Below are 57,671 nucleotides of genomic sequence, written 5' to 3'. Positions count from 1 at the left end.
CGCCGCCACCAAGTACCCCTGGCCGCGCGGCGCCCACCCCACCGCCCCGAAGTCCCCGAAGTTCGGCGTGTACGAGGACGACCGCCCGGTGTTCGACTGGGTCCGCAAGACCGCCCCGGGCACCCGCACCTGCTTCGAGGCCCAGGTCATGGACTGGTCGGACGACGTGGCGTACTCGGTGCACGACGTCGAGGACGGCCTGCACGCGGGCCACATCGACCCCAACTGCCTGCACGCGGAGCCCGAGCGGCAGGCGGTGTTCGAGGTGGCCATCGGCCGCTACGTCCCCGCGGACACCGACCCGGCGGAGCTGGCCGCCGCCCTCGACCGCCTCCAGGACGAGGAGTGGTGGCCGCACGGCTACGACGGCACGGCGGTCGCCCAGGCCCGCCTCAAGGACGCCACCAGCCAGCTCATCGGCCGGTTCTGCCTGGCCGCCGAGACCGCCACCCGCGCCGCGTACGGCACCGGCCGGCTCACCCGCTACGGTGCCGAACTCGTCGTACCCCGCGAGACCCGAATGGAGTGCGCGGTGCTCAAGGCGGTCGCCGACCGGTACGTCATGCAGCGCGCCGAGCAGGAGCGGCTCCGTGCCGACCAGCGGGTGGTCGTCGCCGAGCTGGCCGAGGCGCTCACCGCCCGCGCGCCGGACGGTCTGGAGCCCCAGTTCCGGGCGCTGTTCGAGGAGGCACCCGACGACCATGCGCGCAAGCGGGTGATCGTCGACCAGATCGCCTCCCTCACCGACGCCTCCGCACGCTCGCTGCACGCGAGACTGACGGGGCATATGTGAGAGGAACGTGACGCAGGGTGGCCTGATCGGGGCACTCCCTCTTCCCGCAGCACGCTGCGTGCGGGACGCTCGCATGTGGCGGCACCCGCTGTGTTTTCTGAGGGGACACCCCTCAGACACCCCGTAGGAGGCATCAAGTGGTCGACGCGGATCAGACATTCGTCATCGTCGGAGGCGGTCTCGCCGGTGCGAAGGCGGCCGAGACGCTCCGGGCGGAGGGCTTCAGCGGCCGGGTGATACTGATCTGCGACGAGCGTGACCACCCGTACGAGCGCCCGCCCCTGTCCAAGGGCTTCCTGCTCGGCAAGGAGGAGCGCGACAGCGTCTTCGTGCACGAGCCGGCCTGGTACGCGCAGAACGACGTCGAGCTGCACCTCGGCCAGACCGTCGACCGGATCGACCGCGTCGCGAAGACCGTCCGCTTCGGCGACGACGGCACCCTCGTCCACTACGACAAGCTCCTGCTCGCCACCGGCGCGGAGCCCCGCCGCCTCGACATCCCCGGCACCGACCTCGTGGGTGTCCACCATCTGCGCCGCCTCGCCCACGCCGAGCGGCTCAAGGGCGTCCTCCAGCACCTCGGCCGGGACAACGGGCACCTCGTGATCGCAGGCGCCGGCTGGATCGGCCTGGAGGTCGCGGCGGCGGCCCGCGAGTACGGCGCCGAGGTCACCGTCATCGAACCGCTGGCGACCCCGCTGCACAGCGTGCTCGGCCCGGAGCTGGGCAACGTCTTCGCCGAGCTGCACCGCGAGCACGGCGTCCGCTTCCGCTTCGGCGTCCGGCTCACCGAGATCGTCGGCCAGGACGGCATGGTCCTCGCGGTGCGCACCGACGACGGCGAGGAGCACCCGGCGCACGCCGTCCTCGCGGCGATCGGCGCGGCACCGCGGGCCGCGCTCGCGGAGTCGGCAGGGCTGGAGATCGCCGACCGGGCGCACGGAGGCGGTGTCGTCGTGGACGAGCGGCTGTGCACCTCCGACCCGGACATCCACGCGGCCGGCGACGTCGCCGCGTTCCCGCTGGCGCTCTTCGGCACCCGGATCCGGGTCGAGCACTGGGCCAACGCCCTCAACGGCGGCCCGGCCGCCGCCCGCGCCATGCTCGGCAGCGACGTCGTCTACGACCGGGTGCCCTACTTCTTCACCGACCAGTACGACCTCGGGATGGAGTACAGCGGCTGGGCGCCGCCGGGCTCCTACGACGAGGTCGTCATCCGGGGCGACGCGGGCAAGCGGGAGTTCATCGCGTTCTGGATCAAGGAGGGGCGCGTCCTGGCCGGGATGAACGTGAACGTGTGGGATGTCACAGAGCAGATCCAGAACCTGATCCGTTCCCAGGCCCGGGTGAACACGGAGGCCCTGGCAGACCCGCACGTGCCCCTCGACAGCCTGGTCTCCTGAACCCGGAGGTGTCACTGCCGCCCCGTAGAATCACCTCGTGGCAGGACGGATCAACGACGAGGACGTGAAGGCGGTACGGGACGCGGTCCCGATCGACGCCGTGGTCTCCGAGTACCTCCAGCTGCGCAACGCCGGTGGCGGCAACCTCAAGGGGCTGTGCCCCTTCCACGACGAGAAGTCGCCGTCCTTCCAGGTCAGCCCGAGCAAGGGACTCTTCCACTGCTTCGGCTGCCAGGAGGGCGGCGACACCATCACCTTCGTCATGAAGGTGGATCACCTCTCCTTCTCGGAGGCGGTCGAGCGCCTGGCCGCCCAGGCCGGCATCACGCTGCGCTACGAGGAGGGCGGGTACAACCCCGCCCACCAGCGCGGCGAGCGTATCCGCCTGGTCGAGGCGCACAAGATCGCCGCCCAGTGGTACGCCGAGCAGCTCGCCACCAGCCCCGAGGCCGAGACCGGCCGGATGTTCCTCGCCGAGCGCGGCTTCGACCAGGCCGCCGCCGTCCACTTCGGCGTCGGCTACAGCCCTCAGGGCTGGGACCACCTCACCCGCTACCTGCGCGGCAAGGGCTTCACGGACAAGGAGCTGGTCCTGTCCGGACTGTCGCAGGAGGGCCGCCGCGGTCCCATCGACCGGTTCCGGGGCCGCCTCATGTGGCCCATCCGGGACATCGGCGGCGAGGTCGTCGGCTTCGGCGCCCGCAAGCTGTACGAGGCGGACAACGGCCCGAAGTACCTGAACACGCCCGATACGGCGATCTACCGGAAGTCCCAGGTCCTGTACGGCATCGACCTCGCCAAGCCGCACATCGCCAAGGCCAGCCGGGCCGTCGTCGTCGAGGGCTACACGGACGTCATGGCCTGCCATCTGGCCGGTGTGACGACGGCCGTCGCCACCTGCGGTACGGCCTTCGGCGGCGACCACATCAAGATCCTCCGCCGGCTCCTCATGGACAACGGCTCGGCCCGGGTGATCTTCACCTTCGACGGCGACGCGGCCGGCCAGAAGGCGGCCCTGCGCGCTTTCGAGGACGACCAGAAGTTCGCCGCCGAGACCTACATCGCGATCGCGCCCGACGGTATGGACCCCTGCGAGCTGCGCCTGGCCAAGGGCGACGAGGCGGTCGCCGACCTGGCCGAACCCCGCACTCCGCTCTTCGAGTTCGCGCTGCGCCAGATCGTGAGCCGCTACGACCTCGACACCCCGGCGGGCCGCGCGGCCGCCCTGGACGAGGCCGCGCCGATCGTCGCCCGCATCAAGAACAGCGGCGCCCAGCACGAGGTGGCCGTCGAACTCGCCGGCATGCTCGGCATCCTCGACACCCAGTTCGTGGTCAAGCGCGTGGCCCAGCTGGCCCGCTGGGCGCGCGAGCGCGGCGGAAAGGGGCCGGTCCCCTCGTCTCCGCAGCCGTACGAGGCCGCCCCCCGGACCGTCTCCGGGGGCCCCGCGCTCCAGCTCCGCAACCCCGTCTTCGCCACCGAGCGCGAACTTCTCAAGCTCGCCCTGCAGCGCCCGGAACTGGTCTCCCCGGCCTTCGACGCGTATGGTGTCGACGAGTTCACCGCCGCCCCGTACGCTGCCGTGCGCCAAGCCATCCTGGACGCGGGCGGCGCCGAGTACGGCATGCAGGACGCGCAGGAATACCTGATGCGGGTCCGCGAGGCGGCCCCTGAGGACACGGTCCGCGCCATGGTCACCGAACTGGCCGTGGAGGCGATCATGCGCAGGACGGTCGACGAGAACTACGCCGGTGAGCAGCTCGTGACCGTGCGCCGCCGTGCCGTGGAGCGCCGTGTCCAGGAGATCCAGATCACCGTCAGGCGGCTGGAGGCGGGGGGCGACCCGGCCCAGCTGGCCGCGGCGCGGAACGAACTGTGGGTCCTGCAGCAGTACGACCAAGCCCTAAAGACGCGGGGTGCCGCCGCCCTCTGACACGTCGTCGAACGCCGGTGTCACCGCCCGCACCAGCCGCTCCGCGAACTCCCGCTCCCTTTCGGTGAACTGGGGGTATTCGGTGGCGAAGTGGTTCCACTCGACCTCCCCGGCCACCTCCACGATGTCCTCCAGCAGGATCTTCTGCCGGTACGGATACGGCCACTCGCCCGACAGCCGGAACACTTCGTGCAGCAGCTCGCGGGAGAGAGGGTGGTGCTCGGCGAGCAGGACGGCGTCGTACAGGTCCTTGCCCTGGCCGTGCACGTCGGTGAGCAGCCACATCAGCTTCCAGACGAGCGACAGCGCGGGCGTCGCCGCGAGCAGCACCGCCCCGCCCGGCAGTTCCAGCGGCTCGGGCTCGTCGGGCAGCGGCTCGTTGAAGACGAAGTCGAGCTGGACGTGCCCCCCGGGTAGTCCCGGCGCCGACCAGGGCAGGACCATCCGGCGGCCTGGCACCCGGTCGTAGGTCCAGATGTCCTCCACGACCGCGGTGCGCGGGTAGAAACGGACCTCGTCTCCATGGGCCTCGGCCGCCTCGGCGACGCCCGCGAACATCTGCTCCGTGCGCTCCTCTTCGATCCGCCAGGCGGCCGGTACGACGACGAAGTCCAGATCACCGGGTTCGCGGGCGGCCTCCCCGAACCACGCCGACATCAGCAGGCTGCCGCGCAGCACCAGGGCGTCCGCCCACGGTGAGGCTGCGATGCCGGCCAGCACCAGGTGCTGGGCTCGCCGTCGGGCGGCCCGCCAGGCCTCGCCGCGCGCCGGGTCGGTGAAGACGGGGTCGGTGGCCCGGTAGGCGTTCTGGTAGTGCTTCAGCGCCGGTTCGAAGACGGGCCGCTGCGTCACGTCCCGGCCGGGCACCCGGGTCAGCGTTCTGGGCAGGTCCTTGGCCTGGCGCGTCGTCTCGTCCAGCGGCTCGCGCGGTATCTCGTTCGCCTGCCACCCGAAGTTCCGCCATGTGCCGCTCATACGCCCGCTCCCTGGGTCGTCGGCTCCTCGAGCCACCCCTCGTCCACCGACTCGTCACTGTCGTAGAGCACGAACTCCCGCTCCACGGACAGCACGTCGAACCCGTCCAGCTCCGCAAGCAGCCGCTCCAGCGCCCGCCCCGCGTCCTCGTCCGCCACGCCCCGGCAGCGCTGGGTCACGAACCGCTCGTGCCGTCCGCCCTGCTGTACCCGCCGGGCGTTCCACGACAGGTGCGCGCCGTGCGGGACGACCCGTGCGGTCAGGGCGCCGAGGTCGGTGTCCGCGTCCAGGAGCAGCTTCACGTGGTGCTCGAAGTACTGTCCACGGGACCGCCCGCCCCCACACGGCCCGGCCGGTACCTCCGGTGCCCACGGCACCGACTCGATCTTCACCCGGACCGGCGCGAAACCGTCCGCCCGCAGCGCCGCCACGGTCCGGTCCGCCCGCGCCGACTCCTCGGCGTACGACGTGGATCCGGCGAGGGTGAGCATCGGCTGCTGCCGCATCCGGCCGCGGGCCAGCACGATGTGCGTCAGCTTCAGCCCCGCGGCATCCGCCCAGACGCGCAGCCGCTCCGCCTCGACGGGGGCCGCGCAGTCGACGGTCACATGGGTTTCGTACAGGAGTCCGGACACCGGGAGATCGTCGCAGACCGGCCGGGGTGCGGCACCCGAGTTTCCGGCCCTGGTCACCAACCGGTCACGAGCCGGATGCAAAAAGTCACCGCAAGCCCCTCGTGGCGGAGATGTGTCTTCCCCCACACTGGGGGCGGTGCCCGAGTCCCCAGGGCCTGTCCAGGAGCGCAGGCCGTCGACTCTCCGCTCCCGAAGTACCGCTGCCGCACACCTTGAGCAGCGATCATCCTGGAGGTCGCCCCCGTGCAGACCCAGACCCTCAGCCAGACCGACAGCAGCACCAGCACCACCGCCGACGAGTCGGACGCCGAGTCCGACGTCCTTGTGGCCGTGCCCCCGCAGGGCCGCGCCCTCGGCCACCCGGACGGCGCCCCCGAGCCGGCGGAGCCGCCCGCCGAGGCGCTGCGGGAGGACCCCGACGAGCCCGGCGAGCCCGGAGCGCCGGAGGAGACCCCCGAACCCGTCGAGGCCCCGCCCGTCGCCCGCGCCGAGACCGGCGGGCCCTCCTCGGACCTGTTCCGGCAGTACCTGCGCGAGATCGGCCGCATCCCGCTGCTCACCGCGGCGGAGGAGGTCGAACTCGCCCGCCGGGTCGAGGCGGGGCTGTTCGCCGAGGAGAAGCTGGGTAGTACCCCCGACCTGGACAGCCAGCTCGCGCTCGACCTGGACCGGCTCGTCGTCATGGGCCGGATGGCCAAGCGCCGCCTCATCGAGGCCAACCTGCGGCTGGTGGTCTCCGTCGCCAAGCGGTACGTCGGCCGCGGCCTGACCATGCTCGACCTGGTCCAGGAGGGCAACCTCGGGCTCATCCGGGCCGTGGAGAAGTTCGACTACGCCCGCGGCTACAAGTTCTCCACCTACGCCACCTGGTGGATCCGGCAGGCCATGTCCCGCGCCCTGGCCGACCAGGCCCGCACCATCCGGGTCCCCGTGCACGTGGTGGAGCTGATCAACCGGGTCGTCCGGGTGCAGCGCCGCATGCTCCAGGAACGCGGCTACGAGCCGACGCCGGAAGAGGTCGCCGCGCATCTGGACCTGCCCCCCGAGCGGATCGGCGAGGTGCTGCGCCTGGCCCAGGAGCCGGTGTCCCTGCACGCCCCGGTGGGCGAGGAGGACGACGTCGCGCTCGGCGACCTCATCGAGGACGGCGACGCCACGAGCCCTGTCGAGTCGGCCGCGTTCCTGCTGCTCCGCGAGCACCTGGAGGCCGTGCTCTCCACCCTCGGCGAGCGGGAGCGCAAGGTCGTCCAGCTCCGCTACGGCCTGGCCGACGGCCGCCCGCGCACCCTGGAGGAGATAGGGCGCCTGTTCGGCGTGACCCGGGAACGGATACGGCAGATCGAGTCGAAGACGCTGAACAAGCTCCGGGATCATGCCTTCGCCGACCAGCTACGGGGATACCTGGACTGAGGGGGCCGCCCACCTGACGTGAGCGACCCCCGGGAGTCAGTCGACCTCGGCCACGGCCTGCGCGAACTGTGCCTTGTACAACCGCGCATAAGCCCCGTCGGCAGACAACAGCTCCGCGTGGGCGCCCTGTTCGACGATGGAGCCGTTCTCCATCACCAGGATCGTGTCGGCGTCCCGGATGGTGGAGAGCCGGTGCGCGATGACGAACGAGGTCCGCCCGTCGGCGAGTTTGGCCATCGCCTTCTGGATCAGCACCTCGGTGCGGGTGTCGACGGAGCTGGTCGCCTCGTCCAGCACCAGGATCGTCGGGTCGGACAGGAACGCCCGCGCGATGGTGATGAGCTGCTTCTCACCGGCGCTGACCCCCGTGCCCTCGTCGTCGATCACGGTGTCGTACCCCTCGGGCAGGGTGCGGATGAACCGGTCCGCGTGGGCCGCCCGCGCCGCCTCCTCGATCTCGCCCGGGGTGACTTCGCGCGAGGCGCCGTAGGCGATGTTGTCCGCGATGCTGCCGCCGAACAGCCAGGTGTCCTGCAGCACCATCCCGATCCCGGACCGCAGTTCGTCCCGGGACATCTTCCGGATGTCCACGCCGTCCAGGGTGATCCGGCCGCCCGAGACGTCGTAGAACCGCATCAGCAGGTTGACCAGCGTGGTCTTGCCGGCACCGGTCGGGCCGACGATCGCCACCGTCTGCCCGGGCTCCACCGTCAGCGACAGGTCCTCGATCAGCGGCTTCTCCGGGTCGTACCGGAAGGACACGCCCTCCAGCGCCACCCGCCCGCGCAGCTGCGCCGGCCGCTCGCCCGGCACCGGATCCGCCTCCTGCTCCTCCGCGTCCAGGAGTTCGAAGATCCGCTCGGCCGAGGCGACACCCGACTGCACCAGGTTCGCCATCGACGCGACCTGCGTCAGCGGCATCGAGAACTGCCGCGAGTACTGGATGAAGGCCTGCACGTCACCGATGGACAGCGCGCCCGACGCGACCCTGAGGCCACCGACGACCGCCACCAGCACATAGTTCAGGTTCGACACGAACATCATCAGCGGCTGCATCACACCGCTGTTGAACTGCGCCTTGAACCCGGCCTCGTACAGCGCCTCGTTCTGCTCGGCGAACTGCTTCGCCGACTCCTGCTGCCGCCCGAACACCTTCACCAGGGTGTGCCCGGTGTACATCTCCTCGACGTGCGCGTTCAGCTTGCCGGTGGAGCGCCACTGCTGCACGAAGTGCGGCTGCGACCGCTTGCCGACCCGGGTGGCGACCACGAACGACAGCGGCACCGTCACCAGCGCGACCAGCGCCAGGATCCAGGAGACCCAGAACATCATCACGAGCACGCCGATGATGGTCAGCACCGAGTTGATCAGCTGGCCCATCGACTGCTGGAGCGTCTGCCCGATGTTGTCGATGTCGTTGGTGGCCCGCGAGAGCACCTCGCCGCGCTGGCGCTTGTCGAAGTACGACAGCGGCAGCCGGGACAGCTTCGTCTGCACGTCCTCGCGCATCCGGTACATCGTGCGGTTCACGGCCCGGTTGACCAGTCGGGTGGCGACCGCCATCAGCAGACCGGCGACCAGGAAGGTGCCGAGCGCGATCAGCAGGACGTTCCCGACGGCATCGAAGTCGATGCCCTTGCCGGGGGTGAAGTCGGTGCTCTTCAGCATGTCGGCGATGGAGCCCTGGCCCCGCTCGCGCATCGACTGGAGCACCTGCTCCTTGGTGGCCCCGGCCGGCATCTGCCGGCCGACGATGCCGGCGAACACCAGGTCGGTGGCCCTGCCGAGGATCTTCGGGCCGATCACGCTCAGGGCGACGCTGACGACCACGCACAGCAGCAGGGCGTAGATGGTGACCCGTTCGGGCCTGAACCGGGCGACGAGCCGTTTGCCCGACCCCTTGAAGTCCATCGAGCGCTGGTCGGGGCCGCCCCCGGCCATCATGCGTCCCATGGGCCCGGCCATCAGGCAGCCTCCGCTTCCGTGAGCTGGGAGAGCACGATCTCCCGGTACGTCTCGTTGCCCGCCATCAGCTCGTGGTGCCGGCCGGTGCCGACCACCAGGCCCTCGTCCAGCACGACGATCCGGTCCGCGTCCCGGATGGTCGCCACGCGCTGGGCGACGATGACGACGGTCGCCTCGGCGGTCTCCTGGGCGAGCGCCGAGCGCAGCGCCGCGTCCGTCGCGTAGTCGAGCGCGGAGAAGGAGTCGTCGAAGAGGTAGATCTCCGGGCGCTGTACGAGGGTGCGGGCGATGGCGAGGCGCTGGCGCTGACCGCCCGACACGTTCGTGCCGCCCTGCGCGATCGGCGCGTTCAGGCCGCCCTCCAGCTTCTGCACGAAGTCCCTGGCCTGCGCCACCTCCAGTGCGTGCCACAGTTCCTCGTCGGTGGCGTCCGGGTTGCCGTAGCGCAGGTTGGTCGCGACCGTCCCCGCGAACAGGTACGGCTTCTGCGGCACGAGCCCGACGGTCTTCGCGAGCAGCGCCGGCTCGACCTGCTGGACGTCGACACCGTCCACCAGGACCTCGCCCTCGGTGGCGTCGAACAGCCGCGGGACCAGACCGAGCAGGGTCGACTTGCCGCTGCCGGTCGAGCCGATCACGGCGGTCGTCTCACCCGGCCTGGCGACCAGGTCGATGGACTTCAGCACCGGCTCCTCGGCACCCGGATAGCGGAAGCCCGCGCCCCGGATCTCCAGATGCCCGTGCCGGCGCAGCTCGACGACCGGGGAAGCCGGCGGCACCACGCTCGAGTCGGTGCCCAGGACCTCCTGGATGCGCTCGGCGCACACCTCCGCGCGCGGCACCATCATGAACATGAAGGTGGCCATCATCACGGACATGACGATCTGCATCAGATAGGCGAGGAACGCGGTCAGGTCGCCGATCTGCATCCCGCCGCTGTCGATGCGGTGCGCGCCGAACCACACCACCGCGATCGACGACAGGTTCACCACCGTCATGACGATCGGGAACATCAGCGCGAGCATCCGGCCGGTGGCCAGCTGCATCTCGGTCAGGTCGCCGTTCGCCTTCCCGAACCGGCCCTGCTCGTACTCGTCCCGGACGAAGGCGCGGATCACCCGGTTGCCGGTGATCTGCTCGCGCAGCACCCGGTTCACCGTGTCCAGGCGGACCTGCATGGCCCGGAACAGCGGCCGCAGCCGGCGCACGATCAGCGTCACGGAGATGCCGAGCACGGGCACGACGGCGATGAGCACCGCGGACAGCGGCACGTCCAGGCCGAGCGCCAGCACGATCCCGCCGACACACATGATGGGCGCCGACACCATCAGCGTGAACGTCATCAGGGCCAGCATCTGGACCTGCTGGACGTCGTTGGTCGTACGGGTGATGAGCGAGGGCGCCCCGAAGTGACCCACCTCACGGGAGGAGAAGGACTGCACCCGGTCGAACACGGCACCGCGCACGTCCCGGCCGAGCGCGGAGGCGGTGCGGGCGCCGTAGTACACGGCACCGATGTTGCAGACGACCTGGGCCAGCGAGATGCCGATCATCAGGGCGCCGAAGGACAGGATGTAGCCCGTGTCACCCTTCACGACACCGTTGTCGATGATGTGCGCGTTGAGTGTGGGCAGGTAGAGGGTGGCGCAGGTCTGCAGGAACTGCAGCAGCACCAGGAGAGCTATGGGTTTCTTGTAGGGCCTGAGGTAGGTCCGCAGAAGTCGTATGAGCACGCTACGTCTCTCGGAGTCGGCGGTAGGGGCTGGTCGGTTGCCCCTGGCCCCTATCGTCGAACACTCCACCCGCGTTACCTCAACCGATTAACCCAACAGCGGTGCCCGTACGACCCTGTGCGTTTGTGGCGCTATGGGCGAAACGCCCCGGGGTGGGTCTGCTCCCGCACCGACACGAACTGCTGCCGCACGGCCTGCCCCACAGCCAGTTGGTCGCCCGGCTCCAGGACCTGCGCGGCCGGCCCCGGCCAGACCGGCGGGGTGCGCGGGTCGAGTGCGCCCTGCGACACGCCGAGCGCCCACGCGGCCTGCCGGGCCGCGCCGATCGCCGCGTAGTCCGCGGGCTGCGGTACGACGACCTGCACGCCGAACAGCGAGGGCGCCGCGGCCTGCACGGCGGGCAGCTCGGCGGCCTGGCCCAGCAGGAAGATCCGCCGCACCTCCACACCCCGCCCGCGCAGCACGTCCAGCGCGTCGGCCAGCCCGCACAGCATGCCCTCGAACGAGGCCCGCGCCAGATGCTCGGGCTTCATCGACTCGCGCCGCAGCCCGGCGATGGTGCCGGCGGTGTGCGGCAGACTCGGCGTCCGCTCACCCTCCAGGTACGGCAGGAGCACCAGCCCGTGCGACCCCGGAGTCGACTTCATCGCCAGCTCGGACAGGCTCTCCAGGTCCGGCAGACCGAGGAGTTCGGCGGTGCCGCGCAGGGTGCGTACGGCGTTCAGGGTGGTGACGACCGGCAGGTGCATGCCGGTGGCGTCGGCGAGGGACGTGATCATCCCGGCCTGGTCGGCGAGCGCCTCCGGGTGCACGGCCATCACGGACCCGGAGGCCCCGAGCGACACGACCGCGTCCCCGAGCCCGATCCCGAGCCCGAACGCGGCGGCCATGGTCTCCCCGGTGCCGGCCGAGATCAGCAGCCCCTCCGGGGTCGTACCGGCCGCGTCCGCCGGGCCGATCACCTCGGGCAGCATCGCCTGGTGGCCGAGCGCCAGCTCGACCAGGTCGGGCCGGTAGCCACCGGTGGCGGCGGACCAGTACCCGGTGCCGGAGGCTCCGCCGCGGTCGGTGGTCCGGCGCACCGGCCGCCCCAGCAGCTGCCACACCAGCCAGTCGTGAGCCTGCAGCAGAGCGGCGATCCGGTGCGCGTTCTCGGGTTCGTTCTTCGCGAGCCAGCGCAGCTTGGTCACCGGCTGCGCGGCCTGCGGCACACAGCCGACCGCCTGCGCCCAGGCCTCCCGGCCGCCGAGCGCGTCGATGAGATCGGCCGCCGCGACCTGCGCCCGCTTGTCGCCGCCGACCAGCGCCGGACGCACCGTGTTGCCCTGCGCGTCCAGCGGGACCAGCGCGTTCTGCTGTGAGGAGACACCGATGGCCTGCACGCCCTCCAGCAGGCCGCCCCCCGCGGCCTCGCCCAGGGACAGCAGCCAGGCCTGCGGATCCACGTCGCTGGGCCGCCCGCCCACGCCTTCCGGTGCCTCCACCGGATGCGGGGCGTACCCCTGCCTGAGTACGGCGCCCGTGTCCGCGTCACAGACGACGATGCGCGTGAAATCGGGCGAGCTGTCCAACCCGGCGACTATCCCCATGTCCAAAATTCTGCCGTATCGCTGCGCTTGCTTTGGCCGTGGGCGCCGTGGAGTTGCCGTGCCCGGCGCCGATAGGTGCCGCTACGTGTTGCTCGTGCCCCAGTCGTCCTCCGGGAAGCCGTTGGTGTTGCGTTCGCGCAGGGAGCGGACGCGTTGGGTCACCGAGTCGGGGACGTGGTCGCCGACCTTGTGGGTGACCGTGTGGAAGGCCTTGCCCGCGTACACGCGGCCCTGCTGGGCGGCGGTCTCCGCGGTGTTGCGTACGGCGGGGTTCTGCGCGATCTGACGAGCGGACTTCTTCAGCTGCTCGTAGCGCTCGCGCCCAGCCCTCGTGCCGAGTACGTAACCGAGGGCCAGTCCGGCGACGAACGTGAGCCGGTAGCGCATGGCTGCCACCCTTCCCTGGGGTAGGTCTGTGGTGCGGCGTCGGGACCGGGGGGAACCGATTGGCGGAGCACCCCCCTGCTTGCGCTAATGTATGTGTCGCAGCGAGCGCCCGCCGCCTGGCGAACACCCAGGTAGGTACGTTCGATGCAACGAGGCGATCCTCCGTAGCTCAATTGGCAGAGCAGCCGGCTGTTAACCGGCAGGTTACTGGTTCGAGTCCAGTCGGGGGAGCTTCGGTCCTCCGTAGCTCAATTGGCAGAGCAGCCGGCTGTTAACCGGCAGGTTACTGGTTCGAGTCCAGTCGGGGGAGCACGCTGAACGAGGACCCTTCGGGGTCCTTTTTCATGTCCGCGGGAACCACGGCGCGCGCGCCGAAGTCCTCAAGGTCAGGAAGCAGCGCAGAAGCCGACCATCCGAAGCAGGAGATCGTATGAGCGGCTATGCTGCGGCAGACGGCGCGCACACATGTACGCGACACGCCGCTATGGGGCGGTAGCTCAGCCGGTTAGAGCAGCGGACTCATAATCCGTCGGCCGTGGGTTCGAGTCCCACCCGCCCCACCATGCAGGCCCTTGACCTGCAGAAACGTCTCAGCAGGCGTGCGGATTCAGGACATCGAGTGAACGGACCGAATCCGCTGCTCGTGACTTCAACGGCGCTTCGGGCTGCGGGGCTCACGATGCGTTGACCTGGGCGGATGCGTGGGTTCGTGGTCGGGGGGAAGCCGTAATCGTCGACCTGCGCGGGGCTCGGACGCACGAGTTGGGACGCTGATGGGACGCGGGAATGGGAAGGGCCCTCTGCGGACCCACTTGCCGCCCCCCTTCGGCCGTGGCAGGCGGGTTCGACGGGTGGCTCGGCGCATGAGCGAGTCGCCTTGATCGCTGGGTGGCTCTGGACGATCTCGCCGCGGCCGTTGCCGAACTGGCCACGGCACCTGAACCGCCGCCGCTGCAAATCATCGCTGGGCCACAATCCCTCACCGGCGACCAGGTCGCCGCGGGACTCTCCGCCGCGCTCGGGCAAGAGGTCTGCTGGAAGACGATCGCGCCAGCCGAGTACGAGCAGATGCTCGCCCCCTACCTCGGGCAGGAAGCCGCGGCCGGGGTGGCTGCGGCCTATCTGCCTCCCCCGCCCGACGTCCCACTGCCCCCTGCTCCTGACCCCGCAGTCGTCCGGACCGGCCCCACTACGCTGCGCGACTGGGCCATCCGACAGCACTGGCCCCAATAACCCGAGCACAGGACGCCTGCCAACGACCACACGCCCCACAAAGCGTGGGCCCTAGCTTGATCTTCAACCTGGGTAACTGCCGTACGTGCAGGCGGCCTCGGCTGACCATGTGCTCCGACCAAGGAACGCACACACCCAGCACGAAGGCCGTGGGATGAGACTGTTGCACCCTGCTGTCCGGCAGGAACGGTTCGCAGAACTGGCACGCTTCCGAGGTGAGTTCTACTCCTGCCTGACCAAGCGTTCGGATGAAATGTGCGGCCCCCGGAGTCGGACCCTTCCGCCTGCCCTTCGGCAGGGCGCAGAGCTCCATCTCGATCGCCGAGGCGGAGCTTTTGTGTAGTGGAACGGCAATCCGCTGAGGACGGTTGGGAACCCACCTTCGAGCTGACGTAGGCGCCCGACAGTCCGGTGTCCCTGGCCGACGAAGACCGAGGGTGGATACATGGCGTATCCCGTCTGACCAGCGAAAACGTCACCAATGGACGCTGATCGTCAAGGGCCGCCAAGATCCTCAAAGATCCGTCGGCCGTGGGTTCGAGTCCCACCCGCCCCACCACTCGCTGCGCGAGGAGAAGCCTTGTGCGCTTCCACTCTGCGACCCGTTCCGGCGTTCAGACCAGTGCCTTGGGCCGCTTGACCGGCGGCAGCTCGACCGTCGTGGCCCGGTTGCTCGTGCAGTGGCCGCGCTCGATGCCACTGCCGAGGCACGAGCTGAGGGTGGCGTTGGTACGGTGCATCGTGGAGGCGCTGGTGATCTTCCGCTTGTCCGTGCGGCCTTCGCGGACGGCGGCGTTGGCATCGAAGTAAGCGCCGCACGTGGCACGGCGCTCCTCCTGTTCCCCGCGGCGCGGACCCGCGCCGTGTAGGCGGCGCCGCGAGCTTGCTGTCGTCGTAGGTCGCGTGGGGTCACTCCGTGCGTGGCACGAGACCGGTGCGGTAGGCGTAAGCGATCGCCTGTCCGCGATCCACTACGCCGATCTTGGTGAAGATGTGATTGATGTGGGTCTTCACGGTCACGGTGCTGATGCCCAGTTGGGTGGCGATCTGGTCGTTGCGCAGCCCCTCGGCCATCCGCGACAGCACCTGTGTCTCCCGTGGGGTGAGCGCCTCGGCCGTGTTGCGGTCCGGGCGGCGGGTGTCGTCGCCGAGGGCTGCGGCGACGACACGTGCCTGCGCGGTCGGTGCCAGTGCGGTGCCGCCGGCGACGACGGTGTGCAGGGCGGCGAGGATCTCCTCGACGGTGGCGTCCTTGGTGAGGTAGCCGCGGGCGCCGGCGCGCAGGGCCGCGAAGAGCGACCGGTCGTCGGGGTAGGTGGTCAGCGCGACGACGGCGACGCCTGGGTGGGCCGCGATGATGTTCCGGGTGGCTTGGACGCCGTCCATGCGTGGCATGCGCAGGTCCATGAGGATGACGTCGGGTTGCTGGCTACGGGTGGCGGCGAGGGCTTCGCGTCCGTCGGCGGCGACGCCGACGACCTCGACGCCGGCGGCCCGTTCCAGGAGCATGACCAGGCCTTCGCGTATCAGTTCCTGGTCGTCGACGACCAGCACGCGGATCGTCATCTTGTCACCGGGAGGGACAGCCGCACGAGGAACCCCGTGGCGGTCGGCCCGGCGACCAGCATGCCACCGGCTGCGGTGACCCGGTCGCGCAGCCCGGCCAGCCCCTGCCCGCCGCTGGGCAGCGCCGGGCGTGGCTGGTGCCGCTGACCTGCAACGTCTTCCACCGTGGTGATCAGGTGCCCGTCGCCGACGGTGATGTCGACCCGGACCCGCTTCGCGGCGCTGTGGCGCACGGTGTTGGTGAGCGCCTCCTGCACCGTGCGGTACAGCGCGAGGGCCACATCCTGGTCCAGGACCGGTGCCGGCTCGGGCAGGACGATCTCGCAGGGGATGCCGGAGGTCGCAGCGAAGTCGGCCGCCAGCTGGCGCACCTGCGTCCAGTCGGGCCCGCCGCCCCGCAGTGCGCTGACCACGGTCTGCGTTTCGTGCATCGAGGCCCGGGCCACCTCGACGCCTCGCTCCAGCATCAGGCGCAGCCGTGGCACGTCGACCGGGTCGTCGTCGAGCAGGGCACGGGCCGCCCTCAGCTGCACCAGGAGCGTGCTGGCGGTGTGAGCCACCACGTCGTGGATGTCGCCGGCGATGCGGGTGCGCTCACCCAGCACCGCCTCCCGCGTTTCGGCGGCCCGGGCGGCGGCGTACGAGGCCGTAAGCCGCCGTCGGGCCGCCCGCTCGCGGGCAAGGGCCCGGCCCAGTGCCACGACGAGGTACGCGCAGATCGGCGAGAGCAGCACCGTCGGTGCGATCCCCCTGTATCCCAGGCCGAGTCCTGTGGCGGCCGCGACCGCCACCGCCGCGCCGTAGCGGGGCGGCAGCAGGCCGGCGGCTGCTGCTGCCAGGCACACCAGAATGAACATTGCTGCGCCCGTGCCAGTCATCCGCCTCTGTACTACCTTCCTTGCCGGGCGAAGGGCCGCCACACCGCCCGTGCCCGGCCCTTCGCCCCAGGGACCGGGCAGCTGCGCCCGTTGCGCACCAGCCACATGCCGCGCCACGTCAGCGCGGCCCATACCAGGGTAATGACGGTGCCGGCGAGCCACACATGCGCGCGCAGGAACACACCCGCGGCGGTGCCGCCCAACGCGACACTCAGCAGTGCCAGCGTCACCGGCAGATGACACGGGCAGATCGCGAACGCGCCGATCACCGTGGCCAGGCCCCGCCGCTCGCGGCGCCGGCCTTCCATCGCGCCCCCTGCCGAGCCGTCCGCTCCTTGACTGGCCGGGTGGGCCACAGGCGATGCCGTTGCCGACCCCGCCGCACGGTCAGCCTGGCCGGACACCTGCGTGAGGGCCGGACTCATCGTGTACCCCCGCGGGAACGGCGACGCGACCGGACCGCGTACGCCACCAGCGCCACCAGCCCGAGGCCGGCCGCGATGCATGCATAGATCATGGAAATCCTCCGTCAGGACAACAGGACGCTGCCCAATGTCGTCCTGAACGGGCATGCGCACATGGGCGCCAGGGTGGAGATCAGCCGACGGCATCCACCCCTAGGTGGACCTGCGCTCTCATGCGCGACACGTTCACCGACGCACGCGTGAAGAAACTCCAGCGGACCGTGGCCGTGGCGCGGTGACTGTTTCTCCGCCCGGGCTGGTTCGGCGAGGCGGTTCGGACTTCCCGCATCGTCGCCGGCGTGACGTGCAGCGGTTCGACCCAGGGCGTGGGGGGCGCCGTCGAGGTCGGGGACGCCGCTGGGCAACGTGTGGGTCCTGGCCGGCCCGGCCTCAGCAGCCGGCGGTCGAGGCTCCGCGCCCGCGCCAGGTTTACGCCCACGCTGAAGGTTCCGCCCGTTGGTTGGGCGCCGGACGGACGGACCCCGCTCGGAACCCTGGGGGTCGGATTACCCGGTGGCGTCGATGCCGGGCTGGGCCAGGGCCCGGAAGATCTCGTCGACCTCCTCCGGTGTGCTCCGGGGACTGTGGGCGAGCCACCAGGCGACGAGGGCCAGATGGGCGGCGACGACGAAGCGGGCGCGGGCTTCTGGGGGAACGCCTCTGCCAGTGGGGGACGGAAGGTCGTCGCGGACGACATCGAGAAGAAGCTCCTCGATGTGCTTGAGCACGGGACGCAGGCTGGTCTCGGTGAAGACCGCCCGCGCCAGATCCCGCTGCTCCTCGATGTGGCGCAGGAACGGCAGGCTGAAGTCCAGCGGCCCGCGGGGCGATGCCGCGCCGGCGTTCGTGGGGCGGCCGACCAGCGTCCGGAGATCGGCGAAGCCGTCTGTCAGCAAGTCGTCCTTGTTCACGTAGTGGTTGTAGAAGGTGGAGCGGCCGATGTCGGCGCGGTCGATGATGTCCTGGATCGTGACCGCTTCGTAGCCCTTCTCGGTCATGAGGTCGATCAAGGCGCTCCGCAACGCCTGCCGAGTACGGCGGACCCTGCGGTCCGGCTTTGTGACCACCGTCACCTCGCCTTTCTGAACACCTCAGGCCGATCTTGTTCGGTTCCGGACGCCCGGCCGCCGATTGCTTCTTGTTCGGTCCCTGCTCGTGGACATTCACTACTTAGCGAACTGATGTCCAGAAACAGACTAACGTCCAGCAGGATCGGTGCCACGTATGAGCATGAGGGAAAGCAAGCCGGGCGATCCGGTCATCGCCGCTCGGGGACTCGTCAAGACCTATCCGATGCCGTCAGGCGATGTCACCGCGCTCGGCGGCATCGATGTGGACGTCGCCGCGGGTGAGTTCGTCGCCGTGGTCGGCCGGTCCGGCAGCGGCAAGACGACGCTGCTGAACGTTCTGGCGGGGATCGATCGCCCCACCGCGGGGGAGATCGTCGTCGGTGGAACGGCTGTCCACGAGCTGAAGGGCTCGCGACTGGCTGCCTGGCGCGGCACCGCGATCGGCTTGGTGTTCCAGTTCTTCCAGTTGCTACCCACCCTGACGGTGGCCGAGAACGTGATGCTGCCGATGGATCTGTGCGACACCTTCCCCGCGCGGCAACGCCGGGCCTGGGCACTGGAGTTGCTGGAGCGGGTCGGAATCCGGGAACAGGCCGGCAAGCTGCCCTCCGCGCTCTCGGGCGGACAGCAGCAGCGCGCCGCGATCGCCCGGGCCTTGGCGAACGAGCCGCCGGTGCTGCTGGCCGACGAGCCGACGGGCAACCTCGACTCGGCCACGTCCGACAGCGTGCTGGACCTGTTTGCGCAACTGGCTGCGGACGGCCGGACGGTGCTGATGGTCACCCACGAGCGCGACGTCTCCCGCCACGCCACTCGGCAGATCACGCTGGCCGACGGCCTGATCAGCAGCGACGTTGCGACCGGGGAAGACCGAGAGGGCGTGCTGTCATGACGCTCCTGCGGCTGCGGAAACTCGCCCGCGACCTGTGGGCCACGCGCGCCAGGATCGCCATGATGACGATCGCCATCGCGGTCAGCGTGCTCACCGTGATCGCGTTCCTGTCGGCACGAGCCGTCATCGGCCGGGAGATCACCCGCAACTACGCGGACACGCATCCGGCTTCGGCGACCCTGCATGTCCCCGGCGGTGTCGACGAGGCCGCCCTCGCCGCCGTACGAGCCCGGCCGGGCGTCCTGGACGCCGCCGCCCGCGCCACCGTGCCGGCGCGGATCAGGGTCGGCGACGGGCCCTGGCGCGTCCTGGTGCTCTTCGTAAGCTCCCCGGCCGATCCGCAGCGGATCAACAAGGTCGCAGTGGAGGAGGGGAGTTGGCCCCCACCCCAGCGCGCTGTGCTGCTGGAACGCACCGCGCTGGACTTCCTCGGCGTGCACACCGGTCAGCGGGTGGTCGTCCAGGCGGGCGGTGGGGCGCCGGCGGCCATGACTGTGACAGGGGCCGTGCACGACGGCGGCGTCGCGCCGGCCGGACAGGAGCAGACCGCCTACGGCTACACGACCACCGAGGCCCTGGCCGCACTGGGCCTCCCCGGGACGCTCGACCAGGTGCGCATTGTCGTGGGTGACCACTCCACCGCCGCCGACGACCCCTCCGTCATCGACCGCACCGCCCAGCGCGTCGCCGCCGGGCTGAAAGCCCAGGGCCACCCCGTCAGCGGCATCGACGTCCCGCCCCCGGGACGCCACCCCCATCAGGGGCAGATGGTCATGGTCGGGTTCGTGATGCTGGCGTTCGGGCTGATGGCGCTGCTGCTGTCGTCCGTCCTGGTGGCCACCATGCTGGGCGGCATGCTGACCGCCCAGATCCGCCAGATCGGGGCCATGAAGGCCGTGGGCGCCCGCACCGGCCAGATCCTCCGGATGTACCTGGCCCAGACGGCCGCGATCGCGCTCACCGCCACCGCGCTCGCCTTCGCACCGGGCCTTGCCCTGGGAGGTGTCCTGGCCGGGCAGGCGGCGCGACTGCTCAACCTCGACATCGCCGACGCGTCCCCTCCCGGCGGGGTGTACGCGGTCGCCCTGACGGCGGGGATCGGCGTGCCACTGCTGGTGGCGCTGGTGCCGTTGGTGCGGGGCAGCCGCATCACCGTACGCCAGGCCATCGACGACCACGGAGCCGACCGCGCCGTTCCCGGCGGCCGTCTCGAACGTGTCCTGACACGCCTGCGCGGCCTCGGCCGCACCCGGATGCTGGCCCTGCGCAACATGTTCCGGCGCCGCGGGCGCCTGGCGCTCAGCGTCGGACTGCTCGCCGTCGCCGGCGCCATGTTCCTCACCGGCTTGAACACCGCGGACGGCTGGAACTCCCTGGTCGGCCAGGGGATCAGGCAACGCAGCTACGACCTGGAGATCCGCCTCGACAGGTCCTACCCCGCCGACCGTCTCACCGCACTCGCCCGCTCCACCCCCGGCGTGCGGGACGCCGAGGGCTGGGGCCGGACCGCCACCACCGTGCACCACCCCGGACGCGTGGACGTCGCCCACGTCTACCCCGACGAGGGCCACGACAGCTTCACGGTCATGGCACCGTCCGCGGACACCCGCATGGTGCACCTGCCGCTGAAGGCCGGCCGGTGGCTGCGGCCCGACGACACCGGCGCCGTGGTGCTGAACAACCTGGTCCCCGGCCAGCAGGCTCCGGGCGTCGGCGTCGGCGACAGCATCACTCTCACCGTCGCCGGACATCCCGTCACCCGCCGGGTGGTGGGAATCGTCTCCGACTTCGGCACCCTGGGCACGGCCTACCTCACCGACCGGGACTACGCGGCCATCACCGGCAGCCCGGGGCAGGCGGAGATGCTGCGCGTCGTCACCGGCCGCCACGACGCGGCGACCCGCCAGGCCGTCCTGGACCGGCTCGAGCGCACTCTGGCCCGGGCGGGGGTGGGCATCCAGCAGTCCACCACCCTGGACACGCTGCGGGTGGCCCTGGACGGACATGTCCTGGTCCTGGCCGACACCCTGATCGCCCTCGCGATCCTCATGGGTTTCGTCGGGCTGCTGGGGCTGGCCTCGGCCCTGAGCACCGGCGTCCTGGAACGCACCCGCGAGTTCGGCGTCCTGCGCACACTCGGCGCCACCGGCTCAGCGATCCGCACCGTCGTCCTCACCGAAGGCGTCCTGACAGCCGCACTCAGCCTGATGTTCGCGACAGTCGCAACCCTGCCCCTGACCCGGGTGTTCGGGAACTTCATCGGCAACCAGGCCTTCCGGCAGGACCTGCCCTACGAGTTCTCCCTGCCGGCGCTCGCCCTGTGGACCCTGTTCACCCTCGCCGGTGCCGCCGTGGCCGGCACCGCGGCAGCCCGACGCGCCTCCCGTACAACCGTCCGCCAAGCCCTCACCACTGTGTGAACCCCCAGCGAAGGGAACTGAACCGTGAGCCGTACCCGCACGATCCTGCTGATCCTCCTCGGCCTCGCCCTCGTGATGGCGACCATCCACTTCGCCGTCAACGGCCTCCCCGCCCTGAACAGCCTCAATCCCCACGCCCGCTGACCCACTCACCCACGACTCATCCCCTGTGCACTACGGAGACCCATGCCCACCATCGTCCCGCCCCCTTCCCAGCCCGCCCCCGTTCAGGTGGGCGCCCGCACCATCGTTCCCCTGGTGGAAGCGGTCGGCCCGGCACTGCCCGCCCGCGCCACCTACCCGCAACTTGACCCCGGAGAACTGCGAGACCTGCTCACCGCTCACGGAGATACCTACAGCGACCCCTCCCGCACCCATCTGCGCATGGCCTCCCAGGGATTCGCCATCCTCGGAGCGGGGCGCGTCATCCTCGTCGACACCTGCCTCGGCGGAGCCAAGCCCGACCGGCCCCGCCCCAGGGCCGGCTTCACCTCCCGCTGGCCCTCCGCCCTGGCCGCGGCGGGGATCAGCCCGCAGCACGTGGACACAGTGATCAACACCCACCTCCACCACGACCACGTCGGCTGGAACACCACCTTCGCGGATGGGCGGTTGCGCCCCACGTTCCCCATGGCCCGCTACCTGATCACCCGGGAAGAGCTCGCCCACGCGTACGGCGTCAGGCCGCCCACCCACATCGTCGACAGCGTGCTGCCGCTCCAAGCCGCGGGACAGCTGGAGACCTGCGACCCCGACACCCGCATCGACCACGAGGTCAGGCTCGTTCCGGCACCCGGGCACACCCCTGGCCACGTCCTGGTCGACATCACCAGTCAGGGGCAACGTGCCGTACTCGCCGCGGATCTGATCCACCATCCCCTCCAGCTGCGCCGTTCCGACGTCTCCGCCGCGATGTGCACCGACGTCCACCAGTCCGCCGCCACCCGTACGCGGATCCTCCAGCGGTACGCCGACACCGACACGCTCTTCCTTCCGAGCCACTTCCCGCGGGGCGGCTACCTGCACAGCGCCCGCGACGGGTGGAGACTTGCCCCGGCCTGAGAACTTCCTCGGGTGGGGCCACGCGGGGTGGAACCGGGCGAGTTCGCCCCGGACGCGGTCCAACTGCCGGGCGTGTTCGTCCGGCTGAGACGTGCACCGGGTAATCCGCTGCGCGGAGTTCCGTCTCTCTTTCCCGAGCTCGTGCTACGTCCCCGTCAGGCGGGCGACATTGTCCAATCAGGGTGTGTCGGGACGCAGTCGGGACACAAGGACAGGAACAGACTGACAAAGACGAAGGAACGCCGACATGGCAAGCCCCTCCTGACCTGTGAAAACGTCATGAACGAGCGTGGACGGGCAAGGGCCGCCAAGATCCTCAAAGGACTCATAATCCGTCGGCCGTGGGTTCGAGTCCCACCCGCCCCACCGAAGCTGATCGGCGCAGGAACGTTTTCACCTGCGCCGACTATGCACCCTCCCGGTCGCGACCTGCCGGAACGACACGGCAGAGACCGTTAGCCGGCCCCCTGCTGGCCCCCTGCTGGCCCGAAGGGCGGACGATCACCGCAAGCGGCCTCCACCGCGGAGCTTGCTCTGGCCGCCTGACAGGGTCGATCCGCATCCAGAAGGCGGCCCATGCCTGAAGATCCCACTGGCGGCTACGTCACCAACCCGCGCCAGGCCAAGCTCCTGATGACCCAAGACATCAGCGATGTCACGAGGTTCATGGAGGGGGCAGAGATGCTCGGAACGGGGCTGCAGGTACGGCGCATCGCGCTCCCCAAGCAGGATTAGCCCCACCGAGGTTGATCACTCCAGGTAGCCGAGATGGGCGTAGCGCTCTCTATCGCCATGGAGGATCAAGGCACACGGTGGCGATCTTCACGGTGTCACTCCTTCACGTCGAAGCCGTGGGCCTTGCCCAGGCGGGTCAGGGAAGCCTTGCCGGGGATGCCACCGGCGGACGCGCCGTGGTAGCCGTAGCGCTCCTGGAGCCTGTTGTAGGCGGTGATGGTCTTGGTGCCGAACGAGCCGTCCACCCACTGACTGCTCAGCAGGCCCTCGGCGCGCAGGGCCTTCTCGACGAGCAGCACCTCGGCGCGGTGGGTGGTGCGCCCCTGGGCCGCGCCGGGGCCGGGGCGGCGGCGTGGCCGAGCTGGTTGGCGATTCGCTCGCGCATGTCGTGCATGTCGAAGCCGCGGGGGTCGGACTTCCAGCCGGACCATTCCAGATGGCCGATGACGCTGCGGGCCGTCCAGCCGTGGTGCCGGCACGCTCGGGGAGCCCGACTGCCATTCCTTCCTTGCCTCCCCACGACGCTGCCCAGCGTGCTCGACCCGGATGATCTTGCCGGTGGGTGTGTAGCGGGTCCAGACGGAGAGTGGTGACTGACCGCCCTCGTACGCGCTTCCCGCGCGGTCAGGCGGTCAGTCGGGGGCGCGCAGTCCGGCCAGGACCAGGTCGACGGCCTGCTCGGCCCACTGCGGGTGGCCGCCCCGGCCAGCCATGTGGTCGGCGTAGAACGGGCCGAGCAGCGCCGACACGGCCGCTTCGAGGTCGGCGTCCTCGCGGATCCGGCCGGCTTGTCGCGCCTGCTCCAGGGCCTCTCGCAGGAGGGCCCGGCGCGGGAGCACGGTGCGTTCACGCAGGAGGGCGAGGAGCTCCGGGGTGTGGGCCTCTTCGGCGAGGCAGGTGCCGATGAGTGCCATGCCGTTGACCCGCTCGACGGTGGCGGCGAAGTCCTTGAGGACGTTCACCAGGTTCGTGCGAAGGTCCCCGCCGGGGGGCGGGGCGTCGGTCATGCGGACGGCGGCGAGGGCCGCGGTGAGGAGGTCGGCCTTGGTCTTCCAGCGCAGGTGGATGGTGGACTTGCTGACCTGCGCGGCGGCGGCGACCTGGCTGAGGCTCATGCGCGTGTAGCCCTGGGAGGCCAGCAGTTCCAGGGCGGCCTGCAGGATGGCGGTGTCCTTCTCGGCAGAGCGTGGCCGCCCCGCGGCTGCCTTGGTTTCCGTTCCACTCACCTGTTCGCTCACCTGGTCAGGATAGAGGGGCCTCCCGTACCGAGCGGTTCGGTACGGGAGGCGGAGGGCGATCCCGTGGGTCCGCCCGGCTCGGGGTCAGGCGCCGGTGCGGGCGCCCTGGATGTGGAAGTTGAAGTCGGCGTGGCCCAGCGCGCCCCACAGGCGGAGCCAGACCGGCAGCAGCATCTCGGTGCCGCGTGCGGCGGTGATGTCGCCGAGGTCGATCACGCTCTCCCGGGGCCAGCCGAACTCCGCGAGGAGCTCGGTGGCGAACTTCTTGGCGTCGGTGTCGTCGCCGCAGACGAAGACGTCGTGCTCACCGACCACCAGGGAGGGCTCCACCATGACGTGGCAATTCATGGTGTTGAGCGTCTTGACGACCTTCGTCTCGGGGAACGCGCGCTGGATCTGCTCGCCGAGGCTGTCGGTGTTGACCGGGTTCAGCGAGGGCGGCATGCCCTGGGAGAAGTCCAGCGGGTTGGCGATGTCCAGCAGGATCTTGCCCGCGAGGTTGTCTGCGCCCGCGGCCTGGAGGGCCTGGAGTGAGACGGCCCCGGCGGTGGTGTTCACCGCGGCCTCGCCGAAGGCCGCGGCGTCGGCGAAGGACAGCAGACGCACCTGCGTGTGCTGCGCCAGCCACTGGGCGATCGGCGGGTTGCCGTAGGCGTCGGGTTCGGTGCGGGCCACGGTGGCCTGCGGGTCTCGGGTGCCGATGACGACCTCGTGGCCGAGGGCGGCGAGCTTGCCGGCGATCGTCCGGCCGACGACACCGGTGCCGAGGACTGCGTAGCGCATGAGAGCGAGATCCTTTCCGGGAGGGGGTGCCGACGCGCGTTCTCCGGCACCCCCAAAAACTAAACCGAGTGGTTCGGTATTGCAAGGAAAGGCGGTCGTCCCTGTTACCTGAGATACGGCCCGTCCGTGCCGATCTTGCCGGGTGCCGCGTTGGCGCCACCCAGGTCGAGGACGTAGACCCGCAGGTTGCCCTTGCCGGAAGCGGGGACGTCGAGGGTGCCGTTGGTGACGGTGACGGTCTGGCCGGTGACGGCCTCCTTGTAGGTGCCGTTGAGGATGCCGGTGAAGGTGGCACCGTTGCCGACCGAGACCAGGGCGTAACTGTCGACGCCGGTGGCCGTGTCGCTGTAGCGGCGCTTGAAGGCCATGTCACCGCTGACGCCCTCGGTGGAGTACTGGCCCATCTGCAGTGCGGGAATGGCACGGCGGATCTGGTTGAGGCGCTGAAGGTGTTTGACCAGGGGTTGCTGCAGCGTGGTGGCCACGGAGCCGGAGGCGCTGGAGACCTTGGAGAAGTCGCTCGCCGTGACCTCGCCCTGCACCTTGTCGCCGTAGTAGGCGCGGCCGGTGGTGGCGAGCGGGCAGGTGGGGCCGCAGTCGATCTGCTTGCCGGCCTGGAACTCGATCTCCGATCCGTAGTAGAGGGTGGGAATGCCGCGGAACGTCCACATCAGGGACATGTTCTCGGCCCAGGCGTCGGTGCCCCCGGCGTAGCGCGTGCTCGACTTGTTCGGGCCGTAGTCGTGGCTGTCGACGTAGACGACGTTGTAGGTGGCGTCGTTGGTGGAGTCGTCGGAGTCCTTGCCGTTGTTGAAGGCGTTGGACGCGTAGCCGAAGTTGTTGTGCATCCGCATGTCGATGATGTTCATGCCGCTGAACTGGCTGTGGTCCGGCGTGTGGTAGCTGTTGCCGTTCAGGAAGGCGTTGCTCGACGTGGGCTGGCCGGCGGGGCCGAGGTTCTCCTCGTAGGTGTACTGGTCGAGTGCCGCCTGGACGTCGTCGTCGGTGTAGGTCTTGCGCTCCTTCCAGGTGTAGAACTGCGCGGAGTGGTTGACCGAGCCGTGGTTCCACTTGTCGTTGACGAAGGCCGCGACCTCGCCGAAGACGAAGAAGTCCTTGGCCTTGTCCGCGCCGAACCTACGGGTGACCTCGTCGTGGATCGCGGGCAGGAAACGGCGGTTCCAGGTGTTGCGCGGGACGTGTACGGCGGTGTCGATCCGGAAGCCGTCCACGCCCATGTCGATGTACTTGTCGTACGCGCCGATCAGGTACTGCTGCACGGTCGCGTTCTCGGTGTTGAAGTCGGCGAGGTCCTCGTGGATCCAGCAGGAACGGGAGTCCTCGCCCTCCCAGTTGCCCAGCCAGCACTGGTGGTAGAGCGAGGCCGGGAACAGCTTGTTGGTCGGGCTGGGCCACTGACAGTTGTAGATCGTGTAGCCCTCGGCGCTGTGCTGTCCGGTGGGTGTGCCCCAGTTGAGGCAGGTGTTGCCGCTGGGCTCGGCCGTCGACCACAGATCGCCGTTGTAGTACGACTTGCCGGAGACGGGTTCGACGGTGAGTCCGTCGTAGTCGAAGTTTGCGTCGGGCTGGTCGTAGTACCAGGACCACTGGGAGTCGCGCACGCCGTAGACCTTGGGGACGAACAGGCCCTTGGCGCCCCAGCGGGAGGAGTGGTTGTAGACCACGTCCTGGTAGATCTTCATGCTCTTGGCGTGGGCGGCGTTGATCAGGTCCTGGTAGGAAGCACCGGCGGACTCCAGTCGGGGGTCGACCCGGTAGAAGTCCCAGCCGTGGTAGCCGTGGTAGTCGTAGTCCGAGCGGTTGAGGACGACGGGGGTGATCCAGACCGCCGAGAAGCCGAGGGCCTTGATGTAGTCGAGCTTCTGGACCAGGCCCTTGAAGTCGCCCCGGAACATGGGGTCGTTGTTGGCCGCGTTGCCGGACTTCACGTCCTGGCTGCCGCCACGGTTGTTGGAGCTGTCGCCGTCGTAGAACCGCGCCGTGAGAACGAAGTAGACCGGGTCCTTGCGGGGGTCGCCTCCGAGCGGGGTACCGGCGGCGGGCGGGGGCGGTGTGTCGCCGGTGGTGGCGCACCCCGACGTGCTCGCGGCGGAGAGGTTGCCCGCCGCGTCCAGGGCCTTCACGGTCCAGCAGTAGGCGGTGCGGGCCGCCAGACCGGTGACGGACAGGACGGTGGAGGAGGTGCTGGTCACCGAGGTGCCGTCGCTGCCGCCGGTGCGGGTGACCTGGTAGCCGGTGACGCCCACGTTGTCGGTGGCGGCGTTCCAGGTGAGCACCACGGAGGTGTCGGTGACACTCGCGCTCACGCCCGAGGGCACGGTGGGCGCGGTGGTGTCGGGTTCGGCGGCGGCGCAGGGATCGGTGGCGTCGGCCGTGACCGTGTGGTTCACGACCTTCGAATTGCCTTGGGTCAACTGGTAGTTGGCGCCGTTGTTGTTGTCCCAGACGCCGTTGCCGTTGTTGAACGTGGCCTGCCAGGCGGTGGCGGAGCCCAGGTCGACGGTCTTCTTCACCCAGCCGGTGCAGGCCGGCTCCATGCCGACGCCGGGGACGGTGGTCCAGCTACCACCTGCCGGAGCCCAGTGCAGGTTGACGGTGGGCCAGCCGACGGAGGTGGTCGAGTACCAGACGGTCGCCGCGTTGCCCGCCGGGGGCTGCGTCGAACCGCACGGGTCGCTGTGGGCGACGACGCCGTCCTTGACCGTGATGGTTCCGGTGCCGAGCTGGTAGTTGGCGCCGTTGTTGTTGTCCCAGGTGCCTGAGCCGTTGTTGAAGGTCGCCTGCCAGGTGGCGGCGGTGCCGAGGTCGACGGTCAGTTTGACCCAGTCGGTGCAGGCGGAGTCCATCCGGGTGCCCGGGACGGTGCTCCAGCCGCCGCCCGCGGGTGCCCAGTGCAGGTAGTACGACGACCAGTTCCGGGTCGGCGTGTAGTAGTAGACCGTGGCGGAGTTCGCCTCGGTGGCGGCGGCCGTCACCGCGTGTGCGGGCGCGCCGGAGAGCAGGGACGCGAGCAGGCCGAGCAGTGCGGCGAGGAGGGCGGTCAGCGGCCGGGGCGGGCGCCGTCTGCCGGGTGGGAGCGTGCGGTGCATGGTGGGGGACAGCTCCTCGTGCCGGGGCCGCGGTGGGGCGCGGCCGTGCGGGTGATGGTGGTGCGGTCCCGTCGACTACTTGGCGATCAGGACCAGGACGGCGCGGCCGTGCAGCCGGTACACGGTGCCGGAGCCGCCGACCGGGGCCTCGCTGCCGGGGCGGGCGACCTGATCGGTGCCTTCGGCCCAGGTGGAGGTGTCGGTGACGCGGTACCAGGACTTGCCCGCGCCGGGGGACGGGAGCGTGAAGTCGACGTCGCCCGTCCAGCCGTTGTAGGCGACGTAGATCGCGCTGTTCGGGTCGCCGAGTTCGGTGCCGTCGTAGCGCTGGGCGAGGGCGTGGTTGTTGGGGTTGCCCCAATAGGTGCCGTCGGGCGCGCTGCCCGCGGGGGTGAACCAGTCCAGTTCGCCCATGCCGTTGCCGTTGCCGTCGGCGGAGCTGTAGAAGTCCGCCGGGCGCAGGGACGGGTGGGCCTTGCGGAAGGCGATCAGGCGCTGGGCATAGGTGCGGAAGGTGCTCTGGTCACTGGTGAGGGACGTGGTGAGCCAGTTGGCCGAGGAGTCCAGGTTGTAGGGGTTGTTGTTGCAGTTGACCGAGCGCAGGTACTCGTCGCCGCCGGTCATCATCGGCGTACCGGCCGACAGCATCAGGAACGCGAGGCCGTTGCGGGCGGCCTTGCGCTGATCGGCCGCGTTGCCTCCCTGGTCCCAGGACAGGTTGTAGTCCGACCCGCCGTCGGACGGGCCGTAGGGCCAGGCCTGGGTGTTGTTCTTGGTGTTGCAGCGGTAGAGGTCGGCGAGGGTGAAACCGTCATGGGCGACCATGAAGTTGACGGAGTTGAAGGGCGCGCGGCCGCTTTGCTGGTAGAGGTCGGAGGAGCCGGCGAAGCGGGTGGCCAGGTCGCTCGGGGTGACGTTCTCCACGCCCATGGCGTTCTGGTCGCGGCGCATGGTGTCACGGAACTTGTCGTTCCATTCGGACCATCCGGCGGGGAAGTTGCCCACCTGGTAGGTGCCGCTGCCCAGGGCCCAGGGTTCGGCGATCCAGTCGGTGCCGGAGCCGCCGGCGGCGGGCCGGGCGGGCATCAGGGCCGTGATGCGGTTCAGTGCGGTGTTCGGATCGGTGCGGCTGTACTGGAAGCAGCCATGCTGGCAGGTGTTGCCCAGAACCGGCGCGAGGTCGAAGCGGAAGCCGTCGACGCCGAGGGTGTCCTTCCAGTACGCCAGCGAGTCGGTGATCAGGTTGCGGGTCACGGGGTTGTAGGTGTTGACGTTGCCGCCGACGCCGGTGTTGTCCCAGGGGCTCTGCATGTCGCTGGTGAGCGAGTAGTAGGTGGGGTTGTCCAGGCCGCGCAGGGAGAACAGGTTGTAGGTGTTCTTGTCGTTCGCGTTCCAGGGGCCGCCCTCGCCGGTGTGGTTGTAGACCACGTCCGTGAAGACCTTGATCCCGGCGTCGTGGAACGCCTTCACCATCTCCTTGAACTCGCGGGTCGGGCCTCCGGCGCTCCGGTCGGCGGCGTAACGGCGGTCCGGCGCGAAATAGTCGAGGGTGGAGTAGCCCCAGTAGTTGTCTCCGGCCGTGCCGGTCGGGTCCACGTCGTTGGCGTCGTTCTGCGTCTCCTGCACGGGCAGGAACTCCACCGCGGTGACGCCGAGGGCGGCGAGGTCGGCGGCCTTGAGGGCGGCGCCCTGGTAGGTGCCGCGGTAGGCGGCGGGCACGGACGGGTCGTTCTCGGTGAGTCCGCGCACGTGCACCTCGTAGACGACATCGTCCTTCAGGGCCCGGGTCGGCTTGGTGCCGGTGCTCGTGGCGTCGGAGGCGAGGACGATGCCCTTGGGTGCCTGCGGGGCGCTGTCGACGGCGCGGTGCTGGGGGCCGGTGCCGTAGACCGAGGCATCGGTGGTGGCGGAGGTGATCGGGTCGTGGCTCAGCTCCAGGGCGTAGGGGTCGGTCAGCAGCTTGTTCGGGTTGAAGCGGTTGCCGGCCGCGTCGACGTCCGCGACGAAGCCCGCGGTGGAGCCCTTCGTCCACGCCGGGGCGTAGGGCCAGTTGGGGCCCCAGGCCCGGTAGCCGTAGTAGAGGGAGCCGGTGATGCCGTACTGCTGCCGGATCGTCGTCACGGGGACGGTCACGGACCAGACGTCGGTCGCGGCGTCCTTGGTGAGCTGGAGGGCGGCGGCCTCCTGGCTGCCGGTGGCCTTCGCGTAGAGGTACAGGTCGATGCGGGTGGCGCGGGAGGAGTAGATCCGGAACTCCACGTTCGTCCCGGTCGCGTCGTAACGGGCGCCCAGCGGACCGCCGGTCGCGGCCGCGACCGGGGTGGCGAGCCCGCCGGGGGCGAGCGGTGCGGCGAGGGCGGCGGTGGCGGCGAGGACCGCAGTCGCGGCACGTATGCCGAGGCGGCGTCTTCTCCGTGTGCGGGCAGGGGGGAACGAAGACACGGCGGCTCCTGAGGGCAGGCAGGGCAAGCCCCGGCACTTGTCCCGAAGCGCCGCTGGCTTGAAAGGAGTTGCTGAATCTTGCCGAAAAGTAGTGCAACGTTTGAGTACCGTAAAGACCTCGCGCACGATCGGCAGGCCCGGAATCGCAGGACGGATCACGTGGTCCACGCCTCTTGCGCCCGGGGCTTGGCCGGGTCCAGGATCCGTCGGGTCGCTCACCTGCAACGTCCTTGGGGCATCGGGGGATTGTCGTGCTCAGAACGCGTTTCACGACGTCGTCGGCGCTGTCCGCGCTGCTCGTCCTGCCGCTTGCGGCCGCATGTACCCATGACGGGAAGAGCGAGGGCGGCGGCGAGAAGCCGTCGGCGTCGGTGACCCGGGACGACTTCGGCTGCCTGAGCGGCGATCAGCTCGACGGCTCGGTCGAGTTCGAGGTGGGCGGCTTCCCGGTCGGCGGCTATCTGACGGGCAAGGGCGCCACCGGCGTCGTACTGTCGCACATGGCGAACAGTGACGTGTGCTCCTGGGTGCCGCAGGCCGACGAACTCGCCGGCGAGGGCTATCGGGTACTGGCCGTGCAGAGCATCGGCGACGAGGTGGCGGAGATCACCGAGTCGGCCCGGCTGCTGGCCGACAAGGGCGCCACCCGTGTCATCCTCATGGGCGCCTCCAAGGGGGGCACGGCCTCGGTCGTCGCCGCCCCGAAGATCGCCGAACCCCCCGTCGCCGCGGTGATCAACCTCTCCGGGCCCAGCGTCTACCAGGGGATGGACGCCGAAGCGGCCGCCGCGCACCTGACCGTCCCCGTGCTGTACGTCGCCGCGAAGCAGGACTCCGGCTTCGCCGAGGACGTGACGGCCCAGGACAAGAAGTCCAGAAAGTCACCGGACGCGAGGCTGGACCTCGCCGACGGCAACGCCCATGGCACCGACCTGTTCGGGGCCGACCCCAAGGTGTGGGAGGTCGTCAAGGCGTTCATGGCCAAGCACAGGTGACCCGGCGCGGGCGGTCGTTCGCTCGGTGCGCCTGTGTCACAACGGTGCGGGCCCACAGCCCGTGTCGCCGCGAGATGGGGTGCGTCTCCATTACGGCCCTCGAAAGCCCGGCCGTAACGTCCCCGTAACTCCGAAGCCGCACACCGGAATTCGGAGACCGGCACGGCTGCCTTCGCCCTCCCCACCCGTCGCGATCACCCAGGTGGCACGATGAACCCCACTTCACGCCCGTCCACACCCCGCCGCTCCTGGCGCCTGGCATGGCCCCGTCCCGCCTCCGCGGCGGCGGTGGTCCTGTCCCTGATCGCCGTGGTCCTCGGACTCTCCCCGACGCAGGCGCAGGCCGCGAGCCTGCAGGAGGTCACGGGCTTCGGCTCCAACCCGGGCAGTCTGCGGATGTTCCAGTACGTCCCCGACAACCTGCCCTCCGGCGCACCGCTGGTCGTGGCCCTGCACGGCTGCACCCAGAGCGCCGGCGACTACTACAGCCACTCCGGCTGGCCCAAGTACGCCGACACGTACGGCTTCGCTCTGGTCCTCCCGCAGACCAGCAGCTCCAACAACGCCAACTCCTGCTTCAACTGGTACCAGTCCTCCGACTACACCCGTGACCAGGGCGAGGCGCTGTCGATCAAACAGATGGTGGACTACGCCAAGTCCCACTACGGCAGCGACCCCGGCCGCGTCTACGTCACGGGACTGTCGGCCGGCGGCGGGATGACCTCGGTCATGCTCGCCGACTACCCCGACGTGTTCGCGGGCGGCGCCATCGACTCCGGCATCCCAGCGGGCTGCGCGACCGATCTCTCCAGCGGGCTGACCTGCGAGTACAACGCGGTGAACAAGACCCCGAGGCAGTGGGGCGACGCGGTCCGCAGTGCCTCCGGCGGCTGGGGCGGGCCCTGGCCGCGCGTCGCGATCTGGCAGGGCACCGGTGACACCACGGTCAACCCGGCCAACGCGACCGAGGAACGGGACCAGTGGACCGACGTCTGGGGCATCGGCCAGACCCCGTCCTCGACCACCACCCTGACCGGCGGCACCACACAGGCCGTGTACAACGACACGAACGGCAAGCCCGCGGTGGAGACCTTCTCCGTCTCCGGCATGGCACACGGCCTCGCGGTCGACCCCGGCTCCGGCACCGACCAGTGCGGCAGCACCGGGACGTACTACCTCGACTCCATCTGCTCGTCGTACTGGACCGCGAAGTTCTGGGGTCTGGACGGCGCCGGCGGGGGCGGCACCGGCAGCCTCCCGGCACCCACCGGGCTCACCGTCACCGGCACGACCGACACCAGCGTGTCGCTGTCCTGGTCCGCGGTGAGCGGCGCGGCGTCGTACAACGTGTACCGCGGCGGCGGCAAGGTCGGCTCGACCGACGGCACGTCGTACACCGACACGGGGCTCGGCTCCGGCACGACGGACACCTACACCGTCGCGGCCGTGGACTCCGGCGGCGTGGTCGGCACCCGGTCGTCGACGGTCTCGGCCACGACCACCGGGTACCAGCCGCAGTGCTTCACGGACAACAACTACAACCAGGTCGCGGCGGGCCGAGCCCACCAGAGCCTCGGCTACGTCTACGCCAACGGATCCGACCAGAACATGGGCCTCTACAACGTCGCCGTCACCCACACCCTTGAGGAGACCTCGTCCGGCTACTAAGTGATCGCCGACTCGGGCTGCCCGTCCTGACGCCGTAGGGGCATCCTGACGCCGGGCTCTTGAGCGGGCAGCCGAGTCCCATGACGTGCCGGCGTTCATACTGTGCGCATGGAACGCATAGGGGGCTACCTCGTCGAGCGCAAGCTCGGTGAGGGAGGAATGGGGACCGTCTTTCTCGCGCGGACGCGGGGCGGTCGGGCGGTCGCGCTGAAGGTCGCCAAGTCCGAGCTGGCGGCGGACCCGGTCTTCCGCGAGCGGTTCCGCAGCGAGGTCGAGGCGGCCCGTACGGTCGGCGGCTTCCACACGGCGCCGGTGGTGGACGCGGACGTCGACGGCGACCCGCTGTGGCTGGCGACCGCCTACATCCCCGGACCCACCCTCGCGGCCCGGCTCGCCGCCCAAGGCGCCATGGACGAGCAGCAGTTGCGGTCGCTGGCCGCCGCGCTCGCCGAGGCGCTGGAGTCCATCCACTCCTGCGGTCTGGTGCACCGCGATCTCAAGCCCGGCAACATCATCATGGCCGAGGACGGGCCGCGCGTCCTCGACTTCGGCATCGCCCGGGCCGTCGAGTCCACCCGCCTCACCGCCACCGGCACCGCCTTCGGCACGCCCGGCTTCCTCGCCCCCGAACAGGCCCTCGGCAACGATGTGACCGGCGCCGCCGACGTGTTCGCCCTCGGCGCCATCCTGGTCGCCGCGGCCGGCGGCAGCGCCTGGGGCGAGGGCACGCCCATGGGGCTGATGTACCGCTCCGTGCACGAGCCGCCGAACGTCTCCGCCGTACCCGCCGATCTGGTCGACCTGGTGTCGGCATGCCTGGCCAAGGACCCCGCGGACCGGCCGACACCCACCGAACTGCTGGACCGGCTGACCGGGGAACCGCAGGACCGGACCCCGCCGGCCGCGACGCCGTACACCCCGACGGTCGCCGCACCCGCGACGCCCCCGCACCAGGCGGCCACGCCGGCTCCACCCCCGATGTCCCCGCACCTCCCCCCGCCGCCCGCGACCCCGCCGCAGGTCCCGTACGGCTTCGGGCCGCCGCTTGCGTACGGCGCACCGGAGGTCGAGTTCACCGACCGGGATTCCCGGGTCGTCGTGAACGCGAGCGGCGTGATCCTCGAAGTCGGCGGCGTTGCGGCGGACTTCGAGTGGGCGGAGATCGCCGGTGTCGTACGTACGCCCTCCCCGCGCGGCAGCCGGCTCACCGTGACGGTGCGGTTGTGGGACGGCGGCGTGTACTCCTGCGAGCTGAACGCCCGCCGCTCGGCCCGGCTCGCCGAATGGATCGCCCACCTCGACCACGTCCTCGGCCGCTACCTGGCCGGCCGGTAGCCGTTCAAGAACCAATACATGGCCTGTACTTGGCTTGGACATGCTCCGCCCTGGGCACGCACCTCCTACGGGAGCTGCCGAAGGGGCGGTGCCGGCAGAAGGAGGGCGTCATGGACCGTCGGATCCGGGTACGTGTCATTCGTCGTCCCGCCGCCCCGCGCGGGCAGGAGATCGACCGCAGGACGCCCTCGGGGCGCATCCTGCCGTACTGACGACCTGAAGGATCAGGAAGCCCGCGCCGCCCGGGTCACCTCGGGCAGCGGGTCTGCGCGCCGGGCCACGTCGAGCAGCGCGCGCAGGGTGCGATCACCCGGTCCCAGCCGCGGACGCCACTGGGCGACGATGCTGACCGGGCGGATCCGCTCGGCCAGCCGCAGTTCGACCAGCTCGCCCTCCCGCAGCTCCCGGGCGACCGCCAGCTCCGGCAGCAGCGAGACACCGTGCCCGTGTCCGGTGAGCCGCAGCAGTGCCGACAGCGACCCCTGGATCACCGCCAGTTGGGCCCCGGCCAGCAGGTCCGTGCCGAAGCGGTCCACCAGCATCTCCGAGGTGCACCCGGGCTCGGCCACCAGGAAGTCGTACCGCACCATCTGCTCGGGCGTCACCAGCTCCTGCCGGGCCAGCGGATGGCCGGGCCCCGCCACCAGGACCGTCCGGTCGTGTCCGACCACCGCGTGCGGGCCGAGCGTGCGGACGCCGTTGTCGTACTGGAAGACCAGGTCCAACCCACCTGCGGCGAAGGCCTGTTCCAGCGCCCTGCGGCTGGCCATCGTCAGCTCGATGTCCGCTCCGGCGTCCGTGCCGGCCGCGCCGTACTCCAGGGCGGCCAGCACATCGGGCATCCACACGTGCGCCAGCGACTCCTGTGCCCCGATCCGCAGCCGCGGCCGGTCGCCGCGGGCCGCCCGCCGCATCAGCTCTTCCAACTCCAGCGCCTCACGCGCGTGCGGCAGCAGCCGGACACCCGCCTCGGTGAGCACCGCTCCCGTGCCCGCGCGTACGAGCACGCTCACGCCCAGGTCCGCCTCCAGCCGCTTGAGCTGGGCGCTGACGCTGGACTGTGCGTATCCCAGGGCCTGTGCGGCGGCGGAGATGCCGCCGTGGTCGGCGACCGCGACGAAGGCGCGCAGATAGCGAGAGTCCACCGGAGCAGCCTAACCGCCCATCGGACTTTCCGATGGGGCCATCGGAAGTGCGGCGTCGCAGGCCACGCGGGTGCCAGGAGACGCTGCGGCCATGACCACAGCCGACCCCGTGTCCCGCCTCCCGGAAGTCGCCGCGCCCGCACCCGAGCCTTCCGCGGCTCCCTCCAAGCTGACGTTCGCCGGCATCGCCACCGGAAACCTGCTCGTCCTGCTGGACACCTCGATCCTCAACGTCGCGGTGCCCGACGTGCAGAAGTCGCTGCGCCCGGCCGCCGCCGCACTGCCCTGGGCCGTCGACGCCTACACGGTCGTCTTCGCCGGGCTGCTGCTGGCCGGCGGTGTCATCGCCGACCGGTGGGGCGCCCGGCGCGTGTACGCGTCCGCGCTCGGCCTCTTCGCCGTCGTGTCCGTGGCCTGCGCCCTCGCACCCGACGTCGGCTCGCTGATCGCCGGGCGCGCGCTGCTCGGCGCGGCCGGCGCCGGTCTGGTGCCCGCCTCCCTGGCGCTCCTGATCCACCTGAACCCCGATCCCGCACGCCGCACCCGCGCCATCGGCTCATGGGCCGCGCTCAGCGGTCTGGGAGCGGCGGCCGGACCCGTGCTCGGCGGCGCCCTGGTCGAACTCGGCGGCTGGCGCCTGGTGTTCCTCGTCAACCCGCCCATCGCGCTGGCCGCGCTACTCCTCGCCGGTCGGCTGCCCGTGCCGCCCGTGCGGGCCACCCGTGCGCTGGACCGCCCCGGCCTGGCCCTGTCCACCGCCGGTCTCGGCCTGCTCACCTTCGGCCTGGTCGAGGCCGGCATCGAGGGCTGGGGCGCACCGCTCGCCCTGGTTCCCGTCGCGGCCGCACTGGTGTGCTTCGCCGCGGTGGCCGTGGTGGAGCGCCGGGTGGCCTCCCCGGTCCTGCCGCCGGCGCTGCTCGCCCTGCCGAAGGTGCGGGCGGCCATGGTTGCGGCAGCGGTGTCCTGCTTCGCCTACTTCGGCGGGATGTACATGTTCGCCGTGTGGCTGCAGCACACCTACGACCTGACCCCGCTCAAGGCCGGACTGGCCTCCCTGCCGATCGCGTTCCCCGTGTGCGTCATGCCCTTCTTCACCGGCCGGCTGGTGGCCCGCTACGGCCCTCGCCCGGTCCTGCTGACCGGCATGTCCGCCTCTGTCGTCGCCGGTGTGCTGCTGGCCTTCTGCGGCGGCCACCACCCGTCGCTGCCGCTGATCGTCGCCGCCGAACTGGCGCTCGCTGCCACCGGCACGCTGTCCATCCCGGGCGCCGCCGCCGCGATGGCCGTCTCGGCCCCGCCCGAGTACTCCGCCACCAGTCAGGGCGCGCTCAACGGCATCCGGCAGGCGGGCTCGGCACTGGGCGTCGCGGTGCTCGGCACCCTCGGCGCGCTCACCACCTCCGGCTACGTGCTCATAGGCATCGGCCTGTCGGCGGTGCTGCTGGTGGCCGGGGCGACGGCCAGACCCAGTGCCTGACGCCACGATGCACCGCTCGCGCTGCCGGGCCGCCTCGTACAACCGGGCGTTGCCTGCCTGCGTCCCAGCATCCGCAACAGCTGCTCGTCCTCGGCGGTGAACGGCCCGCCACCGTGCCGGTCGGCGAGACGGAGCCACCCGAACGGCTCGCCGTCGACCAGGGGGACGGGATCGTCGGGTACGGGCGCCGGGCCGCCTCAGGCAGCCAGTGGGTCGAGGAGCAGTGGCTCGATCCGGCCCTCCATCATGGCCCCGAGACCCTGTACGGCGCACAACTCGGGCCGTTCGGCGATGTGTACCGGGATGCCGGTCGCCTGGCGGAGCATCTGGTCCAGGCCGGGCAGCAGCGCGGAGCCGCCGACCATCATCATCCCGCGTTCGGCGACGTCGGCCACCAGGTCGGGCGGGCAGTCGCGCAGCACCTTGCCGATCCCGTCCAGGACCGCCAACAGCGGGGTCTGGATGGCGCCGCGCACGGCGGCGGTGTCGACGTGCACGCTGCGCGCGAGCCCGGTGGCCACGTCCCGCCCGTGGATCTCCGTCGAGGTCGGTCCGTGCGGGGTGAGCCCGTTGCCGGACAGGGCGAGCTGCAGCGGCCGTACGGCCCGGCTGGGCAGCATCAGCTCGTGCTGGTGCCGCAGATGCTGCACGATCGCGTGGTCCACGGCCTCCCCGCCCACCGGGATCCGCTCGGCCACCACGATGGACCCCAGCGACAGCACGGCCACCTGCGTGGCCGCCGCCCCGCACACCATGATCATGCTGGCCTCCGGCTGCTCCACGGGCAGCCCGCACCCCACCGCGGCCGCGATGAGCGTGTCCACCAGCTCCACCCGCCGCGCACCCAGCCCGACCAGCGTCTCGATCGTCGCCCGCTGGGCCAGCGGGTCCGCGCCGTGCGGGGTGCAGGCCGCCGCGCGCAGCCGGGGCTTGCGGCGCAGCCACTTGCGCATCTTGTCGCCGAGCAGGTGGCGCAGCATGCGCTGGGCCATCTCGATGTCGACGATCGTGCCGCCGGAGACGGGCCGCTGGACACTGATGTAACCCGGTGTCTTCCCGGTCATCTGCTCCGCGAACTCGCCCACCGCGATGAGGGCACCGGTACGCGTGTTCACGGCCGCGACCGAGGGCTGGTCGACGACGAGACCGGCACCCTTCACATACACCCGGGTACGGGCCGCACCCAGATCGACGCCGAAGTGGCAACGGCGCAGCTGCTCCAGACTGACGGTCACGGCGGATCCTCCCGAGTGCGCAGGCTTTGCGGCCGGACGGCGGCTTCTTTCGCATCCTCTGGGGGATTTCGGCGGCGCGCCTGCGGGAGGGGGCCGGGCGGGGCGCGGCTGAATGGGGGGTTTCAGAGGGAGCGGGCGGCTTCCAGCAGAGGTTCGAGGGACGAGACGGTGACCTCGCTGCCCTCCTCGCGCAGGTGCCGGCGCCCGGCGGAGGTGGGGGCGTATCCGACGAAGGGGAGGCCGAGCTGCTGGGCGGCGGTGAGTTCGGCGATCGAGGAGCTGATCAGGACGCCCGCGGCGACCGGTGTGCCCTGGGCGTCCAGCGCGCGCTGAAGGCAGTCGGGGTGGGGCATCAGCAGGCCGAGGTCGTCGCGGCGGCCGTGGATCCCCGTCAGGGGCAGACGGTAGGGCTCCAGGTAGCGGCGGACGGCCTGTGCGCCCACGTCCGTCACCACGCCCACGCGACGGCCGGAATGGTGCAGGGCGCGGACGAGCGCCACGGAGCGGTGCGTCGTGGGCGCGTCGGGAACGGCATCCAGTTCGAGGTCGTCGAGGCGCGCCCGCAGCTGGGGGCCGAGCGGGTCGTGGGCGAAGGCGCGCAGCAGGTCCAGCGGATGCACGAACGTCTCCCGGCCGGCGGCGCCCGCGACCGCCGGCGGCCGGCCCCGCAGCGCTTCTTCGGGGTCGCGGTGCTCGGCGACGACGGACAGCAGGTCGAGGGCCGCCTCACGTGCCGTCTGCGCCGAGAACAGCCGGGCGAGGGGACCGTCGAAGCCGATCAGCACGGTTTCGGCGTCGGCGAGCACGGACGACAGCCGACGCCGCGACGGAGCCGACTGCGCCGGCACCGGCGCGGACATCCCTTCCGGGGTCAGATGCACGGCGTACGACACCGACAGACCCGGCACCGGCCAGCTGCGCACTCCCGCGTTCACCGCCCGCTGGGCCGCGCCGGCCCGGCGCAGCGGATGACGGCGGGTGATGCGGACCGCCGCGTCGCGCAGATGCTCCAGCAGAAGCCCAAAGATGCCGACGGTCTCACCGCGGACGAAGGCGACCGGATCGTCGACATGCCAGGACAGTTCCACCGCGGCGGTGAACGCGCCCTTGCCGGAACTGGGCAGAGAGACCGTGTGACGGGCCTGCTGCGGGGTGAGGTCGACCGAGTAGCAGGTCTCCGGGCGGGGCGGCCGCGTGCCGTACGGCTGGACCGGGTTGAGCAGCGTGAACGGGCCGTCCGGCCGCGTGTGGACGATCGCCGTGCGGCCCGGGGTGGGGATGCCGAGCTGGTGCAGGTCGTGCGTGATGAAGGGGCCCTGGACCAGGTCGTGTTCCGTCGGTTCGGCGGACGCCGGCAGAAGAAAGCAGTACCAGGCGTTCGGCGGGGTGTCCGTGGAGTCGTCGGGAAACAGCGGCCTGAAGCGCACCGAACCCTGGGCGGCGGAACTGGCGGCGAAGTCCTCGTACAGCGCGGGTGGTACGACGACCATCACGTCCCAGGCCGCGTTCGGCGTCCGGTCGTAGAACTGCCCCCCGAACGTCACCCGGAGACGCGGAGGATCGGTCAGGCGGGCGAGCGCGTGCGGGAGTTCACGCAGGACGGCCACCAGGACGGGGAGCAGAAAGACGCCGGGCTCGATACGCACGAGGTAGCCGTCCGGGCCGACGACCACCGCGTACTGGCGGGGAGTGAGGGAGCCGCGCGCGAGGATCTCGTGCACCGTGGCTTCGAGGGTGATACGGACTTCGGGGCGGCCGGTGAGTTCGTCGGTCCTGAAGTGGATCTCGGGGCGGTTGTCGATGGGCTCTTCGGCCAGAACGCCGAGCGTACGACGCAGGGCGTCGAGGTCGTCCCGGGTGTGCCGGGCGACCGGTCCCGGAACGCCGTCGAGCGGCTCGCCCCGCCACAGCCCCAGCGCCTCCTGCGCCAGTCGGCGGCTGCGTGCCAGGTCTCCGGCGGTGCGGGACCGCTCGGCCTCGTCGGCCAGGCGGCGGACGCGGAAGACGTCGTAGTCGTCAGGGCCGGACACACGGTCCAGCCGCAGGGCGTATCCGCCCTCGGTGGTCACCGCGTCCGGCCCGAGAAGGTGACGCAGCCGGCTGAGGTACGTGTCCAGGAGGGCACGTGAGCCGTGGCGGTCGGGCGGCCCCCAGAGCCCGGTGGCCAGTTCGTCGTGCGTGGCGGGCTCGCCGTGGTGGAGCAACAGCACGCACAGCAGCGCCTGTTCTTCGGGGTGGTCGAGGGCGAGGGGCACGCCGTCCCGGGTGACGCGGAGCGGGCCCAGGAGGGAGAAGCCGAGGGTGCGCTCCCGGTGCGGGGGCAGACGGAGGAGCCGGTCGGCGCCGCGCAGCTGGGTCTCCAGGCTGTCGGAGAGCAGTTCCGTGACGGCCGTGTCCAGTTCCTCTTCGAGCTGTCGGGGAAGGGACAAGTTCTCTGGAGGTAGCGGGAGTTGCTGCTCGTCGGACGGGCCTCGGTGCATGGCACGCACGATGTGCCCCAACGCCCGTAGATCGTCCCCGCGGCCTCCGATGCCGAAGGAGCTGACGTCCAGGACCGGCCCGCGCGGTGTGAGGATGACGTGCGACGCGACCAGCCCCCCATGCGGCCCCGCCTGCGCGTGCAGGGCGTTCACGGCCTCGACGAGAGAGGGGACGAGGGCGACGAGTTCGCCTGCGGGCAGGCCGTGCGGTGCGCTCTTGAGCCGCTGGTACAGACTCCGGCCGTCGACGAACTCCCGGACCAGGTAGGGCACATCGCTGTCCGTGCCGTAATCCCTGATGGCCGCGATCCCCGGATGGTCGACCTGGCTGAGCCGCTGGGCGATGTCCGCGAAGCCGATGCGGAGCCAGTCCGGCGAACGCAGGTACACGCGCACCAGGACCGTCTCGTCCCCCCGCCGGGTGTCCTGAGCGACCCAGTCGATGCCCTGCGATCCTTTCGATCTGACCAGCAGGTACCGCCCCGCGAACAGCCCGCCCCGCCCGGCGGAATCGGACAGCCGCCGCAGGCTGTCCTGGCTGACCGTCGCGAACGCCTCGCCCTCCACGTCGGTGCCGGTGTCGGAGGGTGCCGCCGTCGAGGCCCGGAACTCGCCCGGCGCCCGCCCCGCTCGCCTGTCGATCAGTTCGCCGATGCGGTCCAGGAGTTCGGTGGTGCGATGGCGGGCGGTGCGCGGCAGGCTGAGCAGGAGCAGGTCCCGTACACCGTCCCGGAAGGCGTAGGAGCCGGGCGGGCCGCCGGGGACGGTGGCGAGCATGCCGCTGAGGATGACCTCGGCCAGGTGCTGGGGGCGCGGATCCGGTTCGAGGGCGGCCTGGACCAGGCGCATGACGGGCAGGTCGGGGCGGCCCACCGCGAGATGGCCGGCCAGCCGGAACGCCTCGGGGGAGGCGGTCGCGCGAAACCGCAGGACCAGTTCCTCGGCGGACAGCAGTCCCACGTCCGTACGGTCACCGGAGCGGGCCGGCAGCGGGCGGCCCAACTCGGCGACCGCGGCCGGGAACTCCGCCCCGCCGGCGGTCGTGAGCAGCGCGGCCCAGTGCGCCAGCCACGCCGGCTCGGACTCCAGCACGGGGAGGGGGACGGCGTCCTGGCTCTCCTGCGGGCCCCTCGGCCCGTACGGCGTCGCGGAGTCGTAGGACTCGTGGTGCTCGTGGTGCTCGTGTCGCTCCTGCCGTTCGTACGGCGTGAACGTGAGCGTCGCCGCGGCGGCCACAGGGTGCGGTGCCGACAGACGGCCCGGCGTCGTCGGCAGGGCCGTGTCCCGCCACAGATGTTCCGGGAGGGGCTGTACGACGGCCAGGGGCATCCGGCGCGCCCAGCGGAGCAGGGTGTCGTACCAGAGGGTGCCGGCGGGACCCTCCCGCCACTGCGGGCCCATGCAGTCGCTGATCACGAGGGTGGCCGTGCGGCCGTCGGCGGGGGCGTGCGCGCCGTGGCCGTGGACCGTGCCGTCGGGAGCGGCGCGCAGGAGCGTCACGGTGCGGAAGATGCCCGACTGGGCGAGCGCCGTGTGCAGTTCGTGGACGAGGGGCCGCCACACGGGCATCGTCGGCCCGGTGTCGTACACCAGGTTCAGCCGCAGCCAGCGCTCCTGGGCGGGGCGCAGCACCGGCAGCCAGAACTCGGGGGCCGCGCCGATGCGGGCGATGCGGTCGGCCGTCGCCCGCTCGTCCAGCCGGTGACCGGAGGGGGCGTCGGTACGGCGTTTGAGGGGGCGCAGGGCGCGTTGCAGACCCAGCGGGTGGCGGAGCATCGGGGGTGCCGGTGCCAGCAGGGAGGCGTGCCTGCCGGGTGCGGAGGGGGTGCGGGACGGCAGGTGGAGCGGGACGCGGGGCGGATTGTGGGGTGGATCGTGGGGCGCGGTCGGGGCGGGATCCGGTGCCGTCGGGGCGGCCGGGGGTTCCGCCTGCGGGGGCGGGGGCTGCTTCTGCGGTAGGTCCGGGGCGGGCGTCGGGGCCGAGGTCCGCCGCTCCTCGTCGGCCGGCTCCAGCTGCCGGGCCAGCCACAGCAGTTCCGCCAGCTCCAGCGGGGTCGGGCGCACGCCGTCCGCCGCCGCGGCCAGGACGTCGGCCAGGCGGGCGAGCGGGTCGGGGGAGCCGGGACGGTCAGAAGGCATCGGAGCGCTGGGCCTCGCCGAGGTAGGGCATGAGCTGTTCCGCCAGCTCGTCCAGCGAGTCCGCCGGCAGGTCGGAGGAGCGGGCCAGGTAGATCGCGTTGAGCAACTGGTCGGTGGCCAGGTCGCCGCCGCTCGCGCGGGACAGGAACCGGTCGATCAGGTCCCGCGCGTAGCCGTCGGGTTCGCCGTCGAAGTGGGCGCGGACGATGTCGGCGAGGTGGAAGTCGTCGGGCTGGCGCAGCCGCAGGGTGACGCAGCGGCGCAGGAAGGCGGGCGGGAACTCGCGCTCGCCGTTGCTGGTGAGGACGACGAAGGGGAAGGCCCGGCAGCGGACCCGGCCGCGGTCGACCGGCACGCGCTCGTGGGTGCCGTCGACCATGACCATGGCCTTCGGGTCCTCGCCCCCGTTCCCGGACGACCGGACCAGCTCGGGGATCTCGTACTGGCCTTCCTCAAGCACGTTCAGGAGGTCGTTGGGCAGGTCCAGGTCGCTCTTGTCGATCTCGTCGATGAGCAGGGCGCGGGGGCGGGCGTACGGGAGGAGGGCGGTGCCGAGGGGGCCGAGGCGCAGGTGGTCCTCGATACCGGATTCGGGGATACCGGATTGGGGTGCGGTGGTGCCGGGGGTGCGGGCGGCCGCCGCCTGGCGGGCCGCGTACAGGCGGGAGAGGGGGTCGTACTGGTACAGGCCGTCGTGCAGGGTGCTGCGGCTGGTGATGTTCCAGCGCAGGACCGGGCCGAGCTTCAGCTCCCTGGCCACCGCGTAGGCCAGGGAGGACTTGCCGGTGCCGGGCGGGCCGGTGACGAGGAGGGGGCGGCGCAGGTAGAGGGCCGCGTTGACCAGTTGGACGGTCTGCGCGGTGGCCCGGTAGGTCGTGGCACGGTGGGCGCGGTCGGGTGAGGTGGCCGCGGTGTCGGCGTCGTCGGCGGGGGTGTCCAGCTCGGGGCCGCCGTCGAAGGCCCGCCAGGGCGGGGGAGCGGGCAGCTCGGTGATGCCGTCGTGCGGCTCCTTCGTGCCGGTGTACACGGGCCACAGGGGCATGGGTTCGTTCTCCGTGGGGGGGGGCTGTTCAGGCGACAGGGGTGTGCAGGCTGGCCGGGGGTTCGGGGAAGCAGCGCGGGTCGTCCCACAGGAGCTGGACGTCCCGGGCCCAGTGCTGGTCCGGGTCGTCGGCGGCCTCCACCTCCTCCCGCAGCGTCTGGATGAGACGGGGCAGTTCGGCGGGCGAGACGCCGTGGAGGTACGGGACGAGTCCGTCGAGGAAGTCGGTGCCCGCGCAGGGCGTGCCGTGGTCGGCGCCGGGGCAGCCCTCGCGCGGCCAGAGCAGGACCGGTACCGGGGTGTTCAGACCCGCCTCGAAGTGGGCCGGCGCGGCGACGGGCGGGGTGGCGTACAGCGCCAGCTCGGCCTCCTTGTCCTTGAGCCGCTTGCGCAGGCCGGCCGGGCGTTCCCGGTTGCCGCAGTCGACGCGGTGCACGGTCGGGGACGTGGATCCGGTCCCCGACTTCTGCCACTTCTTGCCCAGTTGGTGGCGCAGGCGGGCGCTGTGGTGGCGGGACCGGTCCGCGACGACCAAGGGGTGGGCGCAACCCAGGGGCGTGGAGTCGTCGGGACCGCACTCCCAGTGGGCCACCGGCTCGTTCAGCCACTCACGCGGCAGTACGAACGTGATCAACTCGTCGGCCCCGGGGGCCAGGTGTGTGAACGCCTCGTCCACACACTCCTGGACGTAGGCCCGCACCCGGGCACGGGGCAGCCGGACCGCGCCCACGGGCCGGCGCAGTCCGTCGCGGTACGCGGACACCTCGACCGTGACCTGGTCGGCGCCGGCGCCGCTGCGGTCCAGCTCGACCAGGATGGGGGACCAGGAGACAGCGGCGGAGGCAGGGGGTGCGGACAGCAGCTCCTCCAGCCGGTCCGCGAACCTCGATAACGCGTCGGGGTCCTCGACCTCCCAGTGCACATACCCGGCCGCCGACCGCAGCGAAGAGAAGCCGTCCGGGGGCAGTGGCGGGCCGAAGGGGCCCACGGCGTCCCTGTACAGCCGGTTCGGGTCGCAGTCCAAAGAGGCGTCCGCCGCCCGTCTCACCAGCCCGTACAGCCGTCTCGCCGCGTCGGGGGAGTCGCCGTGGGCCGGGACCAGCTCGCCGAAGCCCGGCCAGTGACGGGCCAGCACCTCCGTGGGCAGCATCCGGGCGACCCGTACGCCGTGCTCGCCCGCCACCTGCGCGATCATGCCGACCACCCGGCCGTCCGGGAGGGTGGCCGCGGCCCCGCTGAAGCCGTGCGTCAGCGGCTGCCCGTGTCCCGTGACGGCCTCCAGCTGCACCCACTCGTCCGCGATCCGCGTGGCGGACACGGCCCGGTACTCGGCCAGCTGCCCCTCGTCGTACCCGTCCGGGAACCCGTAGGCGACCAGGACCTGGGTGGCGAGGCCGAGTTCGATGCCCGGCGGAGCGAACCGGGCGGCGCTCAGCGGCACCTCATCGGCCAGTTCGAGTACGGCGAGGTCACCCGGGTCGGTCACGCCGCCCGCCCAGCCGCCGTGCGCCGACACGGCCGCCGGCAGCACGCCGAGGTCGGGCCGGTTCGGGAACGACACCGACAGCAGCCCCGGCTCACCGTCCCGTACGACATGCGCGCAGGTCAGCACCGTACGGGGAGCCACCAGAAAGCCCGCCCCCGCGACCGCGCCGCCGTACTCGATCCGGGCGTGCCAGGCATCCCTGCTCATGACCCGGGAGCCGGCTCCGGATCCGCGTCGGCGGCGGCAGCCGGTGTCGCGTCCTTCGAGGACCAGCTCAGCTTCACCACCAGCTGCCCCTCCGCCGCCCCCTTCGCGATGACCGCTCCAGCCTCCGCGCTCAGCTTCACGCCGAACTCCAGCTCCACGGAGTCGGGCCGTAGCGTGCCGTCGCGGAAGACACGGAGTGCGGACTGGGCCGCCGAGCGGACGCCGTCCAGGGTGCCCTCGAAGGTGCGGGCGGCCTGGGCCGCCGGGCCGCCGTTCTCGCCGCGGGAGACGAGCCGGGTGCCGCTCGCGCCGTCCGTGGCCTCCACCACGACGACGGCGCCGTCCTCCGTGGTGAACTCCATCAGCTTGTTCATGGCGTCTTACCCCCGTGTTCCTGATCGACGGCCAAGTCCATTGTTACGGACGGGGAGTGAGGCTGTCCCCGGTTCGACCCGTGCCGCGCGTCGCCGGTGGCGGGAAACCGCCAGGACGCCTTTTCGCCACCGACGGTCAACACCCCCGCACCACACGGCACATGACACTCGTCCCAGCACTCGACGCGCTCGACACGAGAAGAGGCGTGGATGACCAGAGGACCAGTCAGACGCGGGGCGGCGCTGCTCGCGACGGGGCTCGTGATCGCCCTGTCGCCGACGGCCCCGGCGGTCGCGCAGCAGGCCGCCACCGCGGCTCAGCGCACCCCGGACGCCGCCACCACCGTCACCCTCGTCACCGGCGACCGGGTGACCGTCACCGACCTCGGGCAGGGGAGGAGGACGGTCGCCGTGCAGCGGCCCCGAGGGGCCACGGGCGCCGTTCGGACGCAGGTGAGCAACGGCGACATCAGCGTCGTACCGGACGAGGCGCTGCCCTATCTGCGGGCCGGCACCCTGGACCGGCGGCTGTTCGACGTGAGCGGGCTGATCCGGCAGGGGCTCACGGACGCCAAGGCCGACGCGACGCCGTTGATCGTGACCTACGGCAAGGGTGCGCGGGCCGTCACCCCGGACGGGGCGGAGAAGACCCGGACGCTGCCCAGCCTGCGGGGGGCCGCCGTCGAGGCGGAGCGGGGGCGCGCCTTCTGGCGGTCCTTCACGCACCGCCACAGTGTCGGCAAGGTCTGGCTCGACGGGCGCGTCAAGGCCGACATGGCCGAGAGCAACGCACAGATCGGCACCCAGGCCGCCTGGGACGCGGGGCTCACCGGCAAGGGCGTCACGGTCGCCGTCCTCGACACCGGCGTCGACCTGAGCCACCCCGACCTGACCGACCGGGTCACCGCCACCAAGAGCTTCATCGACGGGCAGGAGGTCGCCGACCGCAACGGGCACGGCACCCACGTCACCTCCACCGTCGGCGGCAGCGGAGCCGCCTCCGACGGCAAGGAGAAGGGGGTCGCGCCCGGTGCCGGCCTCGCCGTCGGCAAGGTGCTCAGCGACCAGGGCTCGGGCAGCGAGTCCCAGATCATCGCGGGCATGGAGTGGGCGGCGCGGGACGTGCACGCCCGGGTGATCTCCATGAGCCTGGGCTCGACCGAGGCCAGCGACGGCACCGACCCCATGGCCCAGGCGGTGAACACCCTCTCCGAGGAGACCGGCGCCCTCTTCGTCATCGCCGCCGGCAACACCGGCGCCCCGTCCTCCATCGGCTCGCCCGGCGCCGCCGACGCGGCCCTCACCGTCGGCGCGGTGGACTCCGCCGACCAGGCCGCCTACTTCACCAGCGCCGGACCCCGGTACGGCGACAACGCCTTGAAGCCGGACCTCTCGGCGCCCGGCGTCGACATCCTCGCCGCCCGCTCCCAACTCGTCTCCGGCAGCGGCTACTACACCTCCCTGAGCGGTACGTCCATGGCGACCCCGCATGTCGCGGGCGCCGCCGCCCTGCTCGCCGAGGAGCATCCCGACTGGACCGGCGCGCAGTTGAAGGACGCCCTCATGTCCAGCAGCAGGCAACTCGACTCCTCCGCCTACCAATTGGGTGCAGGGCGGGTGAGCGTGTCCGACGCCGTCAAGGCCGACGTCACTGCCACCGGCAGTGCCGACCTCGGCTTCTACAGCTGGCCCTACGAGGCGAACCAGCCGGTCACCCGGACCCTCACCTACCGCAACTCGTCCGACAAGGACGTGCAGTTGAAGCTGTCCGTGCAGGGCGGGCCGGACGGTGTCGCCGTTCTCGCCGACTCCTCGCTCACCGTGCCCGCGCACGGCACCGCGTCCACCACCGTCACCGGTGACGGATCGAAGGCGCCGGTCGGGGAGAGCAGCGGTCAGATCGTGGCCACCGGCTCGGACGGAACCGTGCTCGCGCACACCGTGTTCGGGCTGGTCAAGGAGGAGGAGCGGTACACGCTCACCGTCCACGTGAAGGACCGCGACGGCGCGCCCACCGCCGCGTACCTCGCCGTGCAGCGGCTCGCCGAGGGCGAGGACGCCCAGCCCGCGTACGTCGGCGACTCCGGCACCCTGAAGCTGCGCCTGAGGCCGGGCACGTACAGCCTGGCCTCCTTCCTCGACGTGCACGGCAGCCACGGCCCCGACTCGCTCGGCCTCGGCTTCCTCGCCGCCCCCGAGGTCACCCTCGACCGGGACCGCGACGTCACCCTGGACGGAAGGAAGCTGCGCGAGGTCGAGGCCGACGTCGACCGGCGCACCGAGACCCGTCAGCTGCTCATGGAGTACGACCGGACCGCGAACGGAGCCGACCTGTTCGGCGCGGTCCAGGTGCCCCTGACCTACGACAGCGTCTTCGCCGCGGCCACCGAGAAGGTCGCCCGGGGCGGCTTCGAGTACCGGACCGTGTGGCGGCTGGCCAAGCCGCTGCTGGAAGTCAGGGGGGTCGGCGAGGCGACCGTGCAGGCGGGCGGCACGCTGATCGAGGGGCGCGCCAGGCTCCCGCTGGTCGACGTAGGGGACGGGCCGTTCACCGGGGTGACGGGCAAGGCGGTGCTCGCCCACCTCGCCGACGGCGCCGACCCGGCCGCGCTGGCCCAGGCCGCCCAGGACGCCGGCGCCAGGGCGCTGTTCGTGACGGACGACGCGCCCGGCCGGCTGATGGCCTGGTGGGGCACGGACGACAACGCCGACCGGCCGCTGCAGATCGCCACGGTGAACAGGGCCGACGCGGCGCGGCTGCGGGCGGCGGGACACGTCGACATGATCGGCACCCGTAACTCGCCGTATGTGTACGACCTGTCGCAGGGGCACCGGGGTGAGATCCCGGACCGGGATCTCACCTACGCCCCCTCCGGACGCCAACTCGCCGCCGTGCACGTGAAGTTCCATGCGGCCCAGCCGGTGAGCGGCGGCGAGTTCCGGTACTCGATCACCGGCACCTTCCCGATCGGGCTCGGTTTCCAGGAGCGCGTCGACCTGCCCGCCGAGCGCACCGACTACGTGTCCACCGGGCCCGGCCAGCTGTGGCACGAGTCCGTCACCGCCCGCGACGGGGCACTGGAGGAGCGCAGCGGTCTGGTGCGGTACGACGGCGGGTCGCGGCCGGAGCTGAACTGGTTCCGCCCGGTGTGGCACCCGTGGCTGGGCACCGGCCTGGGCTGGGGGCAGCAACGCGCCGGCAACCAGGTCGAGTTGAACACCCCGGGCTGGGGTGACTCCGGGCCCGACCACACCGGCTTCGGCGACGTGTGGAGCGACGGCAGCGGGATGAGCCAGACCACCGCCGTCTACCTGGACGGCACGCTGGTCGACCGCCGCAAGAGCTCCGGTGTCTATGTGTGGGACGCGCCCGCCGACGAGCACACCTACAAGGTGGTCACCGACACCGCCCTGGACGCCGGCCAGTGGCAGCCCGCCACCCAGGGCCACACGGAGTGGACCTTCCGCTCCGCGGCCACCCCGGAGGACCGCTGGACCTACCTGCCGCTGATCAACCTCGCCTTCGACGTCGACACCGACCTCGCGGGCAAGGTGCGCGGCGGACAGCGCGTCCCGGTCGGGATCGGCGCCGAGTACGTGGCGAAGGCAGCCGGCACCGGAACCCTCGGCGGCGGCAGGCTGGAGGTGTCGTACGACGACGGCGCGACCTGGCGGACGGTCCCCCTGACCACCGGCCCGGGCGCCTCCTGGCGCGGCACGCTGACCGTGCCGCGCGGCGCCGCCCATGTCTCCCTGCGGGCCTCGGCCCACGACGACAAGGGCGGCTCGGTGACCCAGGAGATCATCCGGGCGGTGGCAGTGAAGTAGCTCAGGGCAGGGGGTGGTCCGCGGCGGCGGTGATGTCGACGATGCCGCGGACCACCCCCAGCTCCACCAGGTCCTGGGGCCGGATGCGCAGCTGTCCCGCGGTCGCCTCCACCTCCTCGGGCGGGCGCTTGAGGATCGCCGCGGCGAGTTCCGGGGCGATCACCGAGAAGTAACTGCCCGGCGTGGCCCAGGTGTTGCCGGGCGCGGCCAGCGCGAGCGCCCCGCCGGAGCCGCCCTCGCCGATCACCAGCGTGGTGATCGGCACCCGGGCGGCGGCCACCGCCCCGAACACGTCGGCGATCGCCGCCCCGGCGCCCTGCCGCTCCGCCTCGGCGTCATTGGCCGCGCCCGGTGTGTCCACCAGCGTCAGCACCGGGATGTCGAGCCGGTCCGCGAGCCGGATCAGCCGGGCCGCGGTGCGGTACCCGGCGGGCCGGGTGGCCGCCCCGGTCTGCGCCGCGTACGCCACGGTACGGCCGTCCCGCTCACCGAACCCGCACAGCATGCCGTCGGGGTCCGTACCGCCGCAGCGGTCCCCGCTGAGGGAGACCCGGTGGGTGAAGTAGGCGTCCAAGTAGGCCTGTGCGCGGGGGCGTTCGGGGGAGCGGGCACGGCGGACGGCTTCCCAGCCGGTGGCCGGGAGGTCCGGGCTGCCGAGGGCCTGGGGCGCCGGGGCCTCCGCGGCCGGGGCCGTGAGCAGCCGCAGCCAGCGCCCCAGCGTCTCCCGCAGCTCCTCGGGCCGTACCACCGCGTCCGCCGACCCCACCGCCACCTGCGCCTCGGCCGTGTAGGCGGCCGGGTCCGCGTCCGGGGGCCGGACCCGGGAGCCCGCGAAGCCCACCTGGGCGCCCGGGAGCGCCAGGATCACATCGGCTCCGGCGCCGAGGGTGGCCCAGCCGCCGCCGGTCGTGGGGTCCCGCAACACCGCGACCTGCGGCAGGCCGGCCTCCCGGGTGAGCACCGACTCGCGGGCCACGCGCTGCAGCTGGGTGAGCGCCAGCATGCCCTCCTGCATCCGGCTGCCGCCGGTGGCGACCAACGGCACGACCGGGAGCCGGTGGGCACGGGCGTGGTGGTACGCCGCCTCCAGGCGGTCGCCGGTGCGCTCGCTCAGGGAACCGCCGAGGAAGCCGAACTCGAACGCGATCAGCACGGCCCGGGTGCCCCCGACGCTCGCGGTGCCGCAGACGACGGACTCCTCCTCGCCGGTGCGCTCGGCGGCACGGGCGCGCGAGGCGTCGTAACCCTCCCAGCCGAGCGGGCCGTCCGCCTGTGTTTCCCTTATCAAGCCGGGGAGTTCGCCGAAGGTCGCCTCGTCCGCGACCAGGGCCAGGATCTCCCGCGCCGACAGTCGCTCAGGCATCGGCCACCAGCGCCCGCTTCATGATCTTCCCCATGTCGTTGCGGGGGAGCGCGTCCAGGTAGTGGACCAAGCGCGGCCGCTTGTGCGGCGCCAGCCGGCGGGCCACATGGCCGGCCAACTCCTCGGCGGCGGGCGGTGCCTGCGGGTCCGCCGGGACGATCCACGCCACGATCCGCTCGCCCAGGTCCGCGTCCGGCTCCCCGGTGACCGCGGCCTCCCGCACCCCCGGATGCTCCAGCAGCGCGTTCTCGATCTCGCCCGCCCCGATCTTGTAACCGCCGCTCTTGATCAGGTCGGTGGCCTTGCGCCCGACGATCCGGACGTATCCGTCGCTCTCCCGTACCGCCATGTCGCCGGTACGGAACCAGCCGTCGGCGGTGAAGGCGGCGGCGGTCGCGTCGGGCCGGTTGAGGTACTCGGTGAACAGGTTCGGGCCGCGCACCTGGATCTCGCCGACGCTCTCCCCGTCGTACGCCGCCACCTCTGTGCCGTCCTCCTCGACCAGCCGCAGCTCCACGCCCGGCAGCGGCACGCCGACGGTCCCAGCGCGCACTTCTCCGTCGGCCCGCACGCTGGTGTTCATCAGCGTCTCTGTCATGCCGTACCGTTCGATCACCCGCCGGCCGGTCGCCGCCGCGATCCGCTCGTGGTCGTGCACGGGCAGCGCGGCCGACCCGGAGACCAGCAACCGGGCCCCGGCCAGGGCCTTGACCAGCTCCGGTTCGTCCGGCAGGGCCTCGGCGATCCTGTGATACATCGTCGGCACCCCGAACAGCATGGTCGCGCCGCCGTTCAGCTCCCGGGCCACGCCCTCGGCGGTGAACCGCCCCAGGTGCCGCACCGAGCCGCCGCGGCGCAGCGGGCCGAGGACGCCCAGCACGAGCCCGTGCACATGGAACAGGGGCAGCCCGTGCACCAGCACATCCTCCCCCGTCCACTGCCAGGCGTCGGCGAGCGCGTCCAGGGTCGCGGCGAGCGCCCGGCGCGGAATGACGGCACCCTTGGGCGGCCCTGTGGTGCCGGAGGTGTAGACGACCAGCGCCGGGTCCTCGTCGGAGGCCTGCTCCTCCGGGACGGCACCGGACTCGGACACGTCCACGTCGAGCCGGGCCAACTCCCCGAGGACGGCGGGAAGTTCCGCGCCGGGCGCCGCCAGGATCCGGTCCGGGGCGCTGTCGTGGACGATGTGCGCCAGCTCCTTCTCGCCCGACTTGGGGTTGAGCGGCACCGCGGCCACCCCGGCGAGCAACGCGCCCGTCACCGCCACGGCGGTCTCCAGCTCCGGGGTCGCCCACACGGCCACCCGGTCGGCGCCGCGGATCCGCGCGGCGAGCGCGCCCGCCGCGCCCGCGAGCCCGCCGTACGTCAACGACCGTTCGCCGAACCGCAGGGCGACCCTCCCCCAGACTTCGTCCGGGGGGACCCCCATCTCGCTGCGCTCGCCGGGACCGTCCGCCAGGGCGGGAAAGAGGGAGGACACGCGGCGCACTCCTTGGCTGTCGGAAAAGCTCTCGGAAAGGCTCTCGGCACCCTTCCTACACCAGGAGTCTCGTCCCCACGACCGTGCTCAGGTCGGGTGCGAGCCGCAGTTCCGTCGCGCGGAGGGCGGGATGCCCCAACCAGTGCAGCCGGGCGAGGTCCGGCACGCCCTCGTGCAGCGGCGGCCAGCCGGTCGCCGGGGTGAAGTCGTCGACGACGACCGTCCCGCCGGGCGCGAGCAGCCGCTCGACGTCGGCGGGCGTGTCCCCGGGCACCTTGCCCTGCCCGCCGCCGTCGAGCACGAGGAGGTCGAAGGGGGCGTACTCCTCGATGCGCCGCCAGTCGCCGCTCAGCACACGGACGTCGGGCCGGTCGGCGAAGACCTCGGCCGCCGACCGCGCCCGCTCCGGATCCCGCTCCACGCTGTACAGCCGCACGCCCGGCCCCGCCCCCGAGACCAGCCAGGCCAGGCCGACGCCGAGCCCGGTGCCGGTCTCCCCGATCCGCGCCCGGGCACCGCCCGCCAAGGCGTGCAGCAGACGGCCCTGTTCGGGGCGGCAGGAGTAGGGGAAGCGGTGGGTGCGGGCGGTGGTGAGGGCGCGCTGGACGAGGGGTGGGAGCCCGTCGGGGCCGGGGTAGGCGTCAGTGCCGTGAGTTGCCACAGGTTCTCTCAGGTGGGGAGGTCCTGGCCGGTGTGATTCTGCTTCACGGCGTCGATGAAGGGGACGAAGACTGCGGTCGGGAAGGTGAGGGTTGCTCTGGCCGGGGCTTTGGAGTCGCGGATGGATATGTGAGTGTCCAGGTCCGCGATCTCGACGCAGGTGTTGCCATCGCCGCCACCGGAGTACGACGACTTCTGCCAGCGGACGGTTTGGGCCATGCGGGTGCCTCACAGTTCCTTCGCCATACGGTGGATGAAGTCCCGTGACTCCACGGGCTGTAGTGCTGCCTTCCCCACCTTATGGAGCAGGGCCCGGAAGCGCGCCAGCTGAGAATCGGCATCGATGAAGGCGGTGCCGTGCGGAGCGTCGCGCAGCACCGTATCCAGCTGGGGAAGTGGGCCGCCCACGTACATCATCTCGATCCCTGCCCCGGCGAATCCCTCGCTCGCCAGCGGGATGACGCGCACCGTGGCCTGTTCGCATTCGATCGCGCCCAAAACTTCCAGGAGTTGTGCGCGAGCGGTACGGCGATCCGACACCAGGATGCGCAGCCCTGCCTCGTGGACGATCGTCTCGTAGGGGATGGGAACGTCACGCTCCAGTACAGTCCTGCGTCTCATCCGATGCTCGACTCGGGGCTTCAGTTCGCTGTCGGGCAGCTCCGGGACCATGTAGCCGAAGACGGCGCGGGCGTAGTCCGGGGTCTGGAGCAGTCCGGGCACGTGGCTGGTGACCACCTCGCGCAGGAACGTGCCGTGGTGCTCGGTCTCGGCGACATCCAGGAAAACCGGCGGGAGCACTCCTCGGTACTCTTCCCACCAGCCCTGCGTGCGGTCAGTGACCATTGCGACCAGGGCGTCGATCAACGTCTCGTCGGCGCAGGCATAGTGGGCGGCGAGACGTCGTACCCGCTCCTCGCTGACACCGGCGAGCCCCGCTTCCACCTGACTCATCTGGGCCGAGGTGGAACTGAGCAGGCCCGCCACCTCGCGCGCCTTCAGGCCGGCCGCCTCTCGCAGCCTGCGCAGCTCGGTGCCCAGGCGCACCTGCCGTGCCGTGGGTTGGCTTCTCGGCGCCATGTGCCCTCCCGGCCTTCAACCACTCTGCTGACGTGCCACGTTCGGGGTCAGATTACGCGACCTGCTTGCGTGAGGAAAAATTTTTGCTCTACCTTCAGTGATGAGACGCGTACGCAGCGGAAGTGCGCTGCTCCGTCCTGCCGTGACGGCTGCGGCAATGCCACCGCGCGCTAAACCCCCCTCCCTCTGAACGGAGTTGACGCATGCCCGAAACCGAGTCCTGGGACTACACCCTCTACATCCCCAACGACCCCAGAGCCGTCACGATCTGCCGCCGCACCCTGCGCCTGATCCTGACCATGCACAGCCTGATCGGGCTCGTGGACACAGCGGAGCTGCTCGCGACGGAGCTGGTCTCGAACGCCGTACGGCACACGAAGGGGCCGGCTGCCCTCAGGGTTCGCCGAACGGCGCAGGGGGTGGTGTGGATCGGGGCGTGGGACACGGACCCCGAGCCGCCGGATCCGCCACGGCCGTTGGAGCAGGTGGGTGAGCTGGAGGAGGGGCGAGGGCTGGGCTTGGTCCGGGCCTGCGCGGACTACTGGGGCTGGCAGCCGTCGGCCAGGTTCGGGAACCGGGGGAAGTTCGTGTGGTGCGAGTGCGCCCTGGAGGCGTCTGAATGTATCCCCGGCTGAGCCGGGAGGGATTTGGAGGATATCCCTGGGTCGAATGACTTACCTGAAGTCGAAAGGCAGAGGACCTGAAACGCGGAAAATCCGCGCGGCAGACCTCGATGCTCAACTACGACGACTACACCATCGTCAGCATCTATGGCGCCAGGTACCGCGGAATCGTTCAGTACTACCTGCTCGCCGGTGACGTCTTCCGACTGAGCCGGTTGGACTGGGTCATGCAGTCCTCGCTGCTGTGCTCCCTGGCGAACAAGCATCGCTCGACCATGTCGAAGATGGCCCGCAAGTACAAGGTCACCATCGACACCCCGGCCGGGCCTCGCAAGTGTCTCCAGGCCGGCATCACCCGCGCCCCGAGCAGGAAACCGCTGATCGCACAGTTCGGTGGTATTCCACTCAAACGGCAGAAGTCCGCAGTCCTGAAAGACCGCGACCCTGCCCACAGTCCCCCTCGTCGGCGTGAGTTGACCAGGTGGCTGCTGGCAGGCTTCTGCGAACTATGCGTACAGACCGAAAAGATCCAGGTCCACCAGATCCGCAAGCTCGCAGACCTCGACCGGCTTGGGCAGGAACAACCCAACTGGGCAGCCCTCATGGCCAGGAAACGACGCAAGACACTCGTAGTCTGCTCAACCTGCCACGACGGCATCCACGCTGGACGCGAAACCGCAGCTCACGGCAGTCACTGGAGAGCCCGTTGCGATTAACGTCGCACGACGGGTTCGGGAGGAGGCCGCTGGGAAAAGGGGCAGCTCTGCTGCCACCTCGCCCGGCGGCCCACCTCACGCTGGGGGCGGCGTGATGGTGGGTTCGTCGCATGAGGCGCTGCACCGTATCTTCCAGAAGGACCCGGCGTTGCTGACTCGGGCGTTACAGCGAGTGTTGGACGTGCCGTTCCCCGAGCCCCGGGAGATCGCGGCGCTGAACGTGGACTTGACGGAGATCGAGCCTGTCGAGCGTCGGGTGGACACGTTGTTGCGGGCGGAGACGGACGAGGGCACGTATCTCCTGGTGGTCGAGTCACGAGGGAAGGTGGACGACCGCAAGCGGGGCTGCTGGCCGTACTACCTGTCCTACCTGTACGAGAAGTACCGCTGTGAGCCGGTGCTGATCGTGATCACGCAGAGCAGTGCCACGGCCAAGTGGGCGTCACGCCCGATCCGGCTCGGTTTCCGTGACTGGCACTCGCTGACGGTACGGCTGCTGGTGCTGGGCCCGGACAACGTGCCGGTGATCACGAGTGAGCGGCAGGCGGAGCGGGACGTCCCCCTTGCGGTGCTCTCGGCGATGACACACGGACGTGGCCCGCAGGCTCCGGCCATACTGGAGTGCCTGGCCTCCGCTCTGCGGACCAGTGAGTGAGCGGGGTTGGGGTGGGCCGCCCGCTTCTTGGCCAGTGCGTGCCTCCGCGAGCCGAGTCAAGGGCGCTCCCGCTGCGCGTCCGCGTCGCCTTCCGTGATCGGCCTGGCGGCTGACCCTTGACACGGCTCGCTCCAGCATGGGGAAGAAGCGAGCGGGCGGCCGGGGGGAAACTGGGCGGCTTGGCCCTGTTGGCCTCTGGGGTCGGCTGCGTTCATGACGTTGACTGAGGGGCGCGGCCGCCCTGTGGCGGCATGCCGGGTGGGCACAGCGGGTGCTGGTCCGTGGGTGGCGGCGGCCGGCTCGTCGGGTGGGTTCGGCAACTGCACGGCTGCCCAGTTCTCGCGCTCATTTTTCGCGAGCGGGGTGCGCTTATTGGCTCATCGGATTTCGTGGCGCCAAGTGGATAAGTATTGCAGTAAGGGATCCATCTTCGGCCAGATGGACTTGGGTTTCCCCGCACTCCAGAACGCGCGTCGCACTCTTCGGGGAGAATAGGAGATGAATGGCGGCCTCTCCCTTATGGATTTTCACACTTTCGACTGATCTAATGATTCTGGTTTTGAATTCGACGTAATCGGGGGTGGCGTTAATCCCCCATGGCGAACAGTCGAAGGTGGGGATTCCTGGTTCGGATTTGCATCGCGTTTCAGGCCCCTCCTCCCCAGCCCATGCGGGAGGCTCGTCGATAATGATGAGCTCCAGCAAAGACCGTTGCTGGGGGTCTACTTTGATTTCAATTTCACCACCGGAATCGCCTGTGATTCGCCAGTACAGTGGCTGCAGTCCGCTCCCCCGTCCCCAGGTTACGGTCAGTGGAATAAAGGGATCGGTCTGCACCTCGACTGCTGTACAGTCCCGCTTTCCGATTGCTTTGATCAACGAAAATACCTCACCCTTTGTAGAGTGCGTGCACCAGTGCAGGGAGGGGGTCGACTGGGCGCTGATTGAACTTTAGCTCCCAGTCTCC

At 71.1% G+C, this 57,671-nt stretch carries 43 protein-coding genes, 3 tRNA genes and 2 pseudogenes (2 of these 48 only partly in view); 20 read left to right on the top strand and 28 right to left on the bottom strand.

The annotated features are described in order from the left end of the window. The 3 genes from ACFY3C_RS33100 to dnaG form a co-directional block, all read left to right on the top strand. Nucleotides 1–793: the 3' portion of a deoxyguanosinetriphosphate triphosphohydrolase gene (locus ACFY3C_RS33100; protein WP_386572030.1), read on the top strand. 485 nt of this gene lie to the left of the window's left edge; only the last 793 of its 1,278 coding nucleotides appear in the window; its start codon lies beyond the left edge, outside the window; it ends in the stop codon at nucleotides 791–793. 137 nt (nucleotides 794–930) lie between these two features. Further along, nucleotides 931–2,196 (top strand): NAD(P)/FAD-dependent oxidoreductase, encoded by a 1,266-nt coding sequence (locus ACFY3C_RS33095; protein ID WP_390773396.1) that lies wholly within the window; start codon nucleotides 931–933, stop codon nucleotides 2,194–2,196. 37 nt (nucleotides 2,197–2,233) lie between these two features. After that, nucleotides 2,234–4,129 carry a DNA primase gene (dnaG, locus tag ACFY3C_RS33090; RefSeq protein WP_390773395.1) on the top strand — a complete coding sequence of 632 codons (1,896 nt, stop codon included), beginning with the start codon at nucleotides 2,234–2,236 and terminating at the stop codon, nucleotides 4,127–4,129. On the opposite strand, the gene ACFY3C_RS33085 is transcribed toward dnaG, so the two are convergent. Then, nucleotides 4,100–5,104 carry a nucleotidyl transferase AbiEii/AbiGii toxin family protein gene (locus ACFY3C_RS33085; RefSeq protein ID WP_390773394.1) on the bottom strand — a complete coding sequence of 335 codons (1,005 nt, stop codon included), beginning with the start codon at nucleotides 5,102–5,104 and terminating at the stop codon, nucleotides 4,100–4,102. The genes dnaG and ACFY3C_RS33085 overlap by 30 nt on opposite strands. Further along, nucleotides 5,101–5,739 (bottom strand): hypothetical protein, encoded by a 639-nt coding sequence (locus ACFY3C_RS33080; RefSeq protein ID WP_390773393.1) that lies wholly within the window; start codon nucleotides 5,737–5,739, stop codon nucleotides 5,101–5,103. Before ACFY3C_RS33080 ends, ACFY3C_RS33085 begins: the two co-directional genes overlap by 4 nt. Before the next feature lie 200 nt (nucleotides 5,740–5,939). Between ACFY3C_RS33080 and ACFY3C_RS33075 the strand changes: the two are divergent. Then, a pseudogene (locus tag ACFY3C_RS33075) lies at nucleotides 5,940–7,149 on the top strand (RNA polymerase sigma factor). A 36-nt stretch (nucleotides 7,150–7,185) separates the two neighbouring features. Here the strand turns inward: ACFY3C_RS33075 and ACFY3C_RS33070 are convergent. From ACFY3C_RS33070 to ACFY3C_RS33055, 4 genes are all read right to left on the bottom strand, one after another. Then, complete coding sequence (locus ACFY3C_RS33070; protein WP_390773392.1) at nucleotides 7,186–9,114, bottom strand: ABC transporter ATP-binding protein; 1,929 nt, start codon at nucleotides 9,112–9,114, stop codon at nucleotides 7,186–7,188. Continuing rightward, complete coding sequence (locus tag ACFY3C_RS33065) at nucleotides 9,114–10,847, bottom strand: ABC transporter ATP-binding protein (protein ID WP_390773391.1); 1,734 nt, start codon at nucleotides 10,845–10,847, stop codon at nucleotides 9,114–9,116. Before ACFY3C_RS33065 ends, ACFY3C_RS33070 begins: the two co-directional genes overlap by 1 nt. Nucleotides 10,848–10,978: 131 nt before the next feature. Beyond that, nucleotides 10,979–12,436, bottom strand: a complete 1,458-nt coding sequence (locus tag ACFY3C_RS33060) for an FGGY-family carbohydrate kinase (protein WP_386572042.1) — start codon at nucleotides 12,434–12,436, stop codon at nucleotides 10,979–10,981. Between the two features lie 81 nt (nucleotides 12,437–12,517). After that, entirely contained in the window at nucleotides 12,518–12,823 is a 306-nt protein-coding gene (locus tag ACFY3C_RS33055) for a hypothetical protein (RefSeq protein ID WP_094217941.1), read from the bottom strand. Nucleotides 12,824–12,981: 158 nt separating this feature from the next. Here ACFY3C_RS33055 and ACFY3C_RS33050 point away from each other — a divergent pair. From ACFY3C_RS33050 to ACFY3C_RS33035, 4 genes are all read left to right on the top strand, one after another. Continuing rightward, nucleotides 12,982–13,054: transfer RNA gene (locus ACFY3C_RS33050), tRNA-Asn, on the top strand. Between the two features lie 6 nt (nucleotides 13,055–13,060). After that, nucleotides 13,061–13,133 (top strand) — tRNA-Asn (locus ACFY3C_RS33045). Nucleotides 13,134–13,309: 176 nt separating this feature from the next. Then, nucleotides 13,310–13,386 (top strand) — tRNA-Ile (locus ACFY3C_RS33040). 325 nt (nucleotides 13,387–13,711) lie between these two features. Next, entirely contained in the window at nucleotides 13,712–14,056 is a 345-nt protein-coding gene (locus ACFY3C_RS33035) for a hypothetical protein (RefSeq protein WP_390773390.1), read from the top strand. Between the two features lie 614 nt (nucleotides 14,057–14,670). Here ACFY3C_RS33035 and ACFY3C_RS33030 read toward each other — a convergent pair. From ACFY3C_RS33030 to ACFY3C_RS33010, 5 genes are all read right to left on the bottom strand, one after another. Next, nucleotides 14,671–14,796: a hypothetical protein gene (locus ACFY3C_RS33030; RefSeq protein ID WP_390773389.1), complete on the bottom strand. Its 126-nt coding sequence runs from the start codon at nucleotides 14,794–14,796 to the stop codon at nucleotides 14,671–14,673. A 169-nt stretch (nucleotides 14,797–14,965) separates the two neighbouring features. Further along, nucleotides 14,966–15,622, bottom strand: a complete 657-nt coding sequence (locus ACFY3C_RS33025) for a response regulator (RefSeq protein ID WP_390773388.1) — start codon at nucleotides 15,620–15,622, stop codon at nucleotides 14,966–14,968. Beyond that, nucleotides 15,619–16,479, bottom strand: coding sequence for a sensor histidine kinase (locus tag ACFY3C_RS33020; protein ID WP_390773387.1), 861 nt, complete (start codon nucleotides 16,477–16,479; stop codon nucleotides 15,619–15,621). Before ACFY3C_RS33020 ends, ACFY3C_RS33025 begins: the two co-directional genes overlap by 4 nt. Nucleotides 16,480–16,511: 32 nt before the next feature. After that, nucleotides 16,512–16,808, bottom strand: coding sequence for a hypothetical protein (locus ACFY3C_RS33015; RefSeq protein WP_390773386.1), 297 nt, complete (start codon nucleotides 16,806–16,808; stop codon nucleotides 16,512–16,514). A gap of 662 nt (nucleotides 16,809–17,470) precedes the next feature. Next, on the bottom strand, nucleotides 17,471–18,031 hold the full coding sequence (locus tag ACFY3C_RS33010) for a TetR/AcrR family transcriptional regulator (RefSeq protein WP_390773443.1): 561 nt from the start codon (nucleotides 18,029–18,031) through the stop codon (nucleotides 17,471–17,473). Nucleotides 18,032–18,194: 163 nt separating this feature from the next. On the opposite strand from ACFY3C_RS33010, the gene ACFY3C_RS33005 reads away from it, so the two are divergent. The 4 genes from ACFY3C_RS33005 to ACFY3C_RS32990 all read left to right on the top strand — a co-directional run bounded on the left by ACFY3C_RS33005 (nucleotide 18,195) and on the right by ACFY3C_RS32990 (nucleotide 23,143). Then, entirely contained in the window at nucleotides 18,195–18,926 is a 732-nt protein-coding gene (locus ACFY3C_RS33005) for an ABC transporter ATP-binding protein (RefSeq protein ID WP_390773385.1), read from the top strand. Beyond that, the gene (locus tag ACFY3C_RS33000) at nucleotides 18,923–21,346 is read left to right on the top strand and encodes an FtsX-like permease family protein (protein ID WP_390773384.1); all 2,424 of its coding nucleotides are present in this window, start codon (nucleotides 18,923–18,925) and stop codon (nucleotides 21,344–21,346) included. The genes ACFY3C_RS33005 and ACFY3C_RS33000 overlap by 4 nt, the downstream gene beginning before the upstream one ends. Before the next feature lie 186 nt (nucleotides 21,347–21,532). Next, a complete protein-coding gene (locus ACFY3C_RS32995; RefSeq protein WP_390773383.1) occupies nucleotides 21,533–22,408 on the top strand; it encodes an MBL fold metallo-hydrolase in 876 nt (291 codons plus the stop codon). Nucleotides 22,409–22,984: 576 nt separating this feature from the next. Beyond that, a complete protein-coding gene (locus tag ACFY3C_RS32990; protein ID WP_390773382.1) occupies nucleotides 22,985–23,143 on the top strand; it encodes a hypothetical protein in 159 nt (52 codons plus the stop codon). A gap of 95 nt (nucleotides 23,144–23,238) precedes the next feature. On the opposite strand, the gene ACFY3C_RS32985 is transcribed toward ACFY3C_RS32990, so the two are convergent. From ACFY3C_RS32985 to ACFY3C_RS32965, 5 genes are all read right to left on the bottom strand, one after another. Next, complete coding sequence (locus tag ACFY3C_RS32985) at nucleotides 23,239–23,442, bottom strand: hypothetical protein (protein WP_390773381.1); 204 nt, start codon at nucleotides 23,440–23,442, stop codon at nucleotides 23,239–23,241. Nucleotides 23,443–23,775: 333 nt separating this feature from the next. After that, nucleotides 23,776–24,381 (bottom strand): TetR/AcrR family transcriptional regulator, encoded by a 606-nt coding sequence (locus ACFY3C_RS32980; protein WP_390773380.1) that lies wholly within the window; start codon nucleotides 24,379–24,381, stop codon nucleotides 23,776–23,778. Nucleotides 24,382–24,465: 84 nt separating this feature from the next. Continuing rightward, a complete protein-coding gene (locus tag ACFY3C_RS32975; RefSeq protein WP_390773379.1) occupies nucleotides 24,466–25,164 on the bottom strand; it encodes an NADPH-dependent F420 reductase in 699 nt (232 codons plus the stop codon). A gap of 104 nt (nucleotides 25,165–25,268) precedes the next feature. Beyond that, nucleotides 25,269–28,274 (bottom strand): carbohydrate binding domain-containing protein, encoded by a 3,006-nt coding sequence (locus ACFY3C_RS32970; protein ID WP_390773378.1) that lies wholly within the window; start codon nucleotides 28,272–28,274, stop codon nucleotides 25,269–25,271. 75 nt (nucleotides 28,275–28,349) lie between these two features. Further along, on the bottom strand, nucleotides 28,350–30,716 hold the full coding sequence (locus tag ACFY3C_RS32965) for a glycogen debranching protein (RefSeq protein WP_390773377.1): 2,367 nt from the start codon (nucleotides 30,714–30,716) through the stop codon (nucleotides 28,350–28,352). A gap of 251 nt (nucleotides 30,717–30,967) precedes the next feature. On the opposite strand from ACFY3C_RS32965, the gene ACFY3C_RS32960 reads away from it, so the two are divergent. From ACFY3C_RS32960 to ACFY3C_RS32950, 3 genes are all read left to right on the top strand, one after another. Next, nucleotides 30,968–31,711 carry an alpha/beta hydrolase family protein gene (locus tag ACFY3C_RS32960; RefSeq protein ID WP_390773376.1) on the top strand — a complete coding sequence of 248 codons (744 nt, stop codon included), beginning with the start codon at nucleotides 30,968–30,970 and terminating at the stop codon, nucleotides 31,709–31,711. Nucleotides 31,712–31,921: 210 nt separating this feature from the next. Then, complete coding sequence (locus tag ACFY3C_RS32955; RefSeq protein WP_390773375.1) at nucleotides 31,922–33,379, top strand: PHB depolymerase family esterase; 1,458 nt, start codon at nucleotides 31,922–31,924, stop codon at nucleotides 33,377–33,379. A 108-nt stretch (nucleotides 33,380–33,487) separates the two neighbouring features. Next, the gene (locus tag ACFY3C_RS32950; RefSeq protein WP_386572092.1) at nucleotides 33,488–34,714 is read left to right on the top strand and encodes a serine/threonine-protein kinase; all 1,227 of its coding nucleotides are present in this window, start codon (nucleotides 33,488–33,490) and stop codon (nucleotides 34,712–34,714) included. Nucleotides 34,715–34,938: 224 nt separating this feature from the next. On the opposite strand, the gene ACFY3C_RS32945 is transcribed toward ACFY3C_RS32950, so the two are convergent. Next, nucleotides 34,939–35,859, bottom strand: coding sequence for a LysR family transcriptional regulator (locus ACFY3C_RS32945; protein WP_390773374.1), 921 nt, complete (start codon nucleotides 35,857–35,859; stop codon nucleotides 34,939–34,941). A 91-nt stretch (nucleotides 35,860–35,950) separates the two neighbouring features. Between ACFY3C_RS32945 and ACFY3C_RS32940 the strand changes: the two genes are divergently transcribed. After that, nucleotides 35,951–37,336, top strand: coding sequence for an MFS transporter (locus ACFY3C_RS32940; RefSeq protein WP_390773373.1), 1,386 nt, complete (start codon nucleotides 35,951–35,953; stop codon nucleotides 37,334–37,336). 197 nt (nucleotides 37,337–37,533) lie between these two features. On the opposite strand, the gene ACFY3C_RS32935 is transcribed toward ACFY3C_RS32940, so the two are convergent. The 5 genes from ACFY3C_RS32935 to ACFY3C_RS32915 all read right to left on the bottom strand — a co-directional run bounded on the left by ACFY3C_RS32935 (nucleotide 37,534) and on the right by ACFY3C_RS32915 (nucleotide 46,299). Then, a complete protein-coding gene (locus ACFY3C_RS32935) occupies nucleotides 37,534–38,571 on the bottom strand; it encodes a rod shape-determining protein (protein ID WP_390773372.1) in 1,038 nt (345 codons plus the stop codon). A gap of 122 nt (nucleotides 38,572–38,693) precedes the next feature. Further along, a complete protein-coding gene (locus ACFY3C_RS32930; protein WP_390773371.1) occupies nucleotides 38,694–43,190 on the bottom strand; it encodes an SAV_2336 N-terminal domain-related protein in 4,497 nt (1,498 codons plus the stop codon). Next, the gene (locus ACFY3C_RS32925; protein WP_390773370.1) at nucleotides 43,180–44,232 is read right to left on the bottom strand and encodes an AAA family ATPase; all 1,053 of its coding nucleotides are present in this window, start codon (nucleotides 44,230–44,232) and stop codon (nucleotides 43,180–43,182) included. Before ACFY3C_RS32925 ends, ACFY3C_RS32930 begins: the two co-directional genes overlap by 11 nt. Before the next feature lie 28 nt (nucleotides 44,233–44,260). Further along, nucleotides 44,261–45,925 carry a trypsin-like peptidase domain-containing protein gene (locus ACFY3C_RS32920; RefSeq protein WP_390773369.1) on the bottom strand — a complete coding sequence of 555 codons (1,665 nt, stop codon included), beginning with the start codon at nucleotides 45,923–45,925 and terminating at the stop codon, nucleotides 44,261–44,263. After that, nucleotides 45,922–46,299 carry a CU044_2847 family protein gene (locus ACFY3C_RS32915; protein ID WP_386572105.1) on the bottom strand — a complete coding sequence of 126 codons (378 nt, stop codon included), beginning with the start codon at nucleotides 46,297–46,299 and terminating at the stop codon, nucleotides 45,922–45,924. The genes ACFY3C_RS32920 and ACFY3C_RS32915 overlap by 4 nt, the downstream gene beginning before the upstream one ends. A gap of 210 nt (nucleotides 46,300–46,509) precedes the next feature. Here ACFY3C_RS32915 and ACFY3C_RS32910 point away from each other — a divergent pair, with 210 nt between their 5' ends. Continuing rightward, a complete protein-coding gene (locus ACFY3C_RS32910; protein WP_390773368.1) occupies nucleotides 46,510–50,127 on the top strand; it encodes a S8 family serine peptidase in 3,618 nt (1,205 codons plus the stop codon). A gap of 1 nt (nucleotide 50,128) precedes the next feature. Here ACFY3C_RS32910 and ACFY3C_RS32905 read toward each other — a convergent pair whose 3' ends face one another. The 5 genes from ACFY3C_RS32905 to ACFY3C_RS32885 are packed head-to-tail and all read right to left on the bottom strand — an operon-like array spanning nucleotide 50,129 to nucleotide 54,710. After that, nucleotides 50,129–51,490 (bottom strand): carboxyl transferase domain-containing protein, encoded by a 1,362-nt coding sequence (locus ACFY3C_RS32905; RefSeq protein WP_390773367.1) that lies wholly within the window; start codon nucleotides 51,488–51,490, stop codon nucleotides 50,129–50,131. Beyond that, the gene (locus ACFY3C_RS32900) at nucleotides 51,483–52,970 is read right to left on the bottom strand and encodes an acyl-CoA synthetase (RefSeq protein ID WP_390773366.1); all 1,488 of its coding nucleotides are present in this window, start codon (nucleotides 52,968–52,970) and stop codon (nucleotides 51,483–51,485) included. Before ACFY3C_RS32900 ends, ACFY3C_RS32905 begins: the two co-directional genes overlap by 8 nt. A 55-nt stretch (nucleotides 52,971–53,025) precedes the next feature. Further along, on the bottom strand, nucleotides 53,026–53,631 hold the full coding sequence (locus tag ACFY3C_RS32895) for an O-methyltransferase (protein WP_390773365.1): 606 nt from the start codon (nucleotides 53,629–53,631) through the stop codon (nucleotides 53,026–53,028). 8 nt (nucleotides 53,632–53,639) lie between these two features. Next, nucleotides 53,640–53,849 carry a DUF397 domain-containing protein gene (locus ACFY3C_RS32890; RefSeq protein WP_390773364.1) on the bottom strand — a complete coding sequence of 70 codons (210 nt, stop codon included), beginning with the start codon at nucleotides 53,847–53,849 and terminating at the stop codon, nucleotides 53,640–53,642. Nucleotides 53,850–53,858: 9 nt separating this feature from the next. Beyond that, nucleotides 53,859–54,710: a helix-turn-helix domain-containing protein gene (locus ACFY3C_RS32885; protein WP_386572114.1), complete on the bottom strand. Its 852-nt coding sequence runs from the start codon at nucleotides 54,708–54,710 to the stop codon at nucleotides 53,859–53,861. Between the two features lie 203 nt (nucleotides 54,711–54,913). Here ACFY3C_RS32885 and ACFY3C_RS32880 point away from each other — a divergent pair, with 203 nt between their 5' ends. The 3 genes and pseudogenes from ACFY3C_RS32880 to ACFY3C_RS32870 form a co-directional block, all read left to right on the top strand. After that, the gene (locus ACFY3C_RS32880) at nucleotides 54,914–55,345 is read left to right on the top strand and encodes an ATP-binding protein (RefSeq protein WP_390773363.1); all 432 of its coding nucleotides are present in this window, start codon (nucleotides 54,914–54,916) and stop codon (nucleotides 55,343–55,345) included. Between the two features lie 65 nt (nucleotides 55,346–55,410). After that, the gene (locus tag ACFY3C_RS32875) at nucleotides 55,411–56,049 is read left to right on the top strand and encodes a group II intron reverse transcriptase/maturase (RefSeq protein WP_390773442.1); all 639 of its coding nucleotides are present in this window, start codon (nucleotides 55,411–55,413) and stop codon (nucleotides 56,047–56,049) included. A 94-nt stretch (nucleotides 56,050–56,143) separates the two neighbouring features. Further along, nucleotides 56,144–56,695, top strand: a pseudogene (locus ACFY3C_RS32870) (hypothetical protein); the annotation flags it as partial. 898 nt (nucleotides 56,696–57,593) lie between these two features. Here the strand turns inward: ACFY3C_RS32870 and ACFY3C_RS32865 are convergent. After that, nucleotides 57,594–57,671: the final stretch of a putative T7SS-secreted protein gene (locus ACFY3C_RS32865; RefSeq protein ID WP_390773362.1), read on the bottom strand. The gene runs 4,614 nt beyond the window's last position; 78 of the gene's 4,692 nt are visible here — the last part of the coding sequence; its start codon lies off the right edge, out of view; it ends in the stop codon at nucleotides 57,594–57,596.

This window comes from Streptomyces sp. NPDC001410 (assembly GCF_042895235.1).
GTDB lineage: Bacteria > Actinomycetota > Actinomycetes > Streptomycetales > Streptomycetaceae > Streptomyces.
Note: the sequence above shows the minus strand (reverse complement) of the source record. Positions and strands in the feature narration are given on the sequence as shown.

Excerpts from the sequence above, each read along its gene's own strand:
- ACFY3C_RS33085 (WP_390773394.1), bottom strand. The coding sequence starts at position 5,104 with ATGAGCGGCACATGGCGGAACTTCGGGTGGCAGGCGAACGAGATACCG.
- ACFY3C_RS33070 (WP_390773392.1), bottom strand. The coding sequence starts at position 9,114 with ATGGCCGGGCCCATGGGACGCATGATGGCCGGGGGCGGCCCCGACCAG.
- ACFY3C_RS33060 (WP_386572042.1), bottom strand. The coding sequence starts at position 12,436 with ATGGGGATAGTCGCCGGGTTGGACAGCTCGCCCGATTTCACGCGCATC.
- ACFY3C_RS33055 (WP_094217941.1), bottom strand. The coding sequence starts at position 12,823 with ATGCGCTACCGGCTCACGTTCGTCGCCGGACTGGCCCTCGGTTACGTA.
- ACFY3C_RS33030 (WP_390773389.1), bottom strand. The coding sequence starts at position 14,796 with ATGCACCGTACCAACGCCACCCTCAGCTCGTGCCTCGGCAGTGGCATC.
- ACFY3C_RS33025 (WP_390773388.1), bottom strand. The coding sequence starts at position 15,622 with ATGACGATCCGCGTGCTGGTCGTCGACGACCAGGAACTGATACGCGAA.
- ACFY3C_RS33020 (WP_390773387.1), bottom strand. The coding sequence starts at position 16,479 with ATGTTCATTCTGGTGTGCCTGGCAGCAGCAGCCGCCGGCCTGCTGCCG.
- ACFY3C_RS33015 (WP_390773386.1), bottom strand. The coding sequence starts at position 16,808 with ATGGAAGGCCGGCGCCGCGAGCGGCGGGGCCTGGCCACGGTGATCGGC.
- ACFY3C_RS33005 (WP_390773385.1), top strand. The coding sequence starts at position 18,195 with ATGAGGGAAAGCAAGCCGGGCGATCCGGTCATCGCCGCTCGGGGACTC.
- ACFY3C_RS33000 (WP_390773384.1), top strand. The coding sequence starts at position 18,923 with ATGACGCTCCTGCGGCTGCGGAAACTCGCCCGCGACCTGTGGGCCACG.
- ACFY3C_RS32995 (WP_390773383.1), top strand. The coding sequence starts at position 21,533 with ATGCCCACCATCGTCCCGCCCCCTTCCCAGCCCGCCCCCGTTCAGGTG.
- ACFY3C_RS32990 (WP_390773382.1), top strand. The coding sequence starts at position 22,985 with ATGCCTGAAGATCCCACTGGCGGCTACGTCACCAACCCGCGCCAGGCC.
- ACFY3C_RS32975 (WP_390773379.1), bottom strand. The coding sequence starts at position 25,164 with ATGCGCTACGCAGTCCTCGGCACCGGTGTCGTCGGCCGGACGATCGCC.
- ACFY3C_RS32970 (WP_390773378.1), bottom strand. The coding sequence starts at position 28,274 with ATGCACCGCACGCTCCCACCCGGCAGACGGCGCCCGCCCCGGCCGCTG.
- ACFY3C_RS32955 (WP_390773375.1), top strand. The coding sequence starts at position 31,922 with ATGAACCCCACTTCACGCCCGTCCACACCCCGCCGCTCCTGGCGCCTG.
- ACFY3C_RS32950 (WP_386572092.1), top strand. The coding sequence starts at position 33,488 with ATGGAACGCATAGGGGGCTACCTCGTCGAGCGCAAGCTCGGTGAGGGA.
- ACFY3C_RS32940 (WP_390773373.1), top strand. The coding sequence starts at position 35,951 with ATGACCACAGCCGACCCCGTGTCCCGCCTCCCGGAAGTCGCCGCGCCC.
- ACFY3C_RS32930 (WP_390773371.1), bottom strand. The coding sequence starts at position 43,190 with ATGCCTTCTGACCGTCCCGGCTCCCCCGACCCGCTCGCCCGCCTGGCC.
- ACFY3C_RS32925 (WP_390773370.1), bottom strand. The coding sequence starts at position 44,232 with ATGCCCCTGTGGCCCGTGTACACCGGCACGAAGGAGCCGCACGACGGC.
- ACFY3C_RS32920 (WP_390773369.1), bottom strand. The coding sequence starts at position 45,925 with ATGAGCAGGGATGCCTGGCACGCCCGGATCGAGTACGGCGGCGCGGTC.
- ACFY3C_RS32915 (WP_386572105.1), bottom strand. The coding sequence starts at position 46,299 with ATGAACAAGCTGATGGAGTTCACCACGGAGGACGGCGCCGTCGTCGTG.
- ACFY3C_RS32910 (WP_390773368.1), top strand. The coding sequence starts at position 46,510 with ATGACCAGAGGACCAGTCAGACGCGGGGCGGCGCTGCTCGCGACGGGG.
- ACFY3C_RS32905 (WP_390773367.1), bottom strand. The coding sequence starts at position 51,490 with ATGCCTGAGCGACTGTCGGCGCGGGAGATCCTGGCCCTGGTCGCGGAC.
- ACFY3C_RS32890 (WP_390773364.1), bottom strand. The coding sequence starts at position 53,849 with ATGGCCCAAACCGTCCGCTGGCAGAAGTCGTCGTACTCCGGTGGCGGC.
- ACFY3C_RS32885 (WP_386572114.1), bottom strand. The coding sequence starts at position 54,710 with ATGGCGCCGAGAAGCCAACCCACGGCACGGCAGGTGCGCCTGGGCACC.
- ACFY3C_RS32880 (WP_390773363.1), top strand. The coding sequence starts at position 54,914 with ATGCCCGAAACCGAGTCCTGGGACTACACCCTCTACATCCCCAACGAC.